At 67.9% G+C, this 53,685-nt stretch carries 61 protein-coding genes and 1 pseudogene (2 of these 62 cut by a window edge); 30 read left to right on the top strand and 32 right to left on the bottom strand.

The window, feature by feature from the left end; all coding sequences use genetic code 11:
• From ACRYA2_RS20575 to ACRYA2_RS20550, 6 genes are all read right to left on the bottom strand, one after another.
• Window positions 1-700, bottom strand: partial view of an ABC transporter ATP-binding protein gene (locus ACRYA2_RS20575; RefSeq protein ID WP_433632518.1) — the 5' portion only. The gene continues 83 nt to the left of window position 1, outside the view; the window shows 700 of its 783 coding nt (coding positions 1-700); it begins with the start codon at window positions 698-700; its stop codon lies off the left edge, out of view.
• The gene (locus ACRYA2_RS20570; RefSeq protein ID WP_433632515.1) at window positions 697-1,881 is read right to left on the bottom strand and encodes a branched-chain amino acid ABC transporter permease; all 1,185 of its coding nucleotides are present in this window, start codon (window positions 1,879-1,881) and stop codon (window positions 697-699) included. Before ACRYA2_RS20570 ends, ACRYA2_RS20575 begins: the two co-directional genes overlap by 4 nt.
• Before the next feature lie 2 nt (window positions 1,882-1,883).
• Window positions 1,884-2,750: a branched-chain amino acid ABC transporter permease gene (locus ACRYA2_RS20565; RefSeq protein WP_433632512.1), complete on the bottom strand. Its 867-nt coding sequence runs from the start codon at window positions 2,748-2,750 to the stop codon at window positions 1,884-1,886.
• A 10-nt stretch (window positions 2,751-2,760) separates the two neighbouring features.
• A complete protein-coding gene (locus ACRYA2_RS20560) occupies window positions 2,761-4,092 on the bottom strand; it encodes an ABC transporter substrate-binding protein (protein WP_433632509.1) in 1,332 nt (443 codons plus the stop codon).
• A gap of 270 nt (window positions 4,093-4,362) precedes the next feature.
• Window positions 4,363-4,695 carry a DUF7344 domain-containing protein gene (locus ACRYA2_RS20555; protein ID WP_433632507.1) on the bottom strand — a complete coding sequence of 111 codons (333 nt, stop codon included), beginning with the start codon at window positions 4,693-4,695 and terminating at the stop codon, window positions 4,363-4,365.
• Window positions 4,696-4,945: 250 nt separating this feature from the next.
• Complete coding sequence (locus tag ACRYA2_RS20550) at window positions 4,946-5,134, bottom strand: SH3 domain-containing protein (RefSeq protein ID WP_113276420.1); 189 nt, start codon at window positions 5,132-5,134, stop codon at window positions 4,946-4,948.
• A gap of 107 nt (window positions 5,135-5,241) precedes the next feature.
• Between ACRYA2_RS20550 and ACRYA2_RS20545 the strand changes: the two genes are divergently transcribed.
• Window positions 5,242-5,691, top strand: a complete 450-nt coding sequence (locus tag ACRYA2_RS20545; RefSeq protein ID WP_433632504.1) for an ester cyclase — start codon at window positions 5,242-5,244, stop codon at window positions 5,689-5,691.
• A gap of 46 nt (window positions 5,692-5,737) precedes the next feature.
• Here ACRYA2_RS20545 and ACRYA2_RS20540 read toward each other — a convergent pair whose 3' ends face one another.
• The gene (locus tag ACRYA2_RS20540) at window positions 5,738-7,105 is read right to left on the bottom strand and encodes a polysaccharide deacetylase family protein (RefSeq protein ID WP_433632502.1); all 1,368 of its coding nucleotides are present in this window, start codon (window positions 7,103-7,105) and stop codon (window positions 5,738-5,740) included.
• 250 nt (window positions 7,106-7,355) lie between these two features.
• Window positions 7,356-7,955: a plastocyanin/azurin family copper-binding protein gene (locus tag ACRYA2_RS20535; protein WP_433632499.1), complete on the bottom strand. Its 600-nt coding sequence runs from the start codon at window positions 7,953-7,955 to the stop codon at window positions 7,356-7,358.
• A gap of 238 nt (window positions 7,956-8,193) precedes the next feature.
• Between ACRYA2_RS20535 and ACRYA2_RS20530 the strand changes: the two genes are divergently transcribed.
• Window positions 8,194-9,432 carry a hypothetical protein gene (locus ACRYA2_RS20530; RefSeq protein WP_433632497.1) on the top strand — a complete coding sequence of 413 codons (1,239 nt, stop codon included), beginning with the start codon at window positions 8,194-8,196 and terminating at the stop codon, window positions 9,430-9,432.
• Between the two features lie 65 nt (window positions 9,433-9,497).
• Here ACRYA2_RS20530 and bioD read toward each other — a convergent pair whose 3' ends face one another.
• From bioD to bioB, 4 genes are read right to left on the bottom strand one after another with little or no spacing between them, the layout of a single operon-like run.
• Complete coding sequence (gene bioD, locus ACRYA2_RS20525) at window positions 9,498-10,169, bottom strand: dethiobiotin synthase (protein WP_433632495.1); 672 nt, start codon at window positions 10,167-10,169, stop codon at window positions 9,498-9,500.
• The gene (locus tag ACRYA2_RS20520; RefSeq protein WP_433632492.1) at window positions 10,166-11,392 is read right to left on the bottom strand and encodes an aminotransferase class I/II-fold pyridoxal phosphate-dependent enzyme; all 1,227 of its coding nucleotides are present in this window, start codon (window positions 11,390-11,392) and stop codon (window positions 10,166-10,168) included. Before ACRYA2_RS20520 ends, bioD begins: the two co-directional genes overlap by 4 nt.
• 3 nt (window positions 11,393-11,395) lie before the next feature.
• Window positions 11,396-12,442: a transcriptional regulator gene (locus ACRYA2_RS20515; protein ID WP_433632490.1), complete on the bottom strand. Its 1,047-nt coding sequence runs from the start codon at window positions 12,440-12,442 to the stop codon at window positions 11,396-11,398.
• A 16-nt stretch (window positions 12,443-12,458) separates the two neighbouring features.
• A complete protein-coding gene (gene bioB, locus ACRYA2_RS20510) occupies window positions 12,459-13,571 on the bottom strand; it encodes a biotin synthase BioB (RefSeq protein WP_433632487.1) in 1,113 nt (370 codons plus the stop codon).
• A 99-nt stretch (window positions 13,572-13,670) separates the two neighbouring features.
• On the opposite strand from bioB, the gene ACRYA2_RS20505 reads away from it, so the two are divergent.
• Window positions 13,671-13,847: a hypothetical protein gene (locus ACRYA2_RS20505; protein WP_433632485.1), complete on the top strand. Its 177-nt coding sequence runs from the start codon at window positions 13,671-13,673 to the stop codon at window positions 13,845-13,847.
• Here the strand turns inward: ACRYA2_RS20505 and ACRYA2_RS20500 are convergent.
• The 3 genes from ACRYA2_RS20500 to ACRYA2_RS20490 all read right to left on the bottom strand — a co-directional run bounded on the left by ACRYA2_RS20500 (window position 13,844) and on the right by ACRYA2_RS20490 (window position 15,718).
• A complete protein-coding gene (locus tag ACRYA2_RS20500) occupies window positions 13,844-14,215 on the bottom strand; it encodes a hypothetical protein (protein ID WP_433632482.1) in 372 nt (123 codons plus the stop codon). The genes ACRYA2_RS20505 and ACRYA2_RS20500 overlap by 4 nt on opposite strands.
• A 106-nt stretch (window positions 14,216-14,321) precedes the next feature.
• Window positions 14,322-15,476, bottom strand: a complete 1,155-nt coding sequence (dgoD, locus tag ACRYA2_RS20495) for a galactonate dehydratase (protein ID WP_433632480.1) — start codon at window positions 15,474-15,476, stop codon at window positions 14,322-14,324.
• Window positions 15,473-15,718 (bottom strand): hypothetical protein, encoded by a 246-nt coding sequence (locus ACRYA2_RS20490; RefSeq protein WP_433632477.1) that lies wholly within the window; start codon window positions 15,716-15,718, stop codon window positions 15,473-15,475. Before ACRYA2_RS20490 ends, dgoD begins: the two co-directional genes overlap by 4 nt.
• A 352-nt stretch (window positions 15,719-16,070) precedes the next feature.
• Here ACRYA2_RS20490 and ACRYA2_RS20485 point away from each other — a divergent pair, with 352 nt between their 5' ends.
• Window positions 16,071-16,820 carry an IclR family transcriptional regulator gene (locus ACRYA2_RS20485; RefSeq protein ID WP_433632474.1) on the top strand — a complete coding sequence of 250 codons (750 nt, stop codon included), beginning with the start codon at window positions 16,071-16,073 and terminating at the stop codon, window positions 16,818-16,820.
• Between the two features lies 1 nt (window position 16,821).
• Here ACRYA2_RS20485 and ACRYA2_RS20480 read toward each other — a convergent pair whose 3' ends face one another.
• Window positions 16,822-17,946, bottom strand: a complete 1,125-nt coding sequence (locus tag ACRYA2_RS20480) for an RNA-guided endonuclease InsQ/TnpB family protein (protein WP_433632538.1) — start codon at window positions 17,944-17,946, stop codon at window positions 16,822-16,824.
• Window positions 17,877-18,074 (bottom strand): transposase, encoded by a 198-nt coding sequence (locus tag ACRYA2_RS20475; protein ID WP_433632471.1) that lies wholly within the window; start codon window positions 18,072-18,074, stop codon window positions 17,877-17,879. Before ACRYA2_RS20475 ends, ACRYA2_RS20480 begins: the two co-directional genes overlap by 70 nt.
• A gap of 570 nt (window positions 18,075-18,644) precedes the next feature.
• Here ACRYA2_RS20475 and ACRYA2_RS20470 point away from each other — a divergent pair.
• The 7 genes from ACRYA2_RS20470 to ACRYA2_RS20440 all read left to right on the top strand — a co-directional run bounded on the left by ACRYA2_RS20470 (window position 18,645) and on the right by ACRYA2_RS20440 (window position 23,793).
• A complete protein-coding gene (locus tag ACRYA2_RS20470; protein WP_433632468.1) occupies window positions 18,645-19,229 on the top strand; it encodes a TetR/AcrR family transcriptional regulator in 585 nt (194 codons plus the stop codon).
• Window positions 19,226-20,677 carry an MATE family efflux transporter gene (locus tag ACRYA2_RS20465; protein WP_433632466.1) on the top strand — a complete coding sequence of 484 codons (1,452 nt, stop codon included), beginning with the start codon at window positions 19,226-19,228 and terminating at the stop codon, window positions 20,675-20,677. Before ACRYA2_RS20470 ends, ACRYA2_RS20465 begins: the two co-directional genes overlap by 4 nt.
• 172 nt (window positions 20,678-20,849) lie before the next feature.
• Window positions 20,850-21,302 carry a pyridoxamine 5'-phosphate oxidase family protein gene (locus tag ACRYA2_RS20460; RefSeq protein ID WP_433632464.1) on the top strand — a complete coding sequence of 151 codons (453 nt, stop codon included), beginning with the start codon at window positions 20,850-20,852 and terminating at the stop codon, window positions 21,300-21,302.
• A gap of 182 nt (window positions 21,303-21,484) precedes the next feature.
• Window positions 21,485-21,814 carry a HalOD1 output domain-containing protein gene (locus tag ACRYA2_RS20455; protein ID WP_433632462.1) on the top strand — a complete coding sequence of 110 codons (330 nt, stop codon included), beginning with the start codon at window positions 21,485-21,487 and terminating at the stop codon, window positions 21,812-21,814.
• A 58-nt stretch (window positions 21,815-21,872) separates the two neighbouring features.
• Window positions 21,873-22,022: a hypothetical protein gene (locus ACRYA2_RS20450; protein WP_433632460.1), complete on the top strand. Its 150-nt coding sequence runs from the start codon at window positions 21,873-21,875 to the stop codon at window positions 22,020-22,022.
• A gap of 118 nt (window positions 22,023-22,140) precedes the next feature.
• The gene (locus ACRYA2_RS20445; RefSeq protein ID WP_433632457.1) at window positions 22,141-22,902 is read left to right on the top strand and encodes a hypothetical protein; all 762 of its coding nucleotides are present in this window, start codon (window positions 22,141-22,143) and stop codon (window positions 22,900-22,902) included.
• A gap of 84 nt (window positions 22,903-22,986) precedes the next feature.
• Window positions 22,987-23,793, top strand: coding sequence for an HpcH/HpaI aldolase family protein (locus ACRYA2_RS20440; RefSeq protein WP_433632454.1), 807 nt, complete (start codon window positions 22,987-22,989; stop codon window positions 23,791-23,793).
• Between the two features lie 5 nt (window positions 23,794-23,798).
• Here the strand turns inward: ACRYA2_RS20440 and ACRYA2_RS20435 are convergent, their stop codons facing one another.
• Together ACRYA2_RS20435 and ACRYA2_RS20430 are read right to left on the bottom strand one after the other, a co-directional pair.
• Window positions 23,799-24,257 (bottom strand): DUF4112 domain-containing protein, encoded by a 459-nt coding sequence (locus ACRYA2_RS20435; RefSeq protein ID WP_433632451.1) that lies wholly within the window; start codon window positions 24,255-24,257, stop codon window positions 23,799-23,801.
• Between the two features lie 100 nt (window positions 24,258-24,357).
• Window positions 24,358-24,972: a SprT-like domain-containing protein gene (locus tag ACRYA2_RS20430; protein WP_433632448.1), complete on the bottom strand. Its 615-nt coding sequence runs from the start codon at window positions 24,970-24,972 to the stop codon at window positions 24,358-24,360.
• Between the two features lie 135 nt (window positions 24,973-25,107).
• On the opposite strand from ACRYA2_RS20430, the gene coxB reads away from it, so the two are divergent.
• Genes coxB through ACRYA2_RS20415 form a run of 3 tightly spaced genes read left to right on the top strand, consistent with a single transcriptional unit; the run spans window position 25,108 to window position 28,765 of the window.
• Window positions 25,108-25,914: a cytochrome c oxidase subunit II gene (gene coxB, locus ACRYA2_RS20425; protein ID WP_433632445.1), complete on the top strand. Its 807-nt coding sequence runs from the start codon at window positions 25,108-25,110 to the stop codon at window positions 25,912-25,914.
• Window positions 25,911-28,502: a cbb3-type cytochrome c oxidase subunit I gene (locus tag ACRYA2_RS20420; RefSeq protein WP_433632442.1), complete on the top strand. Its 2,592-nt coding sequence runs from the start codon at window positions 25,911-25,913 to the stop codon at window positions 28,500-28,502. The genes coxB and ACRYA2_RS20420 overlap by 4 nt, the downstream gene beginning before the upstream one ends.
• A gap of 2 nt (window positions 28,503-28,504) precedes the next feature.
• Entirely contained in the window at window positions 28,505-28,765 is a 261-nt protein-coding gene (locus ACRYA2_RS20415; RefSeq protein WP_113276390.1) for a cytochrome C oxidase subunit IV family protein, read from the top strand.
• A 12-nt stretch (window positions 28,766-28,777) separates the two neighbouring features.
• On the opposite strand, the gene ACRYA2_RS20410 is transcribed toward ACRYA2_RS20415, so the two are convergent.
• Together ACRYA2_RS20410 and ACRYA2_RS20405 are read right to left on the bottom strand one after the other, a co-directional pair.
• Complete coding sequence (locus tag ACRYA2_RS20410; RefSeq protein ID WP_433632439.1) at window positions 28,778-30,358, bottom strand: AMP-binding protein; 1,581 nt, start codon at window positions 30,356-30,358, stop codon at window positions 28,778-28,780.
• Window positions 30,351-31,199 carry an alpha/beta fold hydrolase gene (locus ACRYA2_RS20405; RefSeq protein WP_433632437.1) on the bottom strand — a complete coding sequence of 283 codons (849 nt, stop codon included), beginning with the start codon at window positions 31,197-31,199 and terminating at the stop codon, window positions 30,351-30,353. Before ACRYA2_RS20405 ends, ACRYA2_RS20410 begins: the two co-directional genes overlap by 8 nt.
• An 87-nt stretch (window positions 31,200-31,286) precedes the next feature.
• Between ACRYA2_RS20405 and ACRYA2_RS20400 the strand changes: the two genes are divergently transcribed.
• Together ACRYA2_RS20400 and ACRYA2_RS20395 are read left to right on the top strand one after the other, a co-directional pair.
• On the top strand, window positions 31,287-31,679 hold the full coding sequence (locus tag ACRYA2_RS20400) for a MaoC family dehydratase (protein WP_433632435.1): 393 nt from the start codon (window positions 31,287-31,289) through the stop codon (window positions 31,677-31,679).
• A 116-nt stretch (window positions 31,680-31,795) separates the two neighbouring features.
• Window positions 31,796-32,350 carry a helix-turn-helix domain-containing protein gene (locus tag ACRYA2_RS20395; RefSeq protein ID WP_433632432.1) on the top strand — a complete coding sequence of 185 codons (555 nt, stop codon included), beginning with the start codon at window positions 31,796-31,798 and terminating at the stop codon, window positions 32,348-32,350.
• Window positions 32,351-32,473: 123 nt separating this feature from the next.
• On the opposite strand, the gene ACRYA2_RS20390 is transcribed toward ACRYA2_RS20395, so the two are convergent.
• The gene (locus ACRYA2_RS20390; RefSeq protein WP_433632429.1) at window positions 32,474-32,740 is read right to left on the bottom strand and encodes a DUF7120 family protein; all 267 of its coding nucleotides are present in this window, start codon (window positions 32,738-32,740) and stop codon (window positions 32,474-32,476) included.
• 271 nt (window positions 32,741-33,011) lie between these two features.
• Here ACRYA2_RS20390 and ACRYA2_RS20385 point away from each other — a divergent pair, with 271 nt between their 5' ends.
• From ACRYA2_RS20385 to ACRYA2_RS20375, 3 genes are all read left to right on the top strand, one after another.
• Complete coding sequence (locus ACRYA2_RS20385) at window positions 33,012-33,641, top strand: hypothetical protein (protein ID WP_433632427.1); 630 nt, start codon at window positions 33,012-33,014, stop codon at window positions 33,639-33,641.
• Window positions 33,642-33,681: 40 nt separating this feature from the next.
• Entirely contained in the window at window positions 33,682-34,455 is a 774-nt protein-coding gene (locus ACRYA2_RS20380; protein WP_433632425.1) for a helix-turn-helix transcriptional regulator, read from the top strand.
• Between the two features lie 300 nt (window positions 34,456-34,755).
• Window positions 34,756-34,956 (top strand): 30S ribosomal protein S17e, encoded by a 201-nt coding sequence (locus tag ACRYA2_RS20375; protein WP_433632422.1) that lies wholly within the window; start codon window positions 34,756-34,758, stop codon window positions 34,954-34,956.
• Here the strand turns inward: ACRYA2_RS20375 and ACRYA2_RS20370 are convergent.
• Window positions 34,950-35,270, bottom strand: coding sequence for a tRNA-binding protein (locus ACRYA2_RS20370; protein WP_433632420.1), 321 nt, complete (start codon window positions 35,268-35,270; stop codon window positions 34,950-34,952). The genes ACRYA2_RS20375 and ACRYA2_RS20370 overlap by 7 nt on opposite strands.
• Before the next feature lie 90 nt (window positions 35,271-35,360).
• Between ACRYA2_RS20370 and ACRYA2_RS20365 the strand changes: the two genes are divergently transcribed.
• Window positions 35,361-35,822, top strand: coding sequence for a DUF6789 family protein (locus tag ACRYA2_RS20365; protein ID WP_433632417.1), 462 nt, complete (start codon window positions 35,361-35,363; stop codon window positions 35,820-35,822).
• Window positions 35,823-36,017: 195 nt separating this feature from the next.
• On the opposite strand, the gene ACRYA2_RS20360 is transcribed toward ACRYA2_RS20365, so the two are convergent.
• The 4 genes from ACRYA2_RS20360 to ACRYA2_RS20345 all read right to left on the bottom strand — a co-directional run bounded on the left by ACRYA2_RS20360 (window position 36,018) and on the right by ACRYA2_RS20345 (window position 39,571).
• The gene (locus tag ACRYA2_RS20360; RefSeq protein ID WP_433632415.1) at window positions 36,018-37,859 is read right to left on the bottom strand and encodes a cbb3-type cytochrome c oxidase subunit I; all 1,842 of its coding nucleotides are present in this window, start codon (window positions 37,857-37,859) and stop codon (window positions 36,018-36,020) included.
• Window positions 37,860-38,054: 195 nt separating this feature from the next.
• Entirely contained in the window at window positions 38,055-38,450 is a 396-nt protein-coding gene (locus ACRYA2_RS20355; RefSeq protein ID WP_433632412.1) for a universal stress protein, read from the bottom strand.
• A gap of 87 nt (window positions 38,451-38,537) precedes the next feature.
• Window positions 38,538-39,161, bottom strand: coding sequence for a class I SAM-dependent methyltransferase (locus tag ACRYA2_RS20350; RefSeq protein WP_433632410.1), 624 nt, complete (start codon window positions 39,159-39,161; stop codon window positions 38,538-38,540).
• A 215-nt stretch (window positions 39,162-39,376) separates the two neighbouring features.
• Window positions 39,377-39,571, bottom strand: a complete 195-nt coding sequence (locus ACRYA2_RS20345; protein ID WP_113276377.1) for a cold-shock protein — start codon at window positions 39,569-39,571, stop codon at window positions 39,377-39,379.
• Between the two features lie 131 nt (window positions 39,572-39,702).
• Here ACRYA2_RS20345 and ACRYA2_RS20340 point away from each other — a divergent pair, with 131 nt between their 5' ends.
• Window positions 39,703-40,470 (top strand): SIR2 family NAD-dependent protein deacylase, encoded by a 768-nt coding sequence (locus ACRYA2_RS20340; RefSeq protein ID WP_433632407.1) that lies wholly within the window; start codon window positions 39,703-39,705, stop codon window positions 40,468-40,470.
• Window positions 40,471-40,538: 68 nt separating this feature from the next.
• Window positions 40,539-41,078: a peptide-methionine (S)-S-oxide reductase MsrA gene (gene msrA, locus ACRYA2_RS20335; protein WP_433632405.1), complete on the top strand. Its 540-nt coding sequence runs from the start codon at window positions 40,539-40,541 to the stop codon at window positions 41,076-41,078.
• A gap of 116 nt (window positions 41,079-41,194) precedes the next feature.
• Here msrA and ACRYA2_RS20330 read toward each other — a convergent pair whose 3' ends face one another.
• Entirely contained in the window at window positions 41,195-41,959 is a 765-nt protein-coding gene (locus ACRYA2_RS20330) for a geranylgeranylglyceryl/heptaprenylglyceryl phosphate synthase (protein WP_433632402.1), read from the bottom strand.
• A 131-nt stretch (window positions 41,960-42,090) separates the two neighbouring features.
• Between ACRYA2_RS20330 and ACRYA2_RS20325 the strand changes: the two genes are divergently transcribed.
• Window positions 42,091-42,540, top strand: coding sequence for a hypothetical protein (locus tag ACRYA2_RS20325; RefSeq protein ID WP_433632399.1), 450 nt, complete (start codon window positions 42,091-42,093; stop codon window positions 42,538-42,540).
• A gap of 89 nt (window positions 42,541-42,629) precedes the next feature.
• Window positions 42,630-43,334, top strand: coding sequence for a helix-turn-helix domain-containing protein (locus ACRYA2_RS20320; RefSeq protein WP_433632397.1), 705 nt, complete (start codon window positions 42,630-42,632; stop codon window positions 43,332-43,334).
• 1 nt (window position 43,335) lies between these two features.
• Here the strand turns inward: ACRYA2_RS20320 and ACRYA2_RS20315 are convergent, their stop codons facing one another.
• Window positions 43,336-44,199 (bottom strand): SDR family oxidoreductase, encoded by an 864-nt coding sequence (locus ACRYA2_RS20315; RefSeq protein WP_433632394.1) that lies wholly within the window; start codon window positions 44,197-44,199, stop codon window positions 43,336-43,338.
• Window positions 44,200-44,340: 141 nt separating this feature from the next.
• On the opposite strand from ACRYA2_RS20315, the gene ACRYA2_RS20310 reads away from it, so the two are divergent.
• From ACRYA2_RS20310 to ACRYA2_RS20300, 3 genes are all read left to right on the top strand, one after another.
• A complete protein-coding gene (locus tag ACRYA2_RS20310; RefSeq protein ID WP_433632392.1) occupies window positions 44,341-45,789 on the top strand; it encodes a glycosyltransferase family protein in 1,449 nt (482 codons plus the stop codon).
• Between the two features lie 54 nt (window positions 45,790-45,843).
• Window positions 45,844-46,371, top strand: a complete 528-nt coding sequence (locus tag ACRYA2_RS20305) for a hypothetical protein (protein WP_433632389.1) — start codon at window positions 45,844-45,846, stop codon at window positions 46,369-46,371.
• A 197-nt stretch (window positions 46,372-46,568) separates the two neighbouring features.
• A complete protein-coding gene (locus ACRYA2_RS20300) occupies window positions 46,569-47,207 on the top strand; it encodes a twin-arginine translocation signal domain-containing protein (RefSeq protein WP_433632386.1) in 639 nt (212 codons plus the stop codon).
• A 38-nt stretch (window positions 47,208-47,245) separates the two neighbouring features.
• Here ACRYA2_RS20300 and ACRYA2_RS20295 read toward each other — a convergent pair whose 3' ends face one another.
• Complete coding sequence (locus ACRYA2_RS20295; RefSeq protein ID WP_433632384.1) at window positions 47,246-47,803, bottom strand: hypothetical protein; 558 nt, start codon at window positions 47,801-47,803, stop codon at window positions 47,246-47,248.
• 84 nt (window positions 47,804-47,887) lie between these two features.
• Entirely contained in the window at window positions 47,888-48,919 is a 1,032-nt protein-coding gene (locus tag ACRYA2_RS20290; RefSeq protein WP_433632381.1) for a helix-turn-helix transcriptional regulator, read from the bottom strand.
• Window positions 48,920-49,204: 285 nt separating this feature from the next.
• On the opposite strand from ACRYA2_RS20290, the gene ACRYA2_RS20285 reads away from it, so the two are divergent.
• On the top strand, window positions 49,205-49,954 hold the full coding sequence (locus tag ACRYA2_RS20285) for an ABC transporter ATP-binding protein (protein ID WP_433632379.1): 750 nt from the start codon (window positions 49,205-49,207) through the stop codon (window positions 49,952-49,954).
• Window positions 49,954-51,189 carry an ABC transporter permease gene (locus ACRYA2_RS20280; protein ID WP_433632376.1) on the top strand — a complete coding sequence of 412 codons (1,236 nt, stop codon included), beginning with the start codon at window positions 49,954-49,956 and terminating at the stop codon, window positions 51,187-51,189. The genes ACRYA2_RS20285 and ACRYA2_RS20280 overlap by 1 nt, the downstream gene beginning before the upstream one ends.
• Window positions 51,190-51,235: 46 nt before the next feature.
• Here the strand turns inward: ACRYA2_RS20280 and ACRYA2_RS20275 are convergent, their stop codons facing one another.
• A complete protein-coding gene (locus ACRYA2_RS20275) occupies window positions 51,236-52,441 on the bottom strand; it encodes a glycosyltransferase family 4 protein (protein WP_433632373.1) in 1,206 nt (401 codons plus the stop codon).
• A gap of 252 nt (window positions 52,442-52,693) precedes the next feature.
• Here ACRYA2_RS20275 and ACRYA2_RS20270 point away from each other — a divergent pair.
• A pseudogene (locus ACRYA2_RS20270) lies at window positions 52,694-53,685 on the top strand (PAS domain S-box protein) (its annotated part continues 397 nt past the right edge of the window); the annotation flags it as partial.

Here is a 53,685-nt window from a genome sequence, read left to right as displayed (position 1 = left end):
CGCCGAACTGGATGACGACCGCGCGGTCGATGAGCGAGAGGAGCCCGCGCATGTTGTGGTCGACGACCACGAGCGTCACGCCGTCGTCGCGGAACGACGACAGAAGCGCCGAGACGTCCTCGACCTCCCGGCTGGAGAGGCCGGCGAACGGCTCGTCGACCAGCAGCAGGTCAGGGTCGGTCGCGAGGGCGCGGCCGAGTTCGAGCCGCAGCAGGCCCGCGTGGGGCAACTCGTCCGGTCGCTGGGTCAGCCGATCGCCGAGTCCGACGCGCTCGCAGATGGCGGCCGCTCGCTTTCGGGTCTCGCCGCGGAGCCCCGAGAGGGACGCGACCCTGTCCGGGACGAGCGCGAGCGCGACGTTCCGCACGACCGACCGGTCCCGGAACGGCCGGAACGACTGGAACGTCCGGGCCATCCCGCGCTTGACCATCTCGTGGACCGGCTCGCCGGTCACGTCCTCGCCGTCGTACCACACCGTCCCGGCGGTCGGCGGGTACGTCCCCATCACGCAGTCGAACGTCGTCGACTTGCCCGCGCCGTTCGGCCCGATGAGCCCCAGTATCTCACCGTCGGCGACGGCGAAGGAGAGGTCGTCGACGGCCGTCAGTCCGCCGAACCGCTTCGTCAGTCCGTCGAGGACGAGGACGCCGTCGTCCGGGCCGTACTCCCCGGCGTCCGTCGCCGCCTGCTCGCGGTTCATCCGCTCCCTCCCGCGTCGCGGTCGTCGCCGTCTCTCCGTCCGTCGCCGTCTCCCTCTCGCGTCGGGACGCCGTCGTCTTCCGTCTCGCGCCGGGCGACCGGCGTCCGTTCGAGCGGAGCGGTGCCGCCGTCCGGCACCGTCCGGTCCCCGCCGGACACCAGCCGCCGACCGCTCCGGACGGCCCAGGGGACGATGCCGCGCGGCAGGAAGAACAGGAGCGCGAGCGTGACGAGCGCGAACAGGAAGAGGTCGAGTTCCGACAGCGGCACGTCGAGCACCGGCACGGTCCAGGTGATCTGGCCGAGGTAGTCCCGCAGCAGGAAGTAGAACAGCCCGCCGACCGCCGCCCCCACGATGGTCCCCATCCCGCCGAGCACGCTGGCGACGATGACCTCGATGCTGACGGTGAGCACGAGCAACTGGCTGGGCTGGGGGTTGCCGACCGGCGTGTGGACGAACGCCGCCCCGGCGAGTCCGCCGACGGCGGCGCTCAGGACGAACGCGAATATCTTGAACCGGGCCGGGTTTAGCCCCACCGACGCGACCGCGTCCTCGTCCTCGCGGATGGCGGTGAACACGGACCCCGCGTCTGACCGCGTGACCGCGAGCAACAGGAGGAGGACGAACGCGAACAGTCCGAACGCCAGGTAGTAGTTGGCCGTTATCGCCGTCCGGAAGCTCTCGAACGCGAGCAGGTTCTCCGGGCTCGACAGCCCGAGTTCGCCGCCGAACGTCCCGCTGAACACGATGAACACCCGTAGCAGGATGAGCGGGGCGATGAGCGTCACGAGCGACAGGTACGGGCCTTCGAGCCGGAGCGCCGGCACGCCGATGACGACGCCGGCGACCGCGGCGGCGACCGTCCCGCAGAGCACCGCGAGGACGGGGTCGACCCCCCACTCCAGGTTGAGAAGCGCCGAGGCGTACCCCCCGACGCCGAAGAAGAGACCGTGCCCGAAGCTTATCTGGCCGGTGTACCCCGAGACGACGTCCCAGCTCATGGCGAAGATGGCGAAGTACAGCGCACCCGTGAGCTTCAGGACCGTCAGCGGTTCGACGCCGAACGGGAGCACGCCGAGTCCCAGCAGTCCGACGACGCCGAGGCGGTGGCGGAGCGCGAGCGACGACGGGTCGAGCAAATCGCGGTACGTCGTCCGTTCGGTGGTGACGTCGTCCGTCATGGTCAGGCCTCCGCGAGTTCGCGGCCGAACAGCCCCTCGGGCTTGAACAGCAGCACGCCGACGAGGACGACGAGCGACGCGAGGCCGCTCAGGCTCGAATCGACGTACGACACCGTGAACACTTCGAGGAACCCGATGAGGTAGGCGCCGACGACGCTGCCGCGAATCGAGCCGATGCCCCCGAGCACGACGATGGAGAACGAGAGGATGAGCGGCCCCCGCCCCATCGTGTAGGTCGCCGTCCTGAACGACCCGAGGAAGACGCCGGCGATGCCGGCGAGCATCCCGGCCAGCAGCCACGTGTAGAGGTACATGCGGTCGCTCTCGATGCCGACGAGCGCCGCACCCTTCGTGCTCATGCTCGTCGCGAGGACGGCCTTGCCCGTCCGGGTGTAGTGGACCCCGGCGACGAGCAGACCGATGAGCACCCACGACAGGAGGAACGCCAGGGCCTGGTTCGCCTGGACGGTGTTCCCGGCGAGCGATAGCTGCCCCGACAGCAGCGACGGGAGCGCCTTCGGCTGGGTCCCCTCCAGCACGAGGAAGAACTGCTCGACGGCGATGGACGCCACGAGCGTCAGAATCATCACGGTTATCGGCTCGTCCTGCACCCAGCGAATCATTCCGGCGTACAGCGCGGCGCTGAACAGGCCCGCGACCACCAGCGCGGCTATCGCCCCGACCCAGATGCCGAGCCCCACCGCCGTCGTGACGTAGAACGCCGTGAACGCGCCGATGGTGATGTTCGCCCCGTGAGCGAGGTTGAGGACCCCGCCGACGCCGAAAATCAGCGTGAAGCCGATGGCGACGAGCGCGTACAGCGCGCTTATCATGACGGCGTTTATCGTCACATTGAGTGCGTCGACCATCGTTGCCGGGCTACACCCAGGGCGGCGACTCGTAGTCGGTCGTCTTCACGTCCTCCGGCCAGATGACCTCCTGTCTGCCCCCGCCGTCGGTCTCCTGCCACTGGAGCCAGACGGGCCAGGCGAATTCCTGTCCGTACTTCACGTCGTGCGGGAACTGCTGGTCCCGGCCGTAGTACTCCAGCGTCCCCGTCGTTCCCGTGTACGACGACTCCTCCAGGGCGGGGATGACGTCGTCCGGGTCGCGGCTCCCGGCCGATTGGACCGCGGCGGCGTACTGCTTGATGGCGTCGTACGTGATGTAGCCGGTGTAGACGGGGAACTGGCCGTACGCCTCCTGGTACGCGTTCGCGTACGGCACTGTCTTCTGCGTTATCTCGCTCGTCGGCGTCGCGGAGTTCTGGGTCACCGCGAACCGGGCGGCACCGTTGACGGACTGGTAGTAGGACGGCAACTGCATCGGAACGTGGATGCCGCCGAACCCGAACGGCCGCTGTTGTTTCGCCCACTGCACCAGCGCCGCCGTTCCGGTGTGCGCCATCACCACGTACGCCGCGTCGACGCCTGCGCTCTGAATCCTGTCGTAGATGGGCGAGAAGTTCTCCGTGTCGCTCGCGTACCGGGTGTTGATGGGGACGTCGACGCCCGTCTCGCCCAGCGCGCCCTCTAGCTCCTGCGATATCGGCTCCGTCCACTTGAAGTCCTCGGCGAGGACGGCGACGGAGTCCCAGCCCATCGAGTCGAAGTTCGCCTCCGCGAAATCGACCATATTCCGGCCGAGGAACTGGGAGTTGACCGGTCCGGTCCGGAAGAAGTACTTGAACTGCTCGTAGTTCTGCGCGACCTGCCGGCTCGCCTCCGGCGTCGCCGCCCCCGTGCTGAGGTGGAGGGTCCGTTGCTGGGCGATGCTCGACATGATGTTCAGCAGGACTTCGCTCGTGAACACGCCCGTGGTCAGGTCCACCTGCTCGCCGACCGTCAACTCCTGGTACTTTCGATTCCCGACCGAGGGGTCCTCTTGCGTGTCTTTGACGCTCACGTCGACCGTCGCGCCGCCGATACCGCCGTTCTCGTTGAGTTCCTCGGCGGCGAGTCTCGCGGAGTTCGCCATCGACGCGCCGATGGGGTTCTGTCCAGGTTCCGGCGCGAGCACGCCGATGGTTATCGACCCCTGGTTCGCGGCGGCTCCGACGCGCCCCGCCAGCCCCGCTCCCGCGACCCCGACGCTGGCGGTCCGCAGGAATCGCCGCCTGTCGAGATTCGGTTGCCGCTCCGTAGTGTCGTTCGCTTCGCCGACCGTTTCGGACGACCGCCGGCCGTCGTGGCTGGTACCATCGTTCACCATTTTCCCGAATAGACTTCCAGAACTGACGACATAAGCGTGGGGGAAGATACCACTGCACTCGTGGATTGTACTTTCCCTGGCCCGCCGGACAGCGAGTGCCGGTCGACGACGTGTCTGTCACCTGTCGGTTCGACGCGGTGACGTGGCCCGGCCGACGAGTCGAACGGACCATCCCCGGCGCGTCCGGTCGGTCCCGGCCTGGTCACCGGGCGGTTCGCTCGCGCCCGTTCGTCGACCGACGGGGCAGCGCGCTACGGTGGGGTCGTCCGACTACGACTGTTCGAAACTGATGGCCCGCTGTAACACGTCGTCGAAGAAGGGTCCACCCGCGTATCGCACGGTTTCGTCGTCCCGTCGGAACTCGACGACACTGGCGTCGTCGAGTTTCGGGAGGTGGTGGTGACGGAGCGAAATCAATGCTCGTCGCTTCGACTGTACTGTCTCGCAGTTCTCCGTGAGCGCCTCGGCGACGGCGTCGACCGACAGCTCGTTTCCGTCTGCCGACCTGAGGCGATGGAGGACAGCGCGCCGCCGCGGGCTGGCGAGGAGGCCGAAGACCGTGTCTATCGACATCTCGGATGCAGGAGGTTTCTCGGTTGGCATGTCGTGGGGTTTCGCTCGGTGTGGTCGTTCGCTGTCTCTCTACCGTCGCACCGTCCGGTCGCCAATCACAGTACAGAACACAATGATAATATTTTAACATTGGGGTTCGGCGGGTCGGAGCACGGACCCCTCGATAGCCTGGAACGCTGGTGGACCCCGCGAGGAGGGCGGTCCCTGACGGTCCCGGGCGCTCTCGACGGACGAACGTCTACCACCCTGTCGGGACGACCGGCGACGTTCGACGCGGCGGTCAGTCCTCGTCGGACGGCAGGAGAAACTCCGGCGGAACGCCGTCGACAACGTCGACGTTCTCCCGGGGAATCGCCTTCAGCCGTTCCGGTCCCTCGCCGGCGTACTTGGCGATGAGCCATCCCGGCGTCCGAAGGTCGACTTCGTCGCAGGTGAGCGTGTCGCCGTCTTCGAGGACGATTTCGGGCATGGAGTGTACTGTTACTACGCCCGTCCTTAAAACTCTCTCCGTCCGAACCGGGGGTTTGGCCCACTCTTTGAAGGCGGATGGCGTCGACACCTGTTGGGGGAAAGCAGATGACACCAGAAGAGAACAAGGAACTCGTTCGCCGCGACCCCGAAGAGATCTGGTCCGAAGGGAACGTCGACGTCGTCGACGAGATTTACGCCGAGGACTTCGTGCTCCACGACCCGTCGTCGCCCGACGGAACGCGCGGCCGCGAGGAGTACCGCGAGTACGCCGCGGCGTACCGCGACGCCTTTCCCGACGCCGAGTACGTGGTCGAGGAACTGGTCGCCGAAGGAGACGCCGTGGCGATGCGGTACACGGCCCGGGGTACTCACGAGGGCGAACTGATGGGAATCGAACCGACGGGCGAGGAGGTGACGGTGACGGGGATGGAACTCTACCACGTCGACGACGGGAAGATAACCGAGATGTGGACGAACTACGACGCGCTCGGCGTGTTACGCCAACTCGGCGTCGTTCCGTCGGCCGACGAACTCGCCGAGCAGGGCGACGACTGACCGGCATCGCCGCCCGGTCCGTGCGCCTCGCGTCGCGGCGACGCGTTCACGGGCCACCGGTCCGCAGCCGCCAGAGGTCGGAGAACGTGATGACCTCGACGCCGGACGTGCGGTCGACGTGCTCCAGCAGCGCACGGTAGTCGGGGACGCTCATCGTGTTCTCGCTCGCGAAGTCGTGAAAGTTGAGGATGCCGGCGTTGCGGTGGGCGGCGACCCGGTCGACGAGGCGCTCGGCTATCGTCAGGTCGTGACCGATAGTTCGGGGAAGCACGAGCGGGTCGAACCCGTGGACGCCCGTCGTGTTGACGCTGCCCGCCTGGTTCATCCCGCCCATGTGGTGGTAGCGGCCGACGACGTCCAGCGCCGTCGCATCGTAGTTGTTCCCCGGATAGACGACGAAGTCAGCGCCCTCGAACCCGTTGTCGACGAGCCACCGCTTGTTCCGCCGGAGAATGCCGTCGAGCGTCGATTCGGAGACCCGCGCGAACGGACGCTGGACGCTCCCATGCGCCACTATCTCGTCGCCCGCGTCCCGTCGCTCCCGCAGTTGGTCGACCGACATGAACAGTTTCGACCCCGCGTCGTCGGGATGGGGCGGCTGGGTCAACACCGCCGGGAAGCCGTACTCGTCGTGCACGGACGCGGCGTTCCGATAGTAGCTCCGCTTGCCGTCGTCCCAGCTGAAAATCACGTACCCCGTGTCGGGTTTCGGATGCACTCGCACGTCGTCCACCCATGCGACGACCCGCCGGTCGGAGGCGTTGTTCAACCGGAGACGGAGCCGCGTGACGGCGCTCCGGTCGAACCCGTCGTCCGCGACATAGGTTCCAGGGCAGGTGCGGAACCAGCCGACGTCGGGAGCGTCCCACGTGATGGACCGGAGTTGCTGCTCGGCGGCGTTGCCGTTCGCGTCCAGCAACTGGACGAAGAACGCGACGCTGGCCGGCGTCGTCGTCCGGAGGGCAACGGATACGTCCGCATCCGAGAGGTCGCGCTGCGGAAGCGACCGCTCGACGACCGCGTGACCGCCGCCGTCGCCGACCAGTTTCGCGCTCTTCGTCCCGACGAACGCGTGCCCGGGGTCCGGTCGCATCGACCCCCGGCGCACGCGCCACGCGTCCGGATCTTCCATCACGTCGAGGCTCTCCCCGGGCGACCGGTACCGCTGGCGACTCCTGTACGCCGTCCGGAGCGACGGGTCGTCGTCGGTCGGCGTCGTCTCTCTCGCTGGCGTCGTCCGCGGACGCGTCTCCTCGTCGGTGGTCGTCGCCGTCTCCCGCGTGCTCGTCACTCCGCCGGCTCCCTCCGGCGAGTCGTTCACGCAGCCGGCGACCGAACCGGCGACCGCAGCGCCGGCGAAGCGGAGGAAGCGACGACGGGCGACGCGTCCGCCGTCCGTTCTACCGCCCCGCATGACCGGTCCTCGGAGCGACGACGCCGTCGCGGCCCGGATCGCCCCGGACGTTTCGGTGGTGCTCGCGGAACAGTTTTCCCGACCGACCCGTCGATTCGTCTCTCTCCGACATCGTAACTTTCCGCCCGACCCACTTCCAATTAGTTACGACCCGGCTGAATCCGTGAAATCACCGCTTACTCCTCGCTCGAGACCCTGCTGGGCGACGAGCGCCGCCCCGGAACGCTCGACGAGACCCCTGCCAGACGGATCAGCCGGTGAACTCGTCGTACGAGATGGCTCCCCGTTCGACGATGGCGCCGCTTGCCGGCACGTCGCCGTCGGGCGGCATGCTTCCCTCAGCGGGCCCGCCGGGTTCGCCGACGACGAGGCGGCCGACCATTCCCAACGTCTTGTGCGGGAGACAGAAGTAGTCGTACGTGCCCGGCGTCTGGAAGGTGTGGTCGAACGACGCGCCTTGTTGGCTGAGAACCCCACTATCCCACGGTTCGGCCCCCTCGGGAATCCGCGTGGTTTCCGCCGTGTCGAGACTGCTCGCGTAGGCCACCGAGGAGTGAGCACCCGAATCGATGACGAACGAGATGGTCTCGCCCGGTTCCACGAAGAGGCCGATGGGGTCGAAGTAGTAGTCGCTCCCCTGGGTCACCATGTCGACGCTGTTCGGCGCTCCCCCCGCCCCTCCGGTCCCGGTCGTCTGGGTGCCACCGGTCGCGGTCCCGCCTCCGGTGGTCGCTCCGCCGGTCGCGTTCCCGCCACCGTTCGTCGTCCCCCCGGGCCTGGGTGCCTGGCACCCGGCGACGCTAGTCGTGACGGCGGCCCCGAAGGCCGCCAGAAACCCCCGTCTGTCCATGTCGCCCCATCGACGGCCACCTGTAAGTGAGTATCGGGGCCGCTACCGTCGACGCGTCTCCGATCACGTGTCTCCGGTCTTCGTTCGCTCCGGTCGGTCGTCGACGGGACGACGGTCGGGGACGGCGCCAACGCCGCGGTCAAACCGGCCGTTCGTCGCCCGACGGCCGGAAAGGATAATTACGTGGCCGCCTTCGAAACGAAGGTTATCCGAGCTTCAGCACGAGGGTGACGGTCGAATGAGAGGCGACAGCGACCTTTCGCGACGTGGGCTCTTGCTCGTTCTCGTCGGCGTTCTGATCGTCGGCTCGACGTTCGGGGCGAGCTGGGCCCTCGCTCCGGACGTGGACCGGGTAGAGAGCCAAACGGACCCGAACACCACCACGCTCGTCGGCGTCCAGGGGCCAGGATGGGGCGGCAACGTCACCTCGCTGGACAACAACGGGACCGTGCAGTGGAGCGTCGGGGACGCAATCAGCTACCAGGACGTGTCACAGCTCGACAACGGAACCGTGTTGGCGACCTTCGCCGACAAGTACAGACGCTGTGGCCCGTACGAGCCGCCCTGCAAGCGTACCGGCGTTCGGTTCATCGACCCGGAGGCCGAGGACGGGGACGAGATAACGAGCGAGTGGAGCTATCCCGTCCGGACCCGGAAGGACAGCGAAGTCCACGACGCCGAACTGCTTCCCTCCGGCGAACTCCTCGTCGCGGACATGGAGTACGAGAGCATCTTCACGTACAACCTCTCGACCGACGAGCAGACGTGGGTCTGGAACGCCAGCCAGCGGTACGACGCGCCGCCGGACCCCACGAAGACCGACTGGCTCCACATCAACGACGTGGACCGCATCGGCGACGGTCGGTACCTCGTCTCGGTCCGGAACACGAACCAGCTCCTGATTCTCGAACGCGGCGAGGGCGTCGTCGAGGTGATAAACGAGGACCGCGACCCCTCGATTCTCGACAGCCAACACAACCCCCACTGGCTCGGAGACGGTGCGGTGGTCGTGGCGGACTCGGAGAACGATCGCGTCGTCGAACTACACCGCAACGAGTCGACGGGGAGCTGGGAGGTGGCCTGGACCGTCTACGAGGTCGGCGGAATCGCACTCGACTGGCCGCGGGACGCGGACCGCCTGCCGAACGGCAACACCCTCATCACCGACAGCCGGAACAATCGCGTCGTCGAGATAACCCAGAACGGCAGCGTCGTCCGCAGCTACGACGTTCCGAGCCTGCCGTACGAGGCCGACCGGGTTCCGTACGGCGAGTCGTCCGGTGACCCCTACGGAACCCAGGGGAACGACGTCATCGGCGACCGCAATCTGAACGTTCCGGTACTGACGCCGCTTCTCACCGGCGTTCGCCACGTCGTGGCGCTCCCCTTCTGGGTCTCGGAACTCCACGTTCTCGTGACGCTGGTCGCCGCCGTCCTCTGGATTGCGGGCGGACTGCTGGTGGTGTTGGACCGGTAGCGCGGACGACTCCGGCGGCGGCGGGCTCGCGGGGAGCGCGACGAGCGCAGGGACGGACTGCGGACCTACCCGTCGGGGACCAGACCGACAGGCAGGTGGTCCCGGACCGCCGTCACGGTGTCGGCCGGCCGCTCGAGCGCGAGTTCGGGAAGCCGGTACACCGGCGGGTCGACCATGGCGTCGAGCGCGCTCGGGTTGGTCCGCTCGGCGAGCGACGCGCCCGCGTAGTCGTTGAGCACGACGGCGAGAACGTCGACGCCGCGGCGGTCCAGCACCTCGACCGTCAGCGCGCTGTGGTTCAGCGTTCCCAGTCCGGAGCGGGCGACGACCAGCGCCGGCAGGTCGAGGTCGGCGACCAGGTCGACCACCTCCCGGTCGTCGGCGAGCGGCACCCGGAGACCGCCGACGCCCTCGACGACGCCGGGGTCGGCCGCGGCGAGTTCGCGCTCGCAGTTGCCCAGGAGTTCGTCGTAGGAGAGCGTGACGCCTTCCTCCTCGGCGGCGACGGCGGGCGCGAGCGGGGGCTCGAGTCGCCGGAGGCAGACGCCCGCCGACTCCGTGCCGCAGGCGTCCCGCACGACGCCGGCGTCGTCGTCCGGGGGATAGCCCGTCTGGACCGGTTTGATTGCAACCGCCTCGCGACCCCGTTCCCGGAGTCGCCCGACGACTCCCGCCGTCACCACGGTCTTGCCGACGCCGGTACCGGTGCCGAGGACGGCGAGTCCGGACCGGGTCACGGCAGTCCGACCTCCCTCCCGGCGGACTCGAAGGCGTCGAGACACGCGTCGAGCGCCGCCTCGTCGTGAGTCGCCGTCGGTGCGACGCGTATCCGGCACGCGTCCGCCGGGACCGTCGGCGGTCGGATGGCGGGCGCGAGGACGCCCCGCGAGCGGAGCGCGCCGGCGAGCGCGACCGCGTCGGCGCGGTCGCCCACGAGCACCGGGAGGACGTGCGTCTCCCCGAGCACCTCGAAGCCGCGCTCGGTGAGGCCGTCGCGGAGGTACGCCGCGTTCCGGTGGAGGCGGTCGCGGCGGTCGGTCTCCCGTGCGATGCGCAGGCCCTCGCGGGCGGCGGCGGCCGCCGGCGGTGCCAGCCCCGTCGAGAAGACGAACGACCGGGCGGCGTTGACCAGATGCTCCACCAGCGTCTCGGAGCCGGCGACGAACCCGCCCTGCGCCCCGAGCGCCTTCGAGAGCGTTCCGAGCTGGACCTGCACGCGGTCTCCGAGCCCGCGCTCTCCCACGACACCGCCGGGGTAGACGCCCGTCGCGTGCGCCTCGTCGACCATCACCCACGCGCCGTGGCGTTCGGCCGCCGCGCAGACGTCGTCGAGCGGTGCGACGTCGCCGTCCATGCTGAACACCGAGTCGGTCACCACAAGCCACGACTCGTCGGTCGCCGAGTCGCGCGCCCGCCGCGCCATCGCGGCCCGGAGGGCGTCCCCGTCGCAGTGGTCGTAAATCTCGACGTCGCCACCGGAGAGGCGACAGCCGTCGACGATGGAGGCGTGATTGAGTTCGTCGGAGAAGACGACGTCCGGGTCGAGCGCCGCGATGGTGCCGACGTTGGTGGCGTAGCCCGAGGAGAAGGCGAGCGCTCGCTCCGCTCCCTTGGCGTCCGCCAGCGCCCGCTCCAGCCGGCGGTGTGCGACGGTGTCGCCGGAGACCAGTCGGCTGGCTCCGGCCCCGACCCCGACGTCGGCCGCGGCGTCGGCGGCCGCGTCGGCCAGGCGGTCGTCGCCCGCCAGTCCGAGGTAGTCGTTGGCCGCGAACACGCGCAGGTCGTCGCTCCCCTCGGCGTCGAACGCCGGGACGCCGCCGCCCGGGTCGGGCGCCGCCCGCGTCCGCGGTTCGACCGACTCGACGGGCCGGAGGTCACGGTGGAGGCCCCGCCGTTCGCGCGTCCGGAGGCGCGCCGCGAGGTCGAACCCGCGGCGGCGCTCGGTGCGTTCGTCCGGCACGGCTCAGAACCCGGGCATGAGTTCGGCGGGTCCGTAGACGCCGTAGTCGCCGGTTCGGTTGCGCCTGACGGCGGCCTTCAGGTAGCCCAGCGCGGGACCGTTGACGTTCGCCTCCATACTCGTGTCGTCGTCGAGTTCGAACGTGTTCGTCCCGACCTCGCCGTCGAACGTCCGGCCGGTCACCGCGACGGTCGTCGTCGTCGGTTTCTCGTCGTTCCGGAGGTCGAGGACCCCGCCGACGGTGACGTGCTCGGCGTCGCAGATGCCGGCGCGTTCCAGGAGGACGTCGTCGGCGTGCTCCATGTCCTCGAACTCGAGGACGCCGTCGTTGGCGTCGATTATCTCCGCTATCTCCTCGTCGGTGAGGTCGCGCGCCGTTTCGACGTCGTAGCCGTCGAGATGGGCGATGTCCTCCCGGACGGTGCCGCGGTTGTCCTCGTAGCCGGACTTGAGACCGACGCCCCACCGGATGTCAACCGAGTCGACCTCGACGAACGACTGTGCGGCGAGCGCCGCCGCGCCGGTGAGGAACCCGGGCGACGCGCCCGCGCCGCAGACGAAGGTGATGCCCGACTCCCGGAGCATCTCCTCGCGGTCGTCGAGCATGCCGATGACGCGGGACCGCTTGAGCACGTCGACGAGGACGCCCTCGTAGCCGGCGTCGGCGAAGCGTTCCGCGACCCGCGGGATGAAGTCGTGTTCGAGGTTCGGGAGCGCGACGAGCACCGCGTCGACGGCCTCGCGTTCCGCGATGACGTCGTCGATGGGCGTCTCCGTGGGCGTCGCCTGCGCCGAGGCGACGACGCCGCTCTCCGCGCCGTGTTCCTTGGTCGCTCCGCCGGCGTCGGCGGTGGCGGTCCCGCCGTCGCTGGCGACGTTCCCCTCCGTGGCGGCGAGCAGTTCGTCCACGTCGAGGCCGTCGTGGTCGACGGCGACCCCGTGGCGGTCGCACGCCGCGACCGGCGTCAGGTCGTCCTTGTCCGCGGAAACTTCGAGCGCTCTGCGTCCGATACCACCGGTGCCGAGAACGGCGAACGTGATGTCTTCCATTGCTGTCGTATCCTGGTCAGTCGTTCGTCGATTCCGTACTGCTCGCGGCCGCGCCGACCGCCGCGTCGGCGTCGTCCGTGCCGTCGGCGCGCGCTTTCAGTTCCGCCGGGTCGAAGTCGTTGACGGCCGTGTTCGGCTCCAGCCCGGCCCGTTCTATCGTCCGGACGTCTTCGGCGGCCGACTGGCCCTCCGTCGTCAGGTAGTCGCCCGTGAGGACGCCGTCGGCTCCCGCCTCGAAGGGCAGGTGCTCCTCGCCGTCGGCGAAGTTGACCTCCCGACCGCCGGTCAGGCGGACCCGCGCGTGGGGGTGAAGCAGCCGGTACACCGCGATGGTCTTGACCGTCTCCTCGGTGGAGATGAGCGCCTCGTCGCGGTCGCCCAGCGCCGTTCCCTCGACGGGGTTCAGGACGTTCACGGGCAGCGAGGAGACGCCAACGTCCTGGAGCGCGACGGCGGCGTCGACGCGGTCGGTCGGCGACTCGCCCATGCCGAGGATGACGCCGGCACAGAGGTCCATGCCGGCCTCCTTCGCTATCTCGAGCGTTCGCACTCTGTCCTCGAACGAGTGCGTCGAGACGATTTCGGGGAAGAAGCGCGGCGAGGTCTCGACGTTGTGATTGTAGTGGTCGACGCCCTCGGACGCGAGGACGTCGGCTTCCTCCTCCGTGAGGATGCCGAGCGAAGCGTCGACCTCCACGTCGGTCTCGTCCCGGACGAGGCGGACGGCGCGGACGACCTCCGCCCACTCCTCCGGGCGTTTCTCCTTCGAAACGCCCTTCTCCGCGACGACGATGCCGAACCGCTGTGCGCCGTCGCGTTCGGCCTGCTTCGCCGCGTCCAGAATCTCCTCCGGGTCGAGAAAGCCGTAGGTGTCGATGCCGGTGTCGAAGTGGACCGACTGGGCGCAGAACCCGCAGTCCTCCGCGCAGTTGCCCGCCTTCGCGTTGACGATGGAACAGGCGTCGACGGTGCCATCGCCCAGTCGCGCCCGGACGTGGTCCGCTCCCTCCGCGAGCGGCGCGACCGGCTGGGCCATCAGCGCCAGGCCGTCGCGTCGGTCGAGGGTCTCTCCCTCCAGGACGCGAGCGACGGCGCGGTCGACGGTGCGATTTCCAGTCTCGTGAACCACGCTAGCCAAGCCGGTTGACGAGCCAATTAAAATTTGTGACCGCGGTCGCGGGAACTACCTTGTGGTCAGGAGCAGTCGAGTTCGGACGCTGTCCCCATCGTGGGCGACGTCGAACCGCGAGTGGTCGAGGAACCCCAGCGTGAGCGGGCGGCCCTCGCCCAGCAGCGCCGTCACGCCGTTGGAGGCACCCGGGGGGCGGTCAGGTCGCGCATCTGCGGTTCGTTCTCCTCCGGCGGGAAGCGGTCGCCGACGGGGAGCGTCGCCGTCGGCGTCTAGGACTGGTACCCATGCCGATAGCGGCGGGTGCGGGGTCCGTGCGTCGGCGCCGTCGCGTCCGCCAGCGGCCGCAGGTCGCCCAGGACGGCCGCGCCGTCGCGGGGAGCGCGCAGCGACACGCGCACGTCGACGTGACCGTCGCCCGCGTCGAGGTCGACCGTCGTCTCCCACGCGCTCTCGTGGACCGCGCGGGCGGCCCCGTCCGACGCGTCGACGGTCGCCTCCCCGGTCGCTGGCAGCGTCTCGCCCCCGACGTCGAGGTCCAGGCGTCCGTCAAGCAGCGTCTCGCCGTCCCGCTCGACGACGAGGCGGCGCTCGGCCGGTCGGTACTCGACCGCCGTGTCGCCGCCCGTAACGCGGACGGTCATCGGTCCTCGCCCTCCGCCCGTCGTTCGCGGTAGTCCGGTAGCGCGTCGTCCTCGAACCGACGAATGCCACCGTCGGGGGCGCTTGCGGGCGGGCGTTCCGACACGGTCACCACTCAGCGACGCTGCCGTCTTCGTGTCGCCAGACGGGATTGTGCCAGTCGACGTCGCCCGCCTTCGCCCGGACGTGTCGCTCGTCGACGTCGATGCCGAGGCCGGGCCCGTCGGGCAGGTCGACGTAGCCGTCGCGGTACTCGAACACCGAGGCGTCGGCGAGGTAGTCGAGGACGTCGCTCGTCTCGTTGTAGTGGATGTCGAGGCTCTGCTCCTGGATGAGGGCGTTCGGGGCCACGGCGTCGACCTGGATGCAGGACGCCAGCGCGATGGGGCCGAGCGGACAGTGCGGTGCCATCGCCACGTCGTACGTCTCGGCCATGTCGGCTATCTTCTTCACCTCGGTGATGCCGCCGGCGTGACTCAGGTCCGGCTGGATGACGTCGACGCTCCCGTCCTCGAAGACCTGCTTGAAGTCCCACCGACTGAACATGCGCTCGCCGGTCGCGATGGGGATGGTCGTGTGGCTGGCGATCTCGGGCAGCACGTCGTTGTGCTCCGGCAGGACCGGCTCCTCGATGAACATCGGCTCGTGCGGTTCCAGCGCCTTCGCGAGTCGCTTGGCCATCGGCTTCGAGACGCGGCCGTGGAAGTCGACGCCCACGTCGACGTCGTCGTCGACAGCGTCGCGGACCGCCGCCAGCCGGGCCACGGCCTCGTCGACGGCTGCGGGGGAGTCGATGCGCCGCAGTTCGGCCGTAGCGTTCATCTTCAGCGCCGTGAACCCCTCGTCGACCTTCTCGCGGGCGGCCTCGGCGACGTTCTCGGGGCGGTCGCCGCCGACCCACTGGTAGACGCGGATGCGGTTCCGGGCCTGCCCGCCGAGCAGTTCGTAGACGGGTGCGTCGAACCGCTTGCCCTTGATGTCCCAGAGCGCCTGGTCGATGCCGGCGATGGCCGACATGAGGACGGGGCCGCCGCGGTAGAAGCCGCCCCGGTACATCGTCTGCCAGTGGTCCTCGATTCGACCGGGCGGCTTCCCGAGCAGGTACGTGTCGAGCAGTTCTTCGACGGCGGCGCGGACGGTGTGCGCCCGGCCCTCGACGACCGGTTCGCCCCAGCCGACGAGGCCGTCGCTCGTCTCCAGACGGAGGAACAGCCAGCGCGGCGGGACCTCGTAGAGGTCGTAGTCGACGATACGGTCGGTCACGCCGACTCACCCTCCGTGTGGGCGTAGTCTCCCACCGTCGCGCTCACGTCGGCCGTCTTCGTCTTCAGCGCCTCCCCCGTCTCCGGGTCGAAGAGGTACAGCGAGTCCTCGTCGAAGGTGAAACGGACCGTCTGGCCGGTCGTCGGACGGAGTCCGCTCTCGATGCGCGCCGTCAACTCGCGGTCACCGAGCGTCGCGTAGAGGAAGCTTCGTCGGTTCGTATCGTATCTGTCACCCGTCATGGTGCGAGATATTATAGAACAACAAGCTTGGAGACATAGCTCTTTGGGTCAAATAGGGGAATTTGCGAGAATTAGTATCCCAATACCAGATTAACTGATGTATTTAAGGGAAAGTAAAGTAACGACGAACAGGACCTGAAATACACCCTTGTTCAGTATCAGTGAACGAAACTCTCACGTCTCGCCGGCTCCCCGTCGAATCCTTATCCGAGGTCGGGCGTAAGAGGCGGTCTATAGCGGTACGAGGCGAATCGTGGTTCTGGCGGCAACGAGCGACTGCAATGAACTATCGCGATAGTTCGTTCAGCATCGGTGAACGAACTTTTTGTGTCTGCGGCGACGTCCGTGGAGTATGGCGGAGTATCCCGTCGGCGCGACCGCGAGAACGTTCGAAGTCATCGAATCGCTCGCGACGCTCGACCAGGCAGGCGTCACCGAACTCGCCGACCGTCTCGGCTGTTCGAAAGGTAGCGTCCACAACCACCTCGCGACGCTCGAACGGCTCGGGTACGTCGTCCGGCAGGACGGACGGTACCGCCTCGGACTGCGATTCCTCGAACTCGGCACCAGGGTCCGAGACGACGACACGCTGTATCACGTCTCACGACCGGAGATAGAGCGTCTCGCGAACGCGAGCGGCGAGGCCGCGAGCCTCGTCGTCGAAGAGGGCGGAGAAGCCGTCTTCCTCTACCGGGCGGGCGACGGTGCGACCTCGGCTCTCCGGGAGGGGAGCCGCGTCCCCGTCCACGCCTGTGCGGCGGGGAAGGCCATCCTCGCCCACCGTCCGCGGGAAGCGGTCGACGCCCTCCTCGCCGACGAACTGGTCGAACCGACCGACCGGACGATAGCGAACCGCTCGGAGCTGACCCGGGAACTTCAGACCGTCCGCGACCAGGGTCTGGCGTTCGACCGGGAAGAACTCGCCACCGACAGGCGCGCCGTCGCCGCACCTATCGTGACCGACGACGGCCACGCCGTCGGCGCTGTAACCGTCTCCGGGGAGTCTCCCGGCATGAGCGGAAAACGCCTCGAAGAGGACATGCCGGGGCTCGTTCTCAGCGCCGCGAACAGCCTCACGGTCGAGCAGGTCACGACCGATTGAGCTACCCACGGCTGAAGCCGTGGGATTCAGCGTGGACTCCCGTTCTGGCCTCATCTGAGGCAGGAGAGTAGCCTCCGTTCACGGTCACCGTCCCGCTGTTCAAGCGCACGCCCAAGGGTGCGCCTCCGCCGCTCCCAGTTTGGGTGCGACGGAGATACCGTAACCCGATGTTCTTCGCAGCGTTGTAGTCGGCGTGGTTCGCATAGCCACACTTCAGGCACTCGAACGCTTCGTCCTCGCGGTTGTCGGGGTGCGTAAACCCGCAGTGCGAGCACCGCCGTGACGTGTTTTCGGGGTCAACCTGTTCGACCGCGATGCCGTGTTCTTCGGCCTTGTACTCGACGTACTCGTACAGGCGGTCGAACGCCCACTTGTGGCCCCACGATGCCCCAGTCCGCTCGCGGATGTCGGTCAGGTCCTCGAATGCGATGACTGAACATCCGTTCTCACGGGCTTCAGCAACGAGTTCGTTGCTGATACGGTGAAGCATCAGTTTGAACCGTCCGTCTTCTTTTCGCCCGACTGACTGGATGTTCTCGTGCGCCCATCGCGTCCCGCATTGTTGGAGCGACCCCCGGCGTTTCTCGTATTCTCTACGCCAGTGGTCGAACTCGTCGCCCGTCCAGAACGTGCCCGTCGAGGTGACGGCGAGGGTGTTCACGCCGAGGTCAACTCCGAGAACCGCTCCGTTCTCGGTGGTCGCCTTGTCCGACGTGTCGGACTCCACGTCCTTCTTGCAGTGGATGTGAAGCACCCAGTCGCCGTCACGGTAGTGCAGTTCCGCACCCGTCGTCTCGTACTCGTCGGAAAACAGGTACTCTGAGTGCGGCGTATTACTGTCCTCATCGGGTAGCACGTAATCGACTTCGATTCGACCGTCTGTTGTGGCGAGACTCACGCAATCGTCGTGGAATGTCGCGGTGCGCTTGTCGTAGACGACGTGCGGACTGGTAAAGCGTGGTTTCGACGCCTTCTTGCCTTGTTTCCAGCGGGCGACGACGCTTTGCAGGCGTCGGCAGCCTTGTTGCGGGCAGCTTGCACGAGACCGCCGTTGAACTAGTCGGTTTTCTCGCGCACGTCGTTGTAGGTTTCGTCGTCCAGCGTCGTCTTGCTGGTGGTGACATATTCGCCTTGGAAGGCGTGGTCGACGACGTATTGAGTCGACCACAGGAATGTGTCTACGGTGTCTTCGAGGAGTGCGGCGTCGGCACTTTCCACGTCGAGTGCAACAGGGACGGTGCGCCGCACGTCCATATCTTATATATAAGCGTGTGAATTCTTAATGGTTGGGAGTCAGCCTGCCTTCGTCGGTGGATTGTGGCACAGAGCGTACGGATTCATCCCACGGCTAAAGCCGTGAGGTTTTCTCCTGCAGTCCGTATAACGGCGTTCATCGACGGTGAACGGCGGTAGAAATGGGTCCTCAGCGGCTGTAAGGGGATTCTTCTACGCTGACTCGATGGTGCGTTCGCGTCGGATGCGAGATGCGTTCACCGATACTGAACGGACGATACTGCCGATACTGGCCGGGCCGGTATTGAATCCTAACCTCGCGAACGGGGAGAGCGGTCCCGGGCCCGCTCGCGGTCGGAATCGAACAGATGCGGACCGCGTCTCTCCCGTTCACCGCTCTCCGGTTCTCGACCCCCTGGCCGACGGTCGCCCCGCCACTCGGACGAGACGGAGACCATCGCCGAAACCGGCAGACGTCGTGGCCGCCTCTCGTAGCCTACCGTCGTCGGCACTCCCATCGCGGACGGCGGAGCGCCGAGTGGCCGGTACCCGAAGACTCTTGACTGACCAGTTAGTCAGTTATGGTAACGAATGGACGCAGAGACGTCTGACGACATCATGGCGGCGACGTACCGTGCCCTTTGCGACCACGGCTTCGCCGACCTGACGATGCAGGACATCGCCGACGAGTCCTCCAGATCCAAGGCCGCTCTCCACTACCACTACGACACGAAGGAGAAGTTGCTGCAGGCGTTTCTCGAACACATCCTCGACGACTTCGAGGATCGACTGGCGAGCGAGACGGCGGACCCCCGTGACCGCCTCGAGACGTTCCTGGAGGCCGTCTTCGGCCCGACGGAGGACGACCGCGGCGACTTCCCCGTCGCTTTGCTTGAGATCAAGGCACAGGCACCCTACCACGACGCCTACCGCGAGCGACTGGCCGCGATGGACGAGCGCATGCGCGAGACCGTCGCAGACGCAGTCCGGGACGGCGTCGCGGCCAGCGATTTCGACGACGCCGACCCCGACGACGTCGCCCGCTTCGTCGTGACCGCCATCAACGGCGCTCACACCCGCGAGGTCGCGCTCGGCGAGGACCCCAGCGAGACGCGGCGGTTGGTCGAGAGCTACCTCGACCGGACGCTCGACCCGACGCCGGAGATGGTAGCGTGAGTCTCTTCAAGGGCCAGGAGGAACTCGACCTCACCGAGGGGGGTATCGCCAGGCCCCTGTTCTATCTCTCTCTCCCCATCGTCATCACGAATCTGCTGCAGACGGCCTACAACCTCGCGGACACCTTCTGGCTTGGCCAGTACTCGACCGAGGCGCTGGCGGCCATCTCCTTCGGATTCCCGATGGTGTTCCTCCTCATCTCGCTCGGGATGGGGCTCTCGGTGGCGGGGAGCGTCCTCGTCGCCCAGCACACCGGCGCGGGCGAGACGGAGCGCGCGGAGTACGCCGCCTCCCAGACCGTGACGTTCGCGTTCCTCGGCTCCGTCCTGCTCGGCGCGCTCGGCTACCCGTTCGTCCGACCCTTCCTCGCGTTCCTCGGCGCGTCCCCCGACGTGCTGCCGGGTGCGACGGCCTACATGCAGGTGATAGCGCTGGGACTCCCCTTCATGTTCGGCTTCTTCGTCTTCATTTCTCTCATGCGCGGGGCTGGCGACACCCTCACGCCGATGTTCGTCATGTTCGGGACGGTCGTCGTCAACGTCGTCCTCGACCCCTTCCTCATCAACGGCTGGACCGTCGTCCGGAACGCCCCCGCCGTCGGCACCGTCGCCTTCCCCGAACTCGGCATCGAGGGCGCGGCCATCGCGACGGTCATCTCCCGCGCGCTCGCGATGGTCGTCGGCGTCGCCATCATGCTCTCCGGTCGTCGCGGCATCCAGATTCGCCCCCGGGACATGGTGCCGGACCTCGCCTATCTGCGGAAGATACTCCGCATCGGCGTCCCCGCGAGCGTCGAGGGGACCGGGCGAGCGCTCTCTATCAACCTGCTCATGATAATCGTCGGGCTGTTCCCGACGACCGTCGTCGCCGCATTCGGTATCGGCACGCGCGTCTTCTCGGTCATCTTCCTGCCGGCCATCGCCGTCGCCCGCGGCGTCGAGACGATGACCGGGCAGAACATCGGCGCGGGCAACTACGACCGCGCCGCCGAGGCGAACTACCTCGCCGCGAAGGCGCTATTCGTCATCCTCGCGGCCGTCGGCCTCTTCATTTTCCTCGTTCCGTCGCCCATCGTGGGCGTGTTCACCGACGACGCCGACGTACTCGAGGTGGGGAGCGTCTTCCTCCGGTACGTCGCGCTCTCGTTCGGCTTCATCGGCATCATGCGGGCGTTCACCGGCGGCTTCCGCGGCGCGGGCAAGACGCTCGTCGCGGCGGCCATCTCCATCGTCACGCTCGCCGGCATCCGACTGCCGGTCGCCTGGGTCGCCTCGCAGTATCTCTTCGGCGTGCGCGGTATCTGGATAGCGTTCGCCGTTTCGAACGTCGCCGGTGCCGTCATCGCCTGGCTCTGGTTCGGCCGCGGGACGTGGCGCGACGGCGACGTCCGCGGGCCGCCCGGTCCCGCCGGTGCGGACGACGTGGACGCCGCGATATCGGACGACTGACGCGAGTCCGGTCGAACGCCGACTCGCTCTCGTTCCCCTGCCGAAGCGTTTCGCCGACTCGTTGTGCTTCGAAAGCGGTTGAACCAGCGCGGAAGCGAACCTCCATCAGCGGCCGAACGCCACTGACGGATGTGAACATGTACTTTTCCGTGACCGAGACGTGTCCGTTTCTATGGAGTCCCTTCGCTGGGTACAGATGAGCGAGGCAGAACGGGACGCGTTCCTGGGGAACGGTGGGACGGGCGTCATCTCGTTCGCGACGGAGACCGGCGAACCGCCGTTCACGATACCGGTGTCGTACGGCTATCACGAGGGCGTCGGTGACTTCTACTTCCGTCTCTCGTTCCCGCCCGACAGTAGCAAGGAGGCCGTCCTCGACCGCCCGATAGCGTTCGTCACGTTCGACGAGACGGACGACGGCTGGCGGAGCATCGTCGCGACCGGCGAACTCGAGGAGGTGACGGACGCACCGTACGAGTCGGTCGCCGTCCAGGGGATGTGGGCCGTCCGGATACCGCTTGTCGACGTGTTCGACCGACCGCCGGAGGAACTCACGTTCCGTAACTTCCGGCTCGACCCGGAGACGTTCACCGGACGGAAGGAAGTGAACACGTCGTCGGAATAGCCCTCGCGCGGTCGACGGCGACCCGGTGGTCGCAACTGCGACCGGGCGTGGACCATCACACCCGTATTATAACTTTATACTAATATATTAACAGTTATATATTGGCTGCTATGATTCTCCAGCGTCGGCTTGGACACCCGTAAAGGACCGTTACTCAAGGGTTTGGGTGGCCAATGGCGACCATGGCCGTCGAGACTGCCGACTGGTTCGGAAGCGACACGGGTCAGTCCTCGTCCAGCGTGACAGACCGGTACCGACTCGCGGCATCGTCCACGATGGATTCGGCACAGAAGCCGAGTCTCTGCGTCGTCGACGTTCTGGCCGACGTCGACGAGTCGATGTCCGGCCAGACGACGCTCATGCTCTACGAACACCTCGAGACGGATGCTCTCGACGACATGGTCGAGGCGAGTCCGGAGAAGCGAAGCCACGTCGAAGTCCGGTTCACCGTCGACGAGTACCTCGTCGTCGTCCGAAGCACCGACACCATCCTCGTCTACGAACCCGACTGAACGGTTCTCGGGGCGAGTGGCCAGTGTCTTCATCCGGACGGGCGAGAGAGATATCACCGTGACCTATCGCACTACAGTGGGCTGGTCGCTCATCACCTCGGGAATTCTCACGCTCGCACTCACCGTCCTCCCCTACCCGTCGTTCTACTGGGGAATCGGATTCCTCGCTCTCGGTCTCCTCGTGTTCGTCCCCCGACAGATATTCTAGTCCGGCCGGCGCGGGAATAGTGGCGTCGTCTAGTGACCGTCAGAGGTTCGGTAACGCACTCGCCCGGAGTCGAAACCTTCTCCACCCTCTCGGACAGTTAGAGGAACGACTCCGAGCGATGTTCGAAGCCACCAGCGCCGTCGTCAGCGACGCGCCGTTCGCCCTCGTTCCCCTGCTCGCCACGGTCGCGGTCCTGCTCCGGAGCCTCCGCCGACGCGGCGTCGCGTACTCCGTCGCGAGGTCCGTCGTCGTGACCCTCGGCGTCCCGCTGGTCGCGCTCGCCGTCCTCTCCCGGGCGACCGGCGGCGAGCGCTGGGGGCGACTCGCGTCGGCACTGCTCGACGCGGCAGTTTCGCTCCTCGGACGCGCTCTGACCGTCCTCGACGACTCGCTCGCGGCGGCGCTCCGCGCGTTCGTCGGCGCCGTGGACGCGCTCGCAGACCCGGCCGACCCGCTCGTCGGGCGGGTCGCGCTCGCGGCGGACCTGCCGGAGGCCTCCGTCGTCGCGCGCCTCGCCGGGACGTTCCTCGTGGTGTTCGCCCTCGAAGCGATCGCGAGCGCGGTCCTGGCCTGGCTCGTCGGGCGGTCGATACGCGACCGGTCGCTGAACGAGGGGTTGGCCGGCGTCGGTGCCGTTCTGTTCGTCGCCGGACTGTCGTGGACGCTTCTCGGGTCGAACGCTCTCTCGACGAACTGGGCCGCGCTGGCGGCCGCCGCGGGCCTGGTCGCCGGCGTCGCCGTCGCCGTCAGACGCGACGCCCCGGACGCGCTCGACGCCGTGGTCCCGACCGAAGCGGACGACGACGCCGCGGCATCGGACCGCGAGACGGCCGGTGCACACCCCGAGCGCGCGGGGGACGACCTCCGGTCGAACACCTGACTATCGCGTCGCCGCACCGTCGGGCGTCTTCCCGCTACTCGAACGCCCAGTATGCTTATCGACGCCCGCGGTGCACGGTGGCCCATGGAGGACGTACGGCGAACGACCGGTCTGGGGAAGCGACTCGACGAGGGGGAGACGGTAATCGGCGTTCTCGACGACACGTATGACCCGACGGTCGTCGAGCTGCTCGGCGAACTGGGCGTGGACTTCGTCTGGCTCGACTTCGAGCACGGCGGGCCGAGCCCGTGGGACGCCGAGCGGATGGGGGAACTACTCAGGGCGGGAGAGCTCGCCGGGGTCGAACTGCTGGTTCGGCTGCCGGCGTCCGACCCCGCCCTCGTTCGCAAGGCGCTCGACGCGGGAGTGAGGAATGTCTTCCTCTCGCGCGTCCGCACGGCCGACGAAGTCCGGCGGGCGGTCCGGGCCACGCGCTTCCGGTACGACGGTGAGGACGGACACCGCGGCCTCGCCAACCCCCGGGCGAGCCGGTGGGGGCTCGCAGGCGACTACGTGGACCGCGAAGACGAGACGGTGCTCGTCGGGGTGACGGTCGAGAACCAGCAGGCGGTCGACGAACTCGACGACATCCTCGACGTGCCGGACCTGGGGTTCGTCTTCGTCGGACCGCTCGACCTCTCCGTCTCGCTTGGTCACCCCGGCGACGTGGACCATCCGGACGTGCAGGAGGCGGTCGAGACGGTTCGAGCGACCGCCGTCGACCGGGGCGTTCCGGTGGGCGGGCTGGGCTTCGGCATGGACGACGTGAACGAGAAAGCGGCGAACGGATACCAGATACTGAACCTCGGCAGCACGACCGGGGTACTCCGGACCGTCGTGCGAGGGTGGCTCGACGAGTACGACCCGGGGCGAGCGGAATCGGACGGCTAACGTCGTTACTCGACGTCTATCTCGACCACGTCGCGCGACTCAAAGTCGTCGGACCCGCGGCGCTCGGGGGGCTTCGTGAGCTCCTCCATCGCGAGTTCAAAGTTGCGTACGTTGGCCTTCCAGACGGCGTCGAAGAGCTCGCCGACGTAGGGCACCGAGCCCCCTGCGACGTCGACGGCGACGTTGGCGAGCATCCGCAGTAGCGTGGTGAACGGGACGCCGAGCCGCGCCGACTCGACGACGATGTACAGCGAGAGCCCCGCGCTTATCACGTCGCCGGCGACCGGGAGCGCGCCGAGAAGCGGGTCGACGCCGATCTTGAACTCCGTGCCCGGAATCCGGACGCTCTCGTCGAGGATCGTCGCGACCGCTCGCATGCGCTCGACCGCGGCCTCGTCGACCGAGTCGGGCAGTTCGCCGTCGAAGTCGTCGAAGGCCGATTCGAGGTCTCTGTTCTCTGTCATGGGTCAGGATTGCCGCCGAGACTGGATAAGTCTGATGACCATCCCGGTTCGCCCGTCGAATCGCCGGCCCGTCGCGGCCGAACGTCTGCTTTCCCCGGGCTCACCACTCGTCGCCGAGTCGCCTGCGGGCGACGAGATATCCCGCTCTGGTGCGCCACGTCCGTCCGGTCGCGACGTGTTCGACGCGGTATCGGCTCCCGCAGGCGCCACAGCGGCGCTCCGACGGCCGGCTGACCGCCTTCGAGGCGCGGTGGCGGTCGGCCGTCCACGCACAGTCCGTGCAGTCGAGTCTGAGACGCGGTTCGGCGAACGTCCGGCAGTGACGCGGCGCGTCCACTGCCGCCGCTTTCCGGCGGAACCTGTCGCCGTGCCCCGAGTCGCCGAAGCGCTGGAACTCCCAGGCGTGGACGAGTTCGTGACGGACGGTTCCGGTGAACTCCGCCCAGCCGAACGCCCGGTAGGCGTCCCAGGTCAGCCGTATCGTCACCCGGCCGGTGTCGGGGTCGTAGACGCAGGCCCCCGCGCGGCGCTTCGCCCGGTCGGATATCTCCCAGTCGACCGCGGCGAGGTCCACGTCGAGGTCGACCGTCCGGGCGTAGGCGGCGGCCCGCTCCAGCAACTCGTCGCGCGTGTCGGGGGCGTCCTGCGATTCGGTTCCGCGCCGCTCCCGTCCGTCGTCCGGGCGAGCGTCGTCCGGTTCCGGGTCCGCCGACATCCGTCGGCGATTGTCGGGGCTGGTACAAATAACGCGGGGGACGCGACGGGTCGTCGCCCGAACCGGGTGCAACGACGACCGAACGCTCCGAAATATCTAAGTGTTAGGAAAATCATTAAGGTTAAAGGTGGTCCGATGCCGGGACTCCTCGACGCACTCGCGCCCCTCCACGGGAAGGGCGGTGGTATCGTCCCTCGCGGTACTCGCACGGCGGTCTTTCAACAGATATTCGACGTATTTCTCGTGCTCGGAACGCTCGTTGGCGTCGTCGTCGTCTCCTACATGCTGTACAACGCCGTCAAGTACCGGGACGGCGAGGGCAAGCGGAGCGACGAGTTCGACCCGCCGAAGCTCGGCGAACTCCCCTCCGGCAGCGGTGGCGGCCGGAAGCTCTTCCTCTCGTTCGGCCTAAGCACCGTCATCGTCGTCTCGCTGGTCGCCTGGACGTACGGCACGCTGCTGTACGTCGAGGCCGACTCGCCGGGCGAGGACGAGGCGGCGGTCGAAGTCGAGGTGACCGGGTTCCGGTTCGGCTGGCAGTTCGAGTATCCGAACGGCCACACCGCGTCGAAACTGCGAGTTCCGGCGGACCGGTCGGTCCGGTTGCACGTCACCTCCGACGACGTGTTCCACACGTTCGGGGTCCCCGAGCTACGGGTGAAGACCGACGCCATCCCGGGCCGGTACACGGACACGTGGTTCCGCGCGAACGAGACGGGCACCTACGAGGCGCGCTGCTTCGAACTCTGCGGCGCGGGCCACTCCTACATGACCGCCGAGGTGGTCGTGATGCCTCCCGACGAGTACCGCGAGTGGTACGAGAGCACCGGGAACGAGACGACCGACGCCGGTGAGACGAACGCGTCCGCGAACGACACCGCGACGAACGCGCGTTCGCCGGCGGCGTGGACGGCGGCCGCCACCGGCGGGGGAGCAGCATGAGCGAGGACACACACGGACTTCCGCCGACGAGTTCCGTCCGACGGTGGCTGGTCACCACGAACCACAAGGACGTCGGCATCCTCTACGTCGTCACCTCGCTGTTCTTCCTCGCGTTCGGCGGAGTACTCGCGCTACTCGTGCGCCTGCAGCTCTGGTCGCCGGGGGCGGGCCTGCTCTCGTCGATGTCGTACAACCAGACCGTCTCGGCCCACGGCCTCATCATGATATTCTGGTTCCTCTCGCCGTTCGCCTTCGGGTTCGCGAACTACGTCGTCCCGCTCCAGATCGGCGCGAAGGACCTCGCCTTCCCGCGACTGAACGCGCTGTCGTACTGGCTGTACCTCGCCTCCGGACTGCTGCTCGGCGCCTCGTTCTTCCAGGGCGGCACCTTCGCCGGCGGGTGGACGATGTACGCGCCGCTGAACGTCCCCGTCTACACGCCACAGATCGGCGCGTCGACAGCGGTGCTGGCGCTTGTACTGTTCGTCGCCTCCGTCACGGTGTCGTCGGTGAACTTCCTGACGACGATGCACCGGATGCGCGCCGAGGGGCTCACCCTCCGCCGGCTTCCGCTCTTCTCGTGGACCATCCTGCTCACCGTCTGGATGATGCTCTTCGCGTTCGCGGCGCTTTTGGCCGCGCTCGTCATCCTCTCGTCCGACCGACTGCTCGGGACGACCTACTTCACGGCGAAGGCCGGCGGGTCGCTCCTGTGGGCGCATCTGTTCTGGTTCTTCGGCCACCCCGAGGTGTACATCGTCTTCTTCCCGGCGCTGGGCGTGATGGCCGAGACGTTCCAAACGTTCACCGGACGGCGCATCGTCGGCCGGAAGTGGTTCATCGCCGCGATGGTGCTCGTCGCGCTCCAGAGCTTCACGGTCTGGATGCACCACATGTTCCTCACCGGCATCAACCTCCAGATAAAGACGCTGTTCATGGTGACCACCATCGGCATCTCCCTCCCCTTCGACCTGATGGTGTTCGCGCTCATCTACACCCTCATCAAGGGTCGGGTCCGGTTCACGACGCCGTTCCTGTTCTCGTTCGGCGCGCTGGTGCTGTTCATCCTCGGCGGCATCACCGGCGTGTTCCTCGGGGCCGTCGTCCTGGACTACGAGTTCCGGGGAACCTACTGGGTGGTCGCACACTTCCACTACGTGATGGTCGGCGGCGTCACCGCGCTCGTCGGCGGTCTCTACTACTGGTTCCCGAAGATGACCGGGAAGATGTACGACCGCATGCTCGGGAAGGTCCACTTCGCGCTGTACTTCGTCGGCTTCAACCTGCTGTACTTCCCGATGTTCCTCGCGTGGGAGACGCCCCGCCGGGACTTCTTCTACGACCCCGCGTTCGTCACCGAACACCGTCTCGCCACCGTCGGGGCTGCCATTCTCGGCGTCTCCTTCCTCGTCATGTTCTACAACCTCTCGAAGAGCCTCGTCGCGGGCGAGCAGGCGGACGACAACCCCTGGGCGTACTCGACGACGACCGAGTGGGCGCTGCCGTCGCCGCCCCCGCTGGAGAACTTTCCCGACGTCCCCAGTTTCTCCGGCGGGTCGCTGCGGTTCGGCCGCGGCGCGGCGGACGGGGGTGAGCAGGCAGATGGCCTGCGAACCTCGCCAGACCAACTGTCTGGCGGTGGTGAGCGGAGCGAAGCGACGCGAACTTCGTCGGAACGGCGTTCCGACGGCAGTGAGCAGGCAGATGACCAGCGACTCCCGCCGGACCGACGGTCCGACGGCGGCGTCGTCGCGCACGGCGAGACCGCGGGCGGTGCCGACCACGGTGAGGACCACGCGAGCATCTGGCCGTTCGCCATCTCCGTCGCCGCGTTCTTCACCTTCCTCGGTCTCTCGGGGTTCGAACGGGGCGAACTGGTGCCGGGCGTCGGCGGCCTGCTCGCGCTCTCGTCGCTCGTGCTCGGGGTCGCGCTCGGCGGCTACGCGCTCGTCGGGATGGCCCGCGAGCGGTTCGAGGGACCGACCGGCCCGTTCGGCGAAAGCTGGCCGTTCGACGGCATCGAGAACGGGAAACTCGGCGTGTGGATATTCCTCGCGTCCGACGTGGTGCTGTTCGGTGCCTTCGTCGGCTCCTACGTCTTCATCCGGGTCGCGCACGGCTGGCGGGACTGGCACGCCCTCGTCCCCGAGGCCCACGTCCCGCTCCCCGGGCTGATAAACACCTACCTCCTGCTGACGAGTAGCTTCACCGTCGTGCTCGCGCTGGTCGCCGCCGAGCGGGAGAGTCGACGGGGGCTCGTCGCCGCGCTGGCGGCCACCTTCGGCCTCGGCGTCGCCTTCCTCGTCAACAAGGCGCTGGAGTGGCAGCACCTCTTCCACGTCCACAGCGAGGCGTTCCCGCACGGCTGGGAACTGGGCACGAACGTCGCCTCCTCGACGTTCTACCTGACGACGGGGCTGCACGGCGCGCACGTAATTATCGGACTGCTTATATCTCTATATCTCCTCGTTCGCGCGTGGAACGGCGCGTACCTCGATGACGAGCGGCCGGTGGAGTACTTCGGACTGTACTGGCACTTCGTCGACATCGTCTGGCTGTTCCTCTTCCCCCTCTTCTACATCCTGTAACCATGACCAGCACGAAACTGTACACCGCGATTTACGTGGCGCTGTTCGTGATGGCGACCGCGCAGGTGCTCGTGGAGTCGGCGGGAATCGCGTACTGGACGGCCTTCGCGGCGATACTCGCCCTGTCGTTCGCGAAGGCTGCCGTCGTCGCGGGCTACTACCAGCACCTCCGGTCCGAACCGCGCTCGGTGACAGTCGTGGTGCTCGGCGGCCTGCTCGCCGCGCTCGCGCTGACCGTGGCGGCGTCGTACTCGATACTGTGACCCGGTCGTCCGTCACTCCTCGCCGAACGCCGCTTTCACCGCCTCGCGGTCTATCTTCGACGGCCCGCTCGTCGGCATCTCGTCGACGAACGCCAGGTGGCGCGGGCGCTTGAACCGCGCCAGTCGACCGTCCAGGAACGCGGCCAGTTCGTCCAGCGTCAGCGACTCGTCGCCCCGGACGACAGACTTGCCGACGGTGCCCCACTTCTCATCGGGGACGCCGACCACGACGACCTCCTCGACCTTCGGATGGTCGGCGACGGCGTCCTCGACCTCGGCGGGGTAGACGTTCTCGCCGCCGCTGACGAACATGTTCTTCCTGCGCCCCTCGACGTGGTAGTACCCGTCCGCGTCGCGGCGCGCGAGGTCGCCGGTCGACACCCACTCAGCGTCCCCCTCGTCACCGAAGGTCTCCCGCGTCTCCTCGGGATTCCGCCAGTAGCGGTCGGCGGCGTGCGGCGAGGCGAGTTCGAGTTCGCCTATTTCCCCATCGGGGAGTTCAGTGCCGTCGTCGTCGACGATGCGGGCGTCGACGTGCATCGCGGGGACGCCGACGCTGTCGGCCTTCTCCTCCGGCCACCCGTCGGGCATCGCGAAGTTGTTCGGACCGCACTCGGTGAGGCCGTAGCCCTGCGAGAGGTCGACGCCGCGCGACCGCCACGCCTCCATCACGGACTGCCGGCAGGGGCCGCCGCCGCTCTTGGCGAACCGGAGCGTCGAGAGGTCGGCGTCGTCCCAGTCGTCGTGCCGGCACAGCATCCGCAGGACAGCTGGCACCGCCACGAGCACGGTCGCACCCTCCGCCTCGACGGTCCGGAGCAGGCGACCGGGGTCGGTCTCGCGGGCGACGACGACCGTCGCGCCGAGGTGGAAGAGTGGGACCGTAAGCACGTTCCAGCCGCCGGTGTGGAACATCGGGAACGTCATCGGCGTCACGTCTTCGGGGCGCAGTCCCCACGCCGTGATGGTGTTGAACGAGTTCCAGAGGATCGAGCCGTGCGTGACGACCGTCTCCTTCGGGACGCCCGTCGACCCGCCGGTGTGCAGGAACAGGTGCGGGTCGTCCATCGACGTGGCCGCCGACGCTACTGGCGAGTCGTCGTCGGGCAGCGCGTCCGCGTAGGCGTCCCACGTCGCCTCGCCGTCGGTCGCCGCGTCGCTCTCGGTGGTGAGCGCCAGGACGCCGGCGTCGAACGCGCGCTCCTCGCGGTCGAGCACGTCCCATGCGAGGTCGGCGAACGGCTCCTCGACGACCAGCAGTTCGGGGTCGACGTCGTTCAGCAGCTCGACTAGTTCGCCGGCCGCGAGGCGGTGGGAGAGCGGTGCGAGCACGCCGCCGGTCTTCGCGGTGGCGAAGAACAGGTCGACGAGCGCGGGGCGGTTGCGCGAGAGGACGGCGACGCGCTCGCCGTCCGCGACGCCCCGGTCGCGGAGGAGGCGGGCGGCGCGGTTCGCGCGCTCGTCGAGGTCGCGGTAGGTGAACTCCCGGCCCGTCGTCGCGTCGACCAGTCCGACGGTCTCCGGCGACAGCAGCGCCCGCTTCTCGCTCCAGGCGCCCACCCAGTCGTACGGGCGCTGGCTGTGTTCAGGCATCGTCGAGGAAGGCGAGCAGTCGCTCGTTCACCGCGTCGGCCTGCTCGATGAAGAAGAGGTGCGACCCCTCTTCGAACGGTTCGAGTTCGCTCCTCGGCAGGCGCTCGTCCAGCAGTTCGGCGTTCTCGAACGGCAGGACGCGGTCGGCGGTGCCGTGGGCGACGAGGGCGGGCACCTCGATATCTCCGAGGCGGTCGCCGGCGTCGAACGCCGCGACCCCCGCGGCCTGCGCTTCCCGGGCGTCCTCGTCGGCGTCACTCGCCAGTCGCCAGTCGACGATGTCGGCGATAAGGTCGTCGTTCCGCTCGGCGAACTCGTCGGTCATCGCGGGGGCCATCTTGTGCCGGATGGTCTCGCGCTCGTCGTACTCTTCGGGCGCGTCGAACATCCGCTCTCTCGTCTCCGGTGGCGTCGGCACCGCGTCGTCGCCCCTGGGCGAGGTGCAGAGCAGTCCCAGGGAGTCGGCGCGGTCGTAGTCGATGGCGTACCGCTGGGCTATCATCCCCCCCATGCTCGCGCCGACGACGTGAGCCGAGTCGACGCCCGCGGCGTCGAGCACGGCGTCGAGGTCGCCGGCCATCTCCGCGATAGTGTACGCGCCATCGAGGGTCTCGGCACTGCGTTCCGAGGCTCGCCGAGCGTCGCTCGGTGGTGCGTCGGAGTCGCCCGTCCCGCGGTTGTCCCAGACCACGACGCGGTACCGTTCGGCGAGGCGGTCGCGCTGCCAGCGCCACATCCAGCGGCCGTACCCCAGTCCCTCCACGAGGACGACGGTCTCGGCCTCGGACGGCCCGTCCGTCTCGTAGTAGAGCGAGACGCCGTCGTTGTCAGCGTATGGCATGACTGTGGCGACGGGCGAACGTGTATTCAACCCCTTCATTCACATGTTAACCCGCCGATTCATCCCCGCGGACGGCCCAGTACGGGTATGCCAGTTGCATCCGTCGGCGACACCGCACGAGCGACGCTCGACGTGACGGCGGCGACCGTCGACCAGTTCGCGTCCGTGACGGGCGACGAGAACCCGCTGCACACCGACGAGGAGTACGCGAGCGAGGGCGTCTTCGGCGGTCGCGTCGCCCACGGCGCGCTCACGGCCGGCGTCGTCAGCGCCGCGCTGGCCCGCCTCGACGGCGACGTCGTCTATCTTTCACAGGAGAGCACCTTCGAGAATCCAGTCTTCCCCGGCGAGACCGTCACGGCCACGGCCGAGGTCGTCGAGGACCTCGGCGACGACCGCCTCCGGGTCGAAATTCGGGCGGAGACGGACGAACTGGTGCTGTCCGGTTCTGCGGTCGTTCTCTCGCTCGCCCACGAATAGCGGCGGGCCGACGCCCTCTCGGTTTGCGGACCGCGGTTCGACGACTCGCCCGCCGATTGCCAGACGAACGTGCCGCCACGGAAACGCTCATGGTCGCGAATCACTAGGGATGTGGTATGGTATCGTTCGACGACCGACGGGACGACGAACTCGACGACGGGACGCGCGAGAGCGACGCGACGACCGAGGTGTACGAGTGCCGGAACTGCGGCACCGTCGCGCCGGAACCTGACACCTGCTGTGACCGCCCGATGGCGACGGTGGCGGTGGCGCCGGTGCGCGAACCCGACCTCCAGTCGCTCCTCCGGAACGTGTTCGGTATCTCCGGGACCGGCCTGGACATCTGCGTCCGTCTCATGCGCGACGGCGAATCGACGGTTCCGGCCGTCGCCGAGGCGCTCGACCTCGACCGCAGCACGGTCGCGCGACAGGTCAACCATCTCGTCGAGGTGGGCGTTCTGGAGAAGCGCCAGCGACTGCTGTCCCAGGGCGGTTACGTCAACGTATACTCGCCGAAAGACGTCGAGGTCGTGCGTCGCCGACTCGAACGCGGTCTGGCGGCGTGGACGCGCGAGGCGAAGGAACTCGTCGAGGACGTCAACCGCGCGAAGGTCGAGGCCGCCGCCGAGATGGACCGCGAGGAACCCTCCGGCATCTACTGGGACGCCTGACTGCCGGCTCACGACTCCTTCGCCGGCCGTCGCTCCCCGTCTCGACCGACCCTCCGACCCCCGTCGTCTCTAGGGGCCGGTGTCCGCTCTTAATCCGACGCTGCCCCTTCGTCCGACCTGCCCCTAGAGACGAGACCCATCGTCCTGGCCGTATCCCTCGTCCATGCCGGTGCCGCTGCCCATGCCGGTACCGGAGTCGCCGGGGCCCATCATCTCCTCGGCGAAGTCCAGGTCGTCCCGGGTGGTGTCGTTCGACGGCCCGTACTCCCTGATACCCATCTCCAGCAGTTCCTCGACGGCCTCCCCTCGGTCGACGAACTGGTCGTCGTCCACGAGTCGGTCTATCTGCATGTCCACGTCGGCCGCGAGCGTGAGTTCTACGCGTCCCATCGACACCCCCTTCCGCGTAGCGGTACCTCAGGGGTACGGTTGCAGGAGCAGGGGATTCAAGTAGGACGGCTTGATCGAACCCGAAGGACGTGTCAGTTCTCGTCTCGTTCGGCGACTCCGAGCGTGCCGTCCCGGTGCTGGCGGCGAGACGCACTCCCCGTCGGCCGCCGTCTCGGACGGTAACGGTCGAAACGAGGTCGGTCTAGTCGGACGTGTTCGTCGCCCCTTCACACGAAGATAAAAGGCACCTGACGTGTTGGTTCCGGGCGAGATGCCCTCGCTCGTGGTTCTCGCGCTTTCGACCGCCGTCCTCCTCGTCGGTGGCTGGGCCGTCCGCTCGTGGCGCGTCCCCGGCGACGACGCCACCGTCGCCACCGAGCGAATCGGGGGTCACACGCTCCCGCTCGAACTGGCGGAACCGCCCGTAGTCGCGGTCGTCAGGGAGACCGACGACGGCCACGTCCCCGTCGTGACCGTCCTGCTCGACGTCGAAGGCGACCCGCCACGCCGCCTCGTCTGGAGCACCATCGACAGCGTGCTCGACGCCATCCACCCGGTCTTCGCCGACCGACGCGTCGCCCGGTACGAGTTCCAGGTCGCCTACGCCGCCCCGGGACGCCGCCGGATCCGGTATCGCCGCGTCAGCGTCCCCCCGTCCCTCGCGGAGCGACACCTCGACGACCGCGACTGGCGTCGACTCCGGAGCGCCGTCTCGAACGCCGACGACGCGACCTTCTGGACGGCGCTCGACGTCGGCGGCGGCCGGAGCGCGGCCGACCGTCACGACGCGCCCGTCGTCGCGGCCGCCGCCGAGTGCGAGGTGGGCGTGTTCGCGGACTGCTCCGCCGACCCCCTCGGCGACGCGACGGTCGCCGAAGCGGAGACGAGCGGTGCGCTCTGACTCCCCGAACTTTAGGTTCCGGGCGCGTGACGGTCCGAACATGCCGCCACGCGAACACGTGGAGTTTCTCGCCGGGTCACCGAATCGGGTCGCCCTGCTGCGGCTTCTCCGCGACGACCCCCGACGGCCCTCGTCGCTGACCGACGAGGGCCCGTTCTCTCGCTCGACCGTTCACCGGAACCTCGACGGGTTCGTCGAACGCGACTGGGTTCGCAAGGACGGCCCGCGCTACGCCCTGACCACGGTCGGCCGGCGCGTGCTCGACAAGTACGAGTCGCTGTTGGACACCGTCGACGTGGTCCACGGACATCGACCGCTGTTCACCCATCTCGGCGAGGCGGCCGCGGACCTCCCCGTCGCCGCCGTCAACGATGCGACCGTCGTCACCGCCTCCGCCGGCAACCCGCACGCGCCGCTGAGCCACTACGCCGACGCGCTGGCCGAGATCGACAGCGAGCGGTTCCTCGGCATATCGCCCATCGTGAGCGGGGTGTTCAACGAGGCGAGTCGGCGGTTCGTGGCGTCGGGGACGGAGATGGAACTGGTCGTCGACGCGGCGACGCTGGAGACCGCTCGCTCGGAGTGTCCGGACGCCCTCGCCCGCGCGCGGCGCGCGGAGAACTTTTCCCTCTTCGTCGCCGACGCCGTCTCGGTCGGCCTCGCCCTCTTCGACCGGCGAGTGTTCGTCGGCGCGTACGACGACGGCGGCCTGCGGGCGCTGCTCGACGGGGAGAACCGGCCGCTCCGGGAGTGGGCGAGGGACCACTACGAGTCCGTTCGGGCGGACGCCGAACCGGTCGACGGCGAAGCCTGACCCGCGTCGCGAGAGACGTTGCACGTCGTGACACGTCGCTCGCGGGGTGACACGGCATCCGCCGGTTACGTATAAGCCTCCGACCTCCGTCGAATCAGGTGGCGGCACTCCGAAACGCCTCTGGCGCCATCACCCGAGGTCTATCCGACGCCGGAAGACGGTCCCCGCTCGCCTCGCGGGCCCGTCTTCGGCGTCTCGGAACCGCCCTGCGTTCGGCTCTCCGCTGTCTAGTTCACCCGTTACCGAGAACGGTCTCGGGGCGGTCACACGCTTTTGTCCTCCCGCGACGTAGTGGGGCACATGCCGGTCAGTCCCGACTACGTCAAGAAACTCGGCAACCTGCTGCTGGAACGCTACCCGGAAGCGTTCACCGAGGACTTCAAGCAGAACAAAGAGAGCGTCGAGAAGCTGACTAACGTCGACTCGAAGAACGTTCGCAACCGCATCGCGGGCTACGTCTCGCGGAAGAAACGCCGAGGGGAAAACTCGCCGAATCAGTAGAGCTCGCCGCCGAGCGGGACTTCCTCGTCGGGGACGACGAGCACGGGATGGTCGTTTTCGTCCGGTACGCCGATGGTGAGCGCTTCGCTCTCGAACCCCGCTATCGGGACGGTGCCGAGGTCGGTGACACAGAGCACCTGCCGGCCGACGAGTTCGTCGGGGTTGTGTCGGTATCCGAGCTGGGCGGCCGACTGGAGTTCCGCGTCGCCCACGTCGAGCCAGAGCTTGACCAGTTCGGGTTTGTTCGCTTCCGGAAACGGTTCGGCGCGCCGGACTTCCGCGACGCGGACGGTCACGTCGAATGGACTCGTCATGTCTGCCCGGATGGACGCCGGGGACAAAAAGTCGCCCCCGCCGCCCGTGCAAGGAGTACTTATAAACTCCTCTGTCGCGTCGGTGCCGACATGGCAGAGCAACGCGTGGGTACGGAAGAGTCCGGCCTGCCGCCCGAGGTTGTGCGCGCGCTCGGCGTACTCAAGGCCGGCATCGTCAGTACCGTCGTGATGATGGTCGTCTTCGTCATCGCGTCGGCCCAGACGCGCTTCAATCTCGGCGTCCCCGCCGCCATCGCGGAGTTCGTCGGGATGCCGAACCAAATCACGCTGGGATTGGTCGTCTTCGTCGCGGCCGGGATAGTCCTCTGGCCGCTGCTGTTCGCCGCCGTCCAGTCGTCGATTCCGGTGGAGGACGTCGCGGTACGGGGCGTCCTCTTCGCGCTCGTCCTCTGGGTGAGCTTCCTCCTGCTCGGTGCCAGCGGCCTCCACCTCTCGGGCGCGTTCGTCGTCCTCTACATCGTCTTCACGCTGATAGCGCACATCGCCTACGGCTACTCGCTGGGCGTCTTCTACGAGCGGTTCGTGGGGTGACGCCGCCGTCTCCCGGTCGGCGTCCTCTCACCTCCGGTCGAGTCGGTGGACGGTCGCGGTCCGAACCGACGGGCGTCGCGCCCGCTCCCGCCGGCCTCTCGCCGTTCCTCTGGTCTCCCGAGAACCGTCCGCCGAGCGACGAGGCCGCCGACGGGGGCGTCTAGCGGCGATTCGACGAAACGTTCGAGGTCGCACTCACCGCAGCCGGTCCTCGAACTGCTTCCACTCGCGGGAGAAGAAGCCGTCCTCCTTGAGGTTCCAGACGTCGGCGTCGGTGACGCGGGGGCCCTTGCGGGCGGACTGGAGCATGTTCCAGACGAACACAGCCTGGCCGAGCGCGATGACGATTGCGCCGCCGGTCGCGAGCTGCTGGAGCAGTTCGAACTGCTCCGGGTACGAGGCGACTCGCCGGGGGAGTCCGAGCATGCCGATGACCAGCAGTATCATGAACGTGAACGCGACGCCGACGAAGCTGAGCCAGAAGTGGACCTTCGCGAGGCGCTTGTCGAACATCCGCCCCGTCAGGATGGGGAACCAGTAGTAGACGCCCGCGAACACCCCGAACGGGATGAGTCCCATGATGATGAGGTGGAAGTGCCCGACGACGTAGTAGGTGTCGTGAACGATGAGGTCGATGGGAATCGAGGCGAGGAAGATACCGGTCACGCCGCCGGGGATGAACGTGGCGATGGCGCCGACGCAGAACAGCATCGGAGGCTCCAGGCGCACCCGTCCGTTCCACATCGTCGATATCCAGTTGAACACCTTGACCGCGCTCGGCACGGCGATGGCGATGGAGACGGCCATGAAACTCGCCCGAATCCGGGGGTCGATGCCGGTGGCGAACATGTGGTGAGCCCAGACGCCGAACGAAAGGACGCCGATGGCCAGCGTCGAGTAGACGACGAACCGGAACCCGAACAGCCGCCGCGAGGCGAACCGGGGGATGATGAGGCTGATGAGTCCCATCGGGGGGAGTACGAGGATGTACACCTCGGGGTGGCCGAAGAACCAGAACAGGTGCTGCCAGAGGATGGGACCGCCGCCGGGCGAGGCGAAGAACGTCGTCCCGAACACGCGGTCGAGCAGCAGCATGACGAGCGCGCTCCCCAGCAGTGGGAACGCGAACAGGATGAGTCCGGCCTGTGTGAGCAGCGTCCACGAGAAGATGTCGAGGTCGGGCCAGCCGACGTCGTCGCCCCGTCCCGTGAAGATGGTCGCGATGATGTTCACCGCGCCGATAGTCGTGCTGACGCCGGAGAGATGCAGACCGAGCAGGACGATGCTGATCATGGGGTTCGACATCTCCCCCGACATCGGCGTGTAGAACGTCCACCCGGTCGCGGGCGGCGCGAGCATGAACAGCGGTTCCGCGAGCGAGGCCCCGGCGACCGCCTCGACGACGTGGCCGACCACGTCGGTCAGCAGACCGCCGCGAACGAGCAGGAGCGAGGGCGGCAACAGCCAGAACCCGATGGCGTTCAGTCGTGGGAACGCCATGTCGTCCGCGTCGACCAGCATCGGGAGGAAGTAGTTGGTGAACCCGAAGAGAACGGGCGTGGCGAAGAAAAAGAGCATCGTCACGCCGTGCATCGTGAAGAGCGCGTTGTACGTCTCGGCGTTCCAGACGCTCACGTCCGACGTGACGAGCTCCGTCCGCATCATCATCGCGTCGGTGCCGCCCCAGAGGAAGGCGACGGTCCCGAGCAGGAGGTACAGCTTTCCGATGTCACGGTGGTCGACGGTGGTCAGCCAGCGAACGAGACCCGTCGGCTTCCCGTAACTCACATCCTGGTCGGTGACGTAACCGCCGTCGGACTGATACTCCGACGAGGATGGTGAGTCGTCGACTCGTTCACCGCCGTCGGTTCGACGGTCCGGGGAGGTCCGCGAGTCGTCCACCCGCTCACCACCGTCGGACGACGTCCCGACGTCCGAACGCGGTCGGGCGTCGAGCGGGCGTTTCAGTAGCGCTACACCGCCGAGCAGGAGGACTCCGAGAGCGGTTCCGATGAGAGCTTGATGTAGGATGTCCATGGATGTGTGGAGAGCGTCGTTCGGAGCGCGGTTCGGTCGGTCGTCGACGTGCAGTAATCGTCGTCGCCGGCGGGCGGCCGTTGGCCCGGAGTAGGTGTGCCCCCCTCTTAATCGCCGGGGCCGTTCCCAGCGTCTGAAAACGTGGGTTGCATCATCAATCGGGGGGTTTAACCGGGTCGCCGCACTGGGGGCGATTCAGTCCGGGAGCGGAACGCCGACGACGGGGCGATTCGTCTGCATGAGCACCGACTGGGTGATGCTACCGAACACGACCTTCTGGGCCGGGCTTCGCTTCTGGCTCAGGCCGATGACGAGTTCGTCGACGCCGTGCTCGTCGCCGAGCGTCAGCAGGTCGTGGGCCGGGTCCGACGCGCTGGTGTTCTGGTACGTCTCGACGGCGACGCGGTCGCCGAGTCGCTCTTCGAACACCGTCAGCGCCTCCCGGCCGTCTTCGACGAGTTCCTCGTCGTTGCCGCCCGGCAGCGAGTTGAGGACGTGAACGGTGTCGTCGGCCGAGAGCCGCGTTTCGAGGTAGTCACAAAGCCGTTCGCTCGTCTCCGGGGCGTCGGTGCCCGCGAGTAGGGTCGACATGGGTGAGTCATCGACCGTCGAGGGGATAAACGGGACGGCGGACGTGACAGCACTGGCGAAACTGCCGCTGGGCAACCGTTCCGACGGTCAATCCGCCGTCGGTCGGAACGCACGGAGGACGTCTCGCTTGAGCGATTCGCTGTCGACCTCCGCGAACCCCTGCTCTTCGAACACGTGCCGCCAGTTCCGGTAGTACAGTGGGAACTCGTCGTTGACGTAGTTCACGCCGAACTCGTCGGCGGACCCGTACTCATCGTTTCCCTCGACCTCCGCCGTGAGGAGCAGGTCGTCGGTGATGCGCGCCAACTCGCCGAACACCCACTCGTCGTCCGGGTGAATGTGTTGCAGGGTCTCGACGGAGTAGACGACGTCGAACTGACCGTCGTCGAACTCCGTGACGACGTCCTCGATGGCGTCGAGGTAGAAGGTTCCCCGTTCGGCGAGGTCGGGGTAGGTCCGCTCCATCACGGCGAAGGCGTCCTCGTTCACGTCGATGCCGTGCAGGTTCTCGTAGTCGTGTTCGAGGAGATGTGAGAGATGCCGACCCGAGCTGCAGCCGAGTTCCAGGACGGCCGCGTCGGGTTCGACGGAGGAGTCACAGTAGACGCGAACGAGTTCGCTCTTCTCGTCCGGGCCGTAGTAGGCGTAGTAGTCCGGAGAGTACTCTCCCGACCGTTCTGCCCACTCTCGACGGACTTCGTTAGAATTCACTAATAACGAGTCGAGCGCCGACGGTAAAACCCCGTTGGCTGCGAGAAAGCGGCCGCCGCCACGCCGCCGAGGCGTCGCTCACCGAGGCGGGTCTCCACCCGCCGGTGTCGGTCGGGTGTCTCCCAGAAGCGCGGCTCTCCGCCCTCGCTTTCGCCGCCCTGTTCCAGACGTCCTCCGTGGGCTCGGTTCGACGACTGAAGCCCTCTCAGGACCTCTTACAGCCGTTCGAGGTTCGCCGCTCGTGGGCCCTTCTCGGACTCCTCGATGTCGAACTCCACTTCCTGTCCCTCTTCGAGATCGGGGCCGCCGACGTCCTCCATGTGGAAGAACACGTCGTCGTCAATCTCGTCCGTCTCGATGAAACCGTAGCCTGCGTTGTCGTTGAAGAAGTCGACCGTACCGGTTGCCATTGTGTTAAACTCCACTGTCCACCAGTGGCCCTAATTGGATATAACTGCTGGTTCGTCGAGCGCCTCGTGAGCCACGGTTGGCGGTCCCGGACGACAGCTATACGGGGCGCATCCGCCATCGTTCGGACGTGATGGACGCGACCGAAACCATGACCGAACTCGCGGCCGCCGTCGGCGACGCCGACACCGTCGTCGCGTTCACGGGCGCGGGCGTCAGCACCGCCTCGGGCGTCCCGGATTTCCGCGGCGAGTCGGGCGTCTGGAACCGGTTCGACCCCGAGAACTTCCACTACGACCGCTTCCGGAGCGACCCCGCCGGCTTCTGGGCGGACCGCGTCGACCTCCACGAGACGATGTTCGGCGAGGATATCGCGCCGAACGCGGCTCACGAGGCGCTCAACGACCTCGCCGCCGCCGCCCACCTCGACGCCGTCGTCACGCAGAACACCGACGGTCTGCACGTCGGCACCCCCGCCGACCTCGTCGAACTCCACGGCAACGCCGACCGCGTCGTCTGCGAAACCTGCGGCGAGCGGTTCGACGCCGGACCGGTTCACGAACGGGTGCGCGCAGGCGAGGAACGCCCACCGCGCTGCGATGCCGACGACTGCGACGGTCTGCTGAAGCCCGACGTGGTGCTGTTCGGCGAGCACCTCCCCGAGACGGACCTCTCGATGGCCCGGTCGTGGGCGAAACGCGCCGACGTCTTCCTCGCCGTCGGGTCGTCGCTGACGGTCGAACCGGCGGCGTCGCTCCCCCGCATCGCGGCCCGCTCCGGCGCGACCACGGCGGTCGTCAACCTCGAACCGACGCCGTTCGACGAACGCGCGGCGTTCGTCCTCCAGCGCGACGTGACCGACGTCCTCCCCGCGCTCGCGGACCGGCTGGTCTCCGGATAGCCGGCGTCCCTCCGGTGACGGCTCGAACTGCTCGTCAGATACATGAGACTCGGACTCCAACCACGGGTATGAGCGAGACATCCCGTAGCGCGACGTTCGGCGGCGGCTGTTTCTGGTGTACCGAAGCGGCGATGAAGGAACTCGACGGGGTCGCGTCCGTCACCTCGGGGTACGCCGGCGGTCACGTCGAGAACCCGTCCTACAGGCAGGTCTGCTCGGGCGACACCGGCCACGCGGAGGTCGTCCAGGTCGAGTACGACCCCGAGGTCATCACCTACGACGAGCTACTGGAGGTGTTTTTCGCCACCCACGACCCGACCCAGCTCAACCGCCAGGGCCCGGACGTCGGCACCCAGTACCGCTCCATCGTCCTCTACCACGACGACGAACAGCGCGAGCGGGTCGAGGCGTACGTCGAGGCGCTCGACGAGGAGTACGACGACGACGTGGTGACGGAGATCGAGCCGCTGGAGACGTTCTACCGCGCGGAGGAGAACCACCAGGACTACTTCGAGAAGAATCCCAACGACGCGTACTGCCAGATGCACGCCGCGCCGAAGGTCGAGAAGGTGCGCGAGAAGTTCCAGCAGAAGCTGAAACAGGCCTGAACGGCCCGGGTCAGCGACCCGAGCACGTTCCGTCGGGGGCCGGGGCGAAACGAGCGTGCATTCGCTCGGCGGCCGGCGGACGCCGCGCGGCACTCCGTCGGAGGCCCGGACGTCTGTCACGAGGGAATCGTCTCCAGGAAACTCGCGGGGTCGTCGTGGAAGCAGTCTCCGACGACGACGGCGTCGGCACCGGCGTCCAGAATCTCCCGCGTCCGGCGTTCGCCGTCGATACCGCCACCGTAGAGGAGCACCGTGTCGTCGAGGTGCGTCGCCGCCGCCTCCACGTCATCGGGGCCGCCGTAGGTTCCGGAGTACTCGAGATAGAACACGGGAAAGCCGTAGAAGGCCTCCGTCGCCAGCGCTGCACCCGCCACCTCTTCGCCCGTGTAGGGTTCGTCGGCGCCCGTGACGTCCGCTGCCGTTGACGCCGGGTTCTGAACGACGTATCCCTCGCCGACGATTTCGTTCGTCATCTGCGAGACGGCGTCGAGGCCTTTCGACGCGATGAGGTCGCCGAGAACGGGTAGCCCGGTTCCGAGCAGTTCCTCCGGTTTGCTTCCGACCTCGGTGAAGATGTCCACGTGCTTCCCGACGAAGTGCTCCCTGTCACCGTTGTAGACCGCGGGGACGGCGAGGCAGTCCGCCGCCTCCATCGTGTTCGTGGAGACGTGGCTCGAACTGTACGGCTCCTGCAACACCGGTTTCTCCGGGAACCGTCGCTTGATGGCCCGAATCGTGTCGAGCGTGTTCTCCACCGTGACCCCGTCGGACCCTCCGACCATCACCGCGTCCGTCCGGTCGAGGACCCCGAGGTCCGGTGGAAGGTCCTTCGCCGGGTCGGCTTTCGTGACGTGTGTTATTTCGTCCCAGCGCAGTTTCATACGTGTCGAACCGAACCCGAGGGAGTAAAGGTTGAGGTTCTCCCGTTCGTCGGATTTCGGCAGTGCAGGGCTCTCTCGACGAGTCGAGAGAAACGCTTATGCTCGAAGACGTACACGATAGTACGTTACGTATGGCGTCTCCCGGTCACCTTGCCAGCGCGGTCGTGTTCGGTCTCGTCCTAGTCGGCGTGGTCGTCGCGCTCGCTCGCTCGTTCGACTGGCGGGTCGCCGGTCCGGCGCGTCCCGCCCGCGCTGCGCGGGACCGCCGCGACGGCTTCGACGTGGTCGCGGACGCGGCCCGCAGCCCCGTCGCGTGGTTCGTCGGGTTCCTGGTGTTCGCGCTCGGAGGAGCGGCGGCCGCCGTCGTGCTCGTCGGGGGCGCGACGGGCCCGGTCCGCCAGGGGGCGTGGCTCGCCCTCGGTCTCGTCACCGCCGCCGTGTTCGGCGGCTACGTCTTCTGGGGTACCTACCAGTCCGCCCGCTCCCGGGGGATCGGGAGCGCGACCGCGGTGCTCGCGGGACTGTGGCTGCTCGGCAGCCTGTTCGTCGTCGCCGTGGTCGTCCGGCTGGTGATGGCGTGACGCCACCGAAACTCGCACGCTCGCCGTGATAGAGAGAAACTATTTTAACAGTGCTGACGTATGGAACGCGTTAGCAAGGCAGGGCACCCATGATAGACATCACGATGGACATGGAGCAGTACGACTGCCCGTTCATCGACACGTCCGACGACCACGGCGTGACCTACTCGGCCATCCACTGGGACTTCGACCGGGGAGCGCGGGAACTGGAGACCCGGCTGGTGGTCGAGGGCGACGACCGGGGGGAGCTCGATTCCGGGCTGCAGTCGCTCCAGGACCACGACAACATGCGCGATTGCTCGCTGCTCTCCAAGCAGGACGACGTCGCCCACATCAGGACGACCATCGGCGAAACCGACGCGATGCGGGCCATCCGCGACCACGACGGCTACATCACCGGTCCGTTCTACATCGAGGACGGAAGCGAACTGTGGCACGTCGGTTTCGACCACGAGGACACCGCCGACGGCGCGCTCTCGGAACTGGAGTGGAACAACGAGTTCGACGTGGTCTCCCGCGAGTCGACCGACGTCACGGACCTCCAGTCGCTCGTCCAGAACGCGGGTGCGGCGATGACGCTCATCGAGGGCTGTCGCGACCTCTCCGACGTGGAGCGCGAGACCCTCGAAACCGCCGTCTCGGACGGCTACTTCCAGAGTCCGCGGTCGGCGACGCTCGGCGCCCTCGCCGACGAGTTCGGCGTCTCCAAGCCGGCCGTATCCAAGAACCTCCGGCGCGGCCAGCGCAAGATGATAGAACGCGTCGTCGAGGCGCTGGACGAACTGGAGGAGTAGGTCACTCGTACGTCAGCGTCATCCCGCCGTCGACGGTGAGGTCGCCGCCGTTCAGGTGGCCGGCGTGTTTCGAGAAGCCGAAGACGAAGAGGTTGCCGACCTCCAGGGGCGTCATCATCTCCGACGCCCGGGACTGCCCGAGCATCACATCCTCGACCACCTCGTCCACCGAGATGCCGCGCTGCTCGGCGGTGTCCGGAATCTGGTCCGTCACGAGCGGCGTCTTCACGTAGCCCGTGCTGACCGAGAACGAGCGGACGCTCCCGTCGCCCTCGGCGGCGATGGACTGCGTGAGCCCCCGGATGCCGAACTTCGCGACGTTGTACGCCACCTTGTCGCTGGTGACGTAGTGGCCGTGGACGGAGGCCATGTTGCCGACGCATCCCGTCCCGTCCTCGCTGGCCCGCATGTGGGGGAGACACTCCTTCGCGAGCAGGAACGGCGCGCGGACCATCACGTCCTGGAGGCGGTCGAACCGCTCCGCCGGGAACGCCTCGATGGGGTCGACGTGCTGGAGTCCGGCGACGTTCGCGAGGTACTTCACCGTCCCCTCGTCCGCCGCGGCGTCGACGAGGGCCGCTATCTCGTCGGCGTCCGTCAGGTCGGCGGCGACCGTCGCGACGCGCCCGTCGAGGTCGCAGTCGGCGACGCGCTCGGCGGTCCCGTCGAGACCCGCCTCGTCCACGTCGGTCCCGACCACGGTCAGGCCGTTCGCGGCGAGCGCGAACGCCGTGGCGCGCCCGATGCCCGAGGCCGCGCCGGTGACGATGGCGACGTTGTCGGCGGCGAAGCGGTCGTCGTCGACGTACAGTACCTCGTTGGGGTCGAGTTCCGGCGGTTCCACGCGGTCGGAGTCGTCTGGCATGGTCGTCCCGACGCGCGCCAGCGGCGAGAAGCGTCGGGTTGACATGTGAACGAAGGAGGCGCTCGCCGACCGGGATCCCGAAGACGGCCCGGAGATACAAACGGCTCTCCGTCGTACTCGGTGGCGACGCGGTGAGAACCGATGCGCGTGCTCGTCGTACCGGAGATTTACCGGCCAGGAGACGCCAGCAGCAGCGGGACGCTCAGCGACGCGGTGACGTGGGTCGAACAGTGGCTCCGTCGCGACGAGCATCTCCACGTCTACTGGTTGCTGCCGCCCCGCGAGCGAGCGGGCTACGACCGCGCCGACGTGCTGGCCGACCGCGAGCGCGTCACCCTCGTGGAGGCCGAACCGTTCCTCGCCGACCATCCCGAGCGAACCGCGTTCACCGAACACGGCTACACCGAGGCCGAACTGACCGCGCTGGCCGACGCTGTCTACGAGCGGGGCGGGTACGTCGACGCGGTGGTCGACCAGCGACGGACCGGCCGAGTCACGCTCCAGAAGTGGCTGCTCGTCCACACCGACCACTGGGCGGCCGACGTCGCGCCCTTCGACCTGGTGGCGAACGTCCACGACCTCCAGGTTCCGTTCAAGTTCCGCTACTGTCGGTACCGCGAGCGCCTCCAGATGGGGATGGAACTCGCCGGGGCGGCGTTCGCCGACGGCGTCTGGTTCACCGCCGGGGTCGACGCCGCCGCGTTCCGCGAGCACGCCGCCGACCTGCTGGCCCCCGCGCTCGTCGAGGTGACGCTCGGGGAGGCCGTGGAGGCGGGCAGCCCCATCGCGTTCGGCGAGTTCGAGGAGTCGTACGCCGACCGCCCCGAGTGGCTCCACGTCGCCGGTTCGCTGTGGGAGAAGAAGTGCGCGGACGACGTGCTCGGGGTCGCGGAGACGCTGCACGAGCGGTTCGGCGTCCGGACCGTGATGACGAGCATGGAGGCGATTCCGGAGGAGTACGCCGCCCTGCCGTGGGTCGAGACCCGCTCCGAGGCGTCCCCGGCGGAGTACCGCGACGCCCTCTCGCGGGGCGACCTCGCCGTCTGCGCCAGCGAGTACGAGACGATGGCCCGGACGCCGTTCGAACAGGCCGCGAGCGGCCAGGTCCTGCTCCTGCGGGACGAGCCCTGGATTTACGACTGTGTGCCCGAAGGGTACGACCTCGTCGCCGACCCCGGTGACCTCGAGGCGCTCGCGGTTCGGGCGGTCGAGCGGTGGGACGAGGCGGTCGCGGCGAACCGGCGACTCCTCGACCGCGTTCGCGAGGTCCGGAGCCCCGACGCGTGCGGTCGCCGGACCTACCGCGACCTCCGCGAGCGCGTCGCCGCCAAGGTCGCGGCGTACGACGTCGACCGCGCGGACGCGCCGGTCGAGCGGGCGCTGGACGACCTCGCCGGTGCGTCGGACGTCGGGTTCGCGCTGGACGAACTGGTCGCACGCACCGCGGAGTACACCGACGGCGGCCGCCCCGTCACGGACCGTGAGACGTACTCCCGTACCGACGCGCTGTACGCGCTCCGGAACCTGGGCTACGAGGACAGCGGAGCGGGAGAGCCCCCCGAGTTCGTCCGGACCGGCCGATGGGCGTGACCTTCGTCGTCGTCGGCCGACGACCCTAACCCGGCGCGGTTCGAACTGCCGGACGTGGTCAACGCGTTCTGGCTGGACCGCGACCTCGCGCAGGCCGCCCGGTGGCTCGTGGACAGCCACGTCACCAGCAGCGTCTTCGAGTGTTCGATGGTGCTCACGACCGCCGTCCAGTTGCGGGGGTATGGCGACGAGGCGGAACGCGAGGACCTCTACTTCACGCACGCCGACCATCCTCTCACCCAGTGGGCCGCACGCGCACACGAGAACTGGCGGTACCTCTACGAGTACACGGCCCGTGCCCACGAGGAGTGGCAGTACCGCTGGGACCACGAACCGGACGACCGCCACGGTTCGTGGGAGACCGTCCTGGGACTCGACTGCGAACGCGTCGCCGCCCTCGACTGGCCCGGCACCCCCGGCGACCCGCCGCAGGTGACCGGCGAGTGGACGGCCGACGACTACGTCGACGCCTACCGGCGATACTACGCCAACGAGAAGCGCGACCTCTTCGAGTGGCGCAAGGACCGCGCCGCGCCGCCGTGGCTAGACGAGTACCGGGTCGCCGGCGGGTCCGCCGAGTAGCGTCCGACGCGACGTCCGAGCAGCGTCGCTCCGTCGACGGGGCGCGTCGAAAAACGGACGATTGGTCGCCGGACGTCAGCGTAAATCGGTCGTTTCCGCTCGAAAGCGGGATTGATTCGGCTGAACCCGACGCTATCGACGGTGACGATGACCGGGGTTGACGGGTCCGCCCGTTGCAGTCGTGGCGGGGGATGGGGATGACCGACGAACGCAACGAGGAACGCGACGCGACCGACGGAGCGGTTAGCAGACGCACCGTCCTGAAGGGCACGACCGCCGCAGGGGTCGCCGGGGGCCTGCTCTCGGGTCAGGCCAGCGGCCACCCGAAGCCTCGAACGATAACCGTGAAAGCACTGACCGTGCCCGCCAGGTACAGGTTCACGGTCAGCGGCGAAGTGGCGAGGCGACCGAGCGCGGGAGCGTCGGATGAGATACGGGGCCACCGGACGGTTCTCGGACGGATAGACACCAAGGGGGAACTCGACGAGTTCAAGTTCTCCGGAGAGATCACCTCGTTCGAGATACTGAAAGGCGACGTCGACGTCGTCGTCGACGGGAAGAGGGTCGAGAAGAAGAGAACGAAGAAAGCGAAGGAGCCGGCCCTGCCGAACGGAATCACGATACAGGCGGAGGGCGAAGATGTCAGCTACCGGTTCCGGGTGACGGGACGGGTCAGGAAAGGACCGAACGCGGACGGTGGCGACTCCGTCGTCGACGGTACGAAGGTCAGCGGTGCCGTCGGCGGACGCGGCACCGACGACTACCGTTACTCCGGGTCGCTCGTCTTCGACTCCACGGAGGGGCCGCTGACGGTCACGCTCGAACTCGACCAGTAAGCCGGTTCGACGACCGGACGAAGACCGACGCGGCCGGGTCACCCGGGTGTGGTCGTTCTGGCCGTTTCTTCGAGCGACTCGCGCAGTTCGACGATTCGTCGTTCGAGGTCGGTGAGGGCCTCGGGAGTGAGGTCGTGTCCTTCGCGCGCGGTCGCGGGGAGTTTCCCGGCCTCGACGGCGGTCTCGTTGACGCGCCGATGCAGCACCGCGCTCCGCGTCTCGAGTCCGTCTCGCCACCGTCGAACCGTCTCCTCGCCGACGGCGTCGTTCCGCCGTCGTTCGGCCAGCTGCCGACGGCAGTCTTCGAGCGTCTCCAGCCGTTCCTCGATGCGTTCGCGCTCGTCGGCGACGATGTCGGCCCGTTCCTCGACCGTCGTGGCGTTGGCGAGTCTGGCGTCGAACCAGCGGTCGTTTATCTCCGTCTCGACCGCCGACTCCTGTGCCCCGACCACGTCGGCGAGTTGCTCTCCCGGTTCGCTCGTGACGGTGCCCTCGCGCAGTAACTCCGCGCAGGACCGCTCCTGTGCGACCGTGGTCGGCGTCGTGGCGGCGAGCAGGACCCCGACTACGATCCAGAGGAGCAGTGTTCGTCGCATCGCCCGTCGATACGCCGTCATCGATGAAATACACCGACGATAGTCCGGGCGAGTAAGCTGGCTGTACCGTCCGTTTCGCGCGAGTTAGTCGTCATCGTCCGCGAGCGACAGCACGTTCTCCCGTCCGAGCCGGAAACTCTCTATCGTTCCGTCCTCCCGGAGTTGCGTGACGACCTGGCTGGTCTTCGCCTCGGTCCAGCCGAGTTCTTCGACGACCGCCTGCTGTTTCGCCCGCCCGCCGTGGCGTTCGAGAACGTCGACGACCCGTTCCTCGTTGCTCAACAGCTCCGGGTCGGGGTCGTCGGTCGGTCCGTCGTCGGTCGCGCCCGCGAGTCGTCGCACCGCCTGGAGCGGCGTGGTCCCGCGCCGCCGATACAGCCCCCAGAAGCCACCGACGACCGTCGTGAGCGCGACGAGCACGAGGGCGATTCCGAGTCTGTGGGGGGCGAATCCGGTCGACCTGGCCATCTCCATCCGCGGCTCGCGTGGACCGAAGTCGACCGGCCCGCGCCAGACGACGGCGTCCTTCCGGCGGGCGTCGGCCGGCGGGCGTACCTCGGCCAGTTCGTATCCGCTCGGCCACGAGACCAGCATCCGCTCGTTCCTGTCGAGGAAGAACCCCGAGAGGGCGTCTCCGACCCGGATGCGGTCGCCGGTCACGGCCGCGAACCCGTGCCACGTGAACCGGTAGACGACGACGCCGTACGTCCGGGGGAGCCGTCGCACCTCGCTCTCGACGCCGAAGTTGGTCCCGGCCATCTCGCGACCGGTGGCGTTCTCGGCGGCCGCGATGGTCCCGCGGATACCGTCGAAGAAGCCTCGGCTGTACGCCGTCCGGTTCGAGCGGATGTCCCGCTGGAGGTTCTCGAACGCCGCGGTGATGTTCGGGTCGTCGAGTCGGGTTCGATACTCGATGCGCCACTGCGCCGTCCCGTTTTCGGCCACGTCGACCCGGATGAAGACGCTGTCTCGTTCGATGTCGGCGGTCCCCGTCGTGGCCGCGTCGACTCCGTCGACGCGCTCCGCGCGAACGGTCCTGCTCGCCAGCACGCTCCCGGCGACGACGCTCCCGACGACGAGCACGAGAAGCGAGACGCTGACTAGCCGACCCCCCATTTCCCCTACCGAGATAGGTCGCTGGTGCCAAAGAACGTACTGCTTCCGGACTATCGGCTGACACGTATGCGTGCGCGGCCACGAACCCCCGGCGGTCCGGGACGTTCGGGCGGTTCGGGGCGAACGGTCGTCCCCCGCCGAATCGGCGGTCGCGTCGGCGGCGTGCCGTCGCTCGTGCGACCGGGACCGCTCCGTCGCAGGGGTCCGCCCCCGCGGAGTTAATTTTTCGCGGTGCGCCCCCGGGAGATGGGCCAGGATTTAGATGCTCGGCATGCTACTGCGTACATGGCCGACAGCCATCCGGCTGCCGGGTCCGATGGGGGGCCGGGCGACGCGGTGACGTTACGAGACGTGCGAAAGACGTACCAGCTCGGAGAAGAAGTTCACGCGCTCGACGGGGTGACGCTGTCGATTCCCAGGGGCTCGTACACGGCGGTGATGGGGCCGAGCGGGTCGGGCAAGAGTACGCTTCTGAACCTCATCGGCTGTCTCGACACGCCGACGGACGGGACCGTCTACGTCAACGACCGAGAGGTGACGGAACTGTCCGAAAGCGAACGCACGACCGTCAGGGGGGAAGAGGTCGGGTTCGTCTTCCAGACGTTCAACCTGATGCCGCGGCTCACAGCCGTCGAGAACGTCGCGCTTCCGCTCGTGTTCCGGGGAGTCGGACGGTCGGAGCGCCGGGACCGGGCGCGGGAGCTGCTGTACCGCGTCGGTCTCCGGGGCCGGGAGGACCACCGTCCGAACGAACTCTCCGGCGGGCAGCGCCAGCGGGTTGCCCTGGCCCGTGCGCTCGTCAACGACCCCGCCATCATCCTCGCCGACGAGCCGACGGGGAACCTGGACAGCGACACCGGTCGCCAGATAATGGGCCTGTTCCAGGAGTTCCACGACGACGGCAACACCATCCTCATGGTGACCCACGAGCGTCACATCTCCGAACACGCCGAGCGCATCGTCCACCTGCTGGACGGTCAAATCGAGGAGATAGAGGAGGTCGAGACGCCGCGCCGGGTCGAGGAGGCGCGCTGATGGACCCGGCGGAGACGCTGCGGATGAGCCTCCGCGCCATCGGGAGCCACCGGATTCGGTCGTCGCTGTCGGCGTTCGGCATCGTCATCGGCATCGCCGCCGTCGTCACGCTGGCCACGCTGGGGACGAGCCTCCAGGCCGACATCGTCTCCCAGGTCGCGGGCGACAGCGCACCGAACATGTACGCCTGGGCCGGCCAGTCGAACGGCCAGCCCGGGGCGTCCGCCCAGCCCGTGTTCACCAGCCACGACGTCACTGCGATTCGCTCGCTGGACGGGGTGGCGGACGTCGTACCGCGGGGCTTCGTCGCCACCGCCTCGGTCACGTACCGCGGGAACACGGTGAGCCAGAGCAACGTCGTCGCCACCACGCCGGCCAAGTTCGACGGCCAGGAGTTCGCGGCCGGCGGCCCGTTCGAGCAGGGGAGCCGGCAGGTCGTGCTCAACCCGCTCGCGGCGCGGATGTTCGATCGGACGGCGTCGGTCGGCGACCGAGTGACCGTTCGCCTCTCCGACGGCCGCCGGGTCGAGGCGACGGTGGCCGGCGTCCTCAACAGTTCGCAGGGAACCGACCAGTTCGAGGGCCAGTCGAGCGTGCCCCGGGTGTACGTGCCGACGGACCCCTTCTACGGCCAGACGGTCGAGAGCCCCTCGCAGGGGGTAGACCAGCGCGTCTACCCGCTGTTGACCGTGGTCGCCGAGGATCACGAGGACGTTCCGGCGGCCAAGCGGCAGGTGCGGCGCTACCTCCGGCGGAACTCGGACGCCGCGACGCTCCGCCCGGACGCGTACTCGTTCCACGTTCGGACCGACGAGGACCTCGTGGAGCAGGTGCGCGAGATACTGAACACGCTGACGACGTTCGTCACGAGCATCGCCGTCGTCTCGCTGGTCGTCGCGTCGCTCGGCATCGCCAACGTCATGCTGGTGTCGGTGACGGAGCGGACGCGGGAGATTGGCATCATGAAAGCGGTGGGCGCGCAGAACAGCGACGTGCTCCAGCTGTTCCTGCTGGAGGCGGTGCTGCTCGGCGTCTTCGGCTCGCTGTTCGGCGTCGCGCTCGGCGCGCTCGGCGGCTACCTCGCCACCGAGTACGTCGGGTTGCCGCTGGTGTTCGCCGTCGAGTGGGTGCCCATCGCCGTCGTCGTCGGTATCGGCGTCGGCGTCGTGACCGGACTGTATCCCGCCTGGAGCGCCGCCCGCGTCGACCCCATCGACGCGCTGCGCTACGAGTGACCCTGTCGCGTCGACGCCCCTCCACCGGGGGAGAGACGCGCAGGAATCACTCCCGGAGCCTGCTCTCGTAGAAGCGTTCCAGCGAGTCGACGGTCGACTCCCAGGTGAAGTTCCGGCAGGCGTGCGTTCGGCTGGCACCGCCCGCGGCCCGCAGTCTCTCGTCCGGGAGGTCGAGCCACGAGTCCAGTCGGTCGGCGAGCGCGGGGGGCGTCGCCTCGCTGGCGAGCGGGTCGGCCGGGACGGCGTCGTCCAGCCCATCGAGCACCTCCGTCGTCCCGCCGACCGGGGTGGCGACGACGGGTGTGCCCGCGGCCAGCGCTTCGAGGGTCGCCAGGCCGAACCCCTCCAGTTGCGTCGTCGGCAGGACGAACAGGTCGGCGGCGGCGTACGCGCCCGGCAGGTCGGCGTCGGGGACGTAGCCGTGGAACGTGGTCCGGTCGGCGACGCCGCGGTCGGCGGCGCGGCGCTCCAGGTCCGCCCGCAGCGGGCCGTCGCCGGCGACGTGGAGGTGTGCGCCCGGATGGTCGTCGGCGACCCGCGCGAAGGCGTCGATCAGCAGGTCGTGACCCATCCGAGGGCTGAGTCGGCGCACCGTCAGCAGCGCGGGGTCGCCCTCGACGTCGTACCGGTCGTCGACGGCCGGTTCGAACCGCTCGACGTCGACGCCGCCGGGGATGACGCTCGCCTGAGCCGGCGCGTCGTACACGCGACGGTACTGCTCGCGCATGTAGTCGCTCAGCGTGACGACGTGGTCCGCCTGCCCGAGGACGTACCGCTCGACGGCGGCGCGGGCGCGAGCGTTGAGTTCGCGCCGGGGGTTGGAGACGCCGCTCTCCTCGCGAGCGCGGATGCGGTACTCGGTCGGCCAGGGACTGTGGAAGGTGGCGGAGCGGGGGACCGAATCGTCGACGCACCGGTCGACGAACAGCGAGGTGACGGGTCCCTGGAAGCTGACGTGGTCGACGGGCGCGCGACGGTTCGCTTCGGTCACGGCGTCGGCGACGCGCCGGAGCGCGCCGGGCAACTGGCGGAGCACGCGGTCCCCCCGCTCGCCGGCGATGTCGATGTCGTAACGGTAGACGTCGATTCCGTCGACGGTACCGCGCGGCGGTGCATCCCCGCGTCGTCGTGTGACGACCGAGACGCGATGTCCGCGATCGAGGAGGCGACGCGCTGTCTCGTAGACGTAGCGACCGGTACCGCCGGACCCGGAGTCCGGATACAGGTCGTGTGCGGCGACGAGCAGGTGCACGGCCGAGGTTCCGTCGAGGACGCTCAAAAGCCCGTGGGCCGGACGCGTGCCCTCGTCCCGGTGGGATGCGGGTCAAAACTCCATCGGCGAGCGCGCCGGTCTCGGTCGACTCTGTCGGATATACAGAGAGCTATCTGGATAGCTTTCTAGAATTTCAGTGCCACGCCCTATCGTGGCAAGTGACAACTACCACTTAGGAATAGTATCAATTTTTAGGGGTGGAGTACGATAGACGACCAAGAAGTCCTGACAATGACGGATCAAATCCGGGTGCTGCACGTAGACCCTCTGTCCGACACGGGCGCGCCGCCCGCTGAACTCGACGGTCAATCGGGTGATATGTCGGTGACCAGCGCTACGGGGCAGACGGCCCTGGACGCGCTGGCGGAGGGGACGGCCGACTGCGTCGTCAGCGGGTATGCACTCCCGGAGAGTGACGGTCTCGCGCTACTGGAGCGGATTCGGGACCGGCACCCCGACCTGCCGTTCGTCCTCTGTACCACTTCGGGGGACGAACGCGTCGCGGCCGACGCCGTTGCGGCCGGCGTGACGGGGTACGTCCCGGCCGACATCGACGGAGACCGCGTCGACGCGGTTCTCGCGGAGGTTCGCCGTTCGGTGACCGACCGCAGTCGGCCGCGACGGAAGTTCGACCGCTACCGTTCCATCGTCCAGGCGATGGGCGACGGAGTGTACACGCTGGACCGGTCGGGGACCATCACCGCGGTCAACGATACGCTCGAAGACCTCTCCGGCTACGACCGGGAGGAGCTCGTCGGCGAACACGTCTCGGTACTGCTGAGCGAGGGGGACGTCGCCGAGGGCGAACGGCTTATCCGCGACCTCCTGCGCGACGACGAGCGGGACGTGGGGAAACTACCGATGACCCTCCACACGGCCGACGGAGCGTCGATTCCCTGCGAGATGCGCATCGGACTCCTCAACGACGGCGACCGGTTCCGCGGCACGGTCGGGGTGCTCCGGAGCATCGCCGAACACGAGGACATCAAACGGCAGTTGCGCGACGAGAAGCAGAAGACGGAGGAACTCCACGAGATCGCTTCCGAGATGGTGGCCTGCCAGACCGCCGACGAGATATACGACCTGACCGTCGAGGCTGCCGAGGGCATCCTGGAGTTCGACATCTGCGGCGTCGACGTCGTCGAGGACGGCTACATCGTGCCGAAAGCTATCTCGACGGGGATGACCGACGACGGCTACACCAGACTCGAAGCCGACGAGGG

This window comes from Halomicrococcus pelagicus (assembly GCF_050954125.1).
The sequence above is the reverse complement of the archived record's forward strand: the minus strand, read 5'-3'. Positions and strand labels throughout refer to the sequence as shown.

Coding starts and splice junctions, on each gene's coding strand:
- ACRYA2_RS20570 (WP_433632515.1), bottom strand. CDS start 1,881: ATGACGGACGACGTCACCACCGAACGGACGACGTACCGCGATTTGCTC.
- ACRYA2_RS20565 (WP_433632512.1), bottom strand. CDS start 2,750: ATGGTCGACGCACTCAATGTGACGATAAACGCCGTCATGATAAGCGCG.
- ACRYA2_RS20560 (WP_433632509.1), bottom strand. CDS start 4,092: ATGGTGAACGATGGTACCAGCCACGACGGCCGGCGGTCGTCCGAAACG.
- ACRYA2_RS20555 (WP_433632507.1), bottom strand. CDS start 4,695: ATGCCAACCGAGAAACCTCCTGCATCCGAGATGTCGATAGACACGGTC.
- ACRYA2_RS20550 (WP_113276420.1), bottom strand. CDS start 5,134: ATGCCCGAAATCGTCCTCGAAGACGGCGACACGCTCACCTGCGACGAA.
- ACRYA2_RS20545 (WP_433632504.1), top strand. CDS start 5,242: ATGACACCAGAAGAGAACAAGGAACTCGTTCGCCGCGACCCCGAAGAG.
- ACRYA2_RS20540 (WP_433632502.1), bottom strand. CDS start 7,105: ATGCGGGGCGGTAGAACGGACGGCGGACGCGTCGCCCGTCGTCGCTTC.
- ACRYA2_RS20535 (WP_433632499.1), bottom strand. CDS start 7,955: ATGGACAGACGGGGGTTTCTGGCGGCCTTCGGGGCCGCCGTCACGACT.
- ACRYA2_RS20530 (WP_433632497.1), top strand. CDS start 8,194: ATGAGAGGCGACAGCGACCTTTCGCGACGTGGGCTCTTGCTCGTTCTC.
- ACRYA2_RS20515 (WP_433632490.1), bottom strand. CDS start 12,442: ATGGAAGACATCACGTTCGCCGTTCTCGGCACCGGTGGTATCGGACGC.
- ACRYA2_RS20500 (WP_433632482.1), bottom strand. CDS start 14,215: ATGACCGTCCGCGTTACGGGCGGCGACACGGCGGTCGAGTACCGACCG.
- ACRYA2_RS20490 (WP_433632477.1), bottom strand. CDS start 15,718: ATGACGGGTGACAGATACGATACGAACCGACGAAGCTTCCTCTACGCG.
- ACRYA2_RS20485 (WP_433632474.1), top strand. CDS start 16,071: ATGGCGGAGTATCCCGTCGGCGCGACCGCGAGAACGTTCGAAGTCATC.
- ACRYA2_RS20475 (WP_433632471.1), bottom strand. CDS start 18,074: ATGGACGTGCGGCGCACCGTCCCTGTTGCACTCGACGTGGAAAGTGCC.
- ACRYA2_RS20470 (WP_433632468.1), top strand. CDS start 18,645: ATGGACGCAGAGACGTCTGACGACATCATGGCGGCGACGTACCGTGCC.
- ACRYA2_RS20460 (WP_433632464.1), top strand. CDS start 20,850: ATGGAGTCCCTTCGCTGGGTACAGATGAGCGAGGCAGAACGGGACGCG.
- ACRYA2_RS20455 (WP_433632462.1), top strand. CDS start 21,485: ATGGCCGTCGAGACTGCCGACTGGTTCGGAAGCGACACGGGTCAGTCC.
- ACRYA2_RS20445 (WP_433632457.1), top strand. CDS start 22,141: ATGTTCGAAGCCACCAGCGCCGTCGTCAGCGACGCGCCGTTCGCCCTC.
- ACRYA2_RS20440 (WP_433632454.1), top strand. CDS start 22,987: ATGGAGGACGTACGGCGAACGACCGGTCTGGGGAAGCGACTCGACGAG.
- ACRYA2_RS20435 (WP_433632451.1), bottom strand. CDS start 24,257: ATGACAGAGAACAGAGACCTCGAATCGGCCTTCGACGACTTCGACGGC.
- ACRYA2_RS20430 (WP_433632448.1), bottom strand. CDS start 24,972: ATGTCGGCGGACCCGGAACCGGACGACGCTCGCCCGGACGACGGACGG.
- coxB (WP_433632445.1), top strand. CDS start 25,108: ATGCCGGGACTCCTCGACGCACTCGCGCCCCTCCACGGGAAGGGCGGT.
- ACRYA2_RS20420 (WP_433632442.1), top strand. CDS start 25,911: ATGAGCGAGGACACACACGGACTTCCGCCGACGAGTTCCGTCCGACGG.
- ACRYA2_RS20415 (WP_113276390.1), top strand. CDS start 28,505: ATGACCAGCACGAAACTGTACACCGCGATTTACGTGGCGCTGTTCGTG.
- ACRYA2_RS20410 (WP_433632439.1), bottom strand. CDS start 30,358: ATGCCTGAACACAGCCAGCGCCCGTACGACTGGGTGGGCGCCTGGAGC.
- ACRYA2_RS20405 (WP_433632437.1), bottom strand. CDS start 31,199: ATGCCATACGCTGACAACGACGGCGTCTCGCTCTACTACGAGACGGAC.
- ACRYA2_RS20400 (WP_433632435.1), top strand. CDS start 31,287: ATGCCAGTTGCATCCGTCGGCGACACCGCACGAGCGACGCTCGACGTG.
- ACRYA2_RS20395 (WP_433632432.1), top strand. CDS start 31,796: ATGGTATCGTTCGACGACCGACGGGACGACGAACTCGACGACGGGACG.
- ACRYA2_RS20390 (WP_433632429.1), bottom strand. CDS start 32,740: ATGGGACGCGTAGAACTCACGCTCGCGGCCGACGTGGACATGCAGATA.
- ACRYA2_RS20385 (WP_433632427.1), top strand. CDS start 33,012: ATGCCCTCGCTCGTGGTTCTCGCGCTTTCGACCGCCGTCCTCCTCGTC.
- ACRYA2_RS20380 (WP_433632425.1), top strand. CDS start 33,682: ATGCCGCCACGCGAACACGTGGAGTTTCTCGCCGGGTCACCGAATCGG.
- ACRYA2_RS20375 (WP_433632422.1), top strand. CDS start 34,756: ATGCCGGTCAGTCCCGACTACGTCAAGAAACTCGGCAACCTGCTGCTG.
- ACRYA2_RS20370 (WP_433632420.1), bottom strand. CDS start 35,270: ATGACGAGTCCATTCGACGTGACCGTCCGCGTCGCGGAAGTCCGGCGC.
- ACRYA2_RS20365 (WP_433632417.1), top strand. CDS start 35,361: ATGGCAGAGCAACGCGTGGGTACGGAAGAGTCCGGCCTGCCGCCCGAG.
- ACRYA2_RS20360 (WP_433632415.1), bottom strand. CDS start 37,859: ATGGACATCCTACATCAAGCTCTCATCGGAACCGCTCTCGGAGTCCTC.
- ACRYA2_RS20355 (WP_433632412.1), bottom strand. CDS start 38,450: ATGTCGACCCTACTCGCGGGCACCGACGCCCCGGAGACGAGCGAACGG.
- ACRYA2_RS20345 (WP_113276377.1), bottom strand. CDS start 39,571: ATGGCAACCGGTACGGTCGACTTCTTCAACGACAACGCAGGCTACGGT.
- ACRYA2_RS20340 (WP_433632407.1), top strand. CDS start 39,703: ATGGACGCGACCGAAACCATGACCGAACTCGCGGCCGCCGTCGGCGAC.
- msrA (WP_433632405.1), top strand. CDS start 40,539: ATGAGCGAGACATCCCGTAGCGCGACGTTCGGCGGCGGCTGTTTCTGG.
- ACRYA2_RS20330 (WP_433632402.1), bottom strand. CDS start 41,959: ATGAAACTGCGCTGGGACGAAATAACACACGTCACGAAAGCCGACCCG.
- ACRYA2_RS20325 (WP_433632399.1), top strand. CDS start 42,091: ATGGCGTCTCCCGGTCACCTTGCCAGCGCGGTCGTGTTCGGTCTCGTC.
- ACRYA2_RS20320 (WP_433632397.1), top strand. CDS start 42,630: ATGATAGACATCACGATGGACATGGAGCAGTACGACTGCCCGTTCATC.
- ACRYA2_RS20315 (WP_433632394.1), bottom strand. CDS start 44,199: ATGCCAGACGACTCCGACCGCGTGGAACCGCCGGAACTCGACCCCAAC.
- ACRYA2_RS20310 (WP_433632392.1), top strand. CDS start 44,341: ATGCGCGTGCTCGTCGTACCGGAGATTTACCGGCCAGGAGACGCCAGC.
- ACRYA2_RS20300 (WP_433632386.1), top strand. CDS start 46,569: ATGACCGACGAACGCAACGAGGAACGCGACGCGACCGACGGAGCGGTT.
- ACRYA2_RS20295 (WP_433632384.1), bottom strand. CDS start 47,803: ATGCGACGAACACTGCTCCTCTGGATCGTAGTCGGGGTCCTGCTCGCC.
- ACRYA2_RS20290 (WP_433632381.1), bottom strand. CDS start 48,919: ATGGGGGGTCGGCTAGTCAGCGTCTCGCTTCTCGTGCTCGTCGTCGGG.
- ACRYA2_RS20285 (WP_433632379.1), top strand. CDS start 49,205: ATGGCCGACAGCCATCCGGCTGCCGGGTCCGATGGGGGGCCGGGCGAC.
- ACRYA2_RS20280 (WP_433632376.1), top strand. CDS start 49,954: ATGGACCCGGCGGAGACGCTGCGGATGAGCCTCCGCGCCATCGGGAGC.